We start from the raw sequence: 43,348 nt of genomic DNA on the forward strand, positions 1-43,348 counted from the left end.
GAACCGATTTAAACCTAAACCCGGCTCCAACTGTAAAGAACTGTCTTGCTCCCTTAAATTCGCTTTCGTGGAAGAAACCCGTTCTAAACATAAAAGCATTTTGATAGGCATATTCCGCACTGATGGCCCAGGTTATTTCCTTAAATTCTTCCGAGAGTCCATCAGGAGCATCTCCAAAAGATTTAAATACCCCTTCAAACCAGCCTATTTGCTGATATATGTCGTTATCCGCCGAATCAATTACACCATCATCATTAAAATCCTGTGGTGTTGGTACCAGTAGCTTATTGAATTCCAGATTTAAACCCAATACATTATCCTGATCAAAAATAAAATCAAAACCTCCTCCTAAACGCAGATTAGTGGGTAAAAAATTGGTTTGACCTTGATCATATTCCATTTTCCCACCGAGATTCGAGATATTGAATCCGAATTTCCATCTACCATCAAAACTATTATAGGCTACTTCTCTGGAGCGAAAATATCCTGCGATATCTACGGCAAATGAACTTGCCGCTCTAGAATCTACATCTCCATTTTCTGGTAATCTGAGATTAGAATTAATAAACCTTCCTGCGATGGCCATAGAAAATACGTCGCTAAGCTTTAAGGAGTAAGAACCATCTATTGCCAACTCGTTAGGTTTGGCTATAGTTCCGGGATCTCCGGCAAACTGTCTTAGTTCAATTTCGCCCAGGGTAAAATAACGCAAACTAAACGCAAATGCGCTCCTATCGTTGATTTTGTTAAAATAGCTACCACTTAACAAGGATACATCTGTTATAATGCTTTCCAGATAAGGGGTATACCCCAGACCTATTCCCATTTTTCGTTCGGCAAAGGCAAATTTGGCTGGGTTCCATTGTTGGGAGAATGCATCTATAGATGTGGATGCACCCATATCTCCTAAACCACCGGCCCTGGCGTCAGCTGCAATAGTTAAAAACGGAACAGCTGTGGTTATCACCCTGTTCTGCTCCTGAGCAGATACCTTAAAAACAATGGCAAATAAAGCAAGAATAACTAATTTTCTCATTTTTGTCATATATGGTAGAATTAGTCCAAAACTGCAGATAATTTTTGATATGATTACCTACTATATTTTGTCTTATTACTTGTTAAGTAACGAGCAATTCAAAAATATCTTGCATTTACAGGTATATTATTTTAAAAATATGCTACAAATAGTTGAATATAAGCTCTTTATATTAATTGCTTATTATTTATGCATCCTTAAAAACAATGATATCTGATAAAGGTTGTCCTTAATAATTGAAAAGAAATGTTTCTATCCATACTATAATCTAAAATGTCTCGTTATGAAAATGGACATTGTCCTAGTAAATCATGCCCGTGCAAACTGGCGAAATTTTTTTCGTGACTATAAAATATTATGTGATAATCATCGTTTTATAAGCCGAAAGTGACACAATTTTTATTTAAATATCTTATCAAAACCAATGAAATGGGGTTTGATATTGAACTTAAGTCCTAAATACAGATGAAAAAACAGTTGATCAAAGTTGTACTATCTTGTGCAGTGATAACAGGAAGTTTTACTCTTAATAGTTGTAATAAGTCTTCCTCGGCATCATCCAAAAATGTTTCAAGAGCAACAGGCTGGAAAATAAACGCTAAAGAAGGTGGTTTTCAGTACAATTCTGACTTTAAAGAACAAGCAACGGGTCCCGGACTTGTTTTTATTGAAGGAGGTACTTTTACCAAAGGAAAGGTGCAGGATGATGTTATGCACGATTGGAATAACACTCCTACCTCTCAACATGTTCAATCCTTTTACATGGATGAAACAGAAGTCACCAATGTAATGTATTTGGAATATTTAGACTATTTGAAAGCGGTATATCCACCGGAGAACCCAAAATATACTAATATCTATAAAGGTGCCCTTCCGGATACCTTAGTTTGGAGAAACCGACTGGGATATAATGAAACCATGACGAATAATTACCTGCGTCACCCGGCATATGCTGAATATCCTGTGGTTGGTGTCAATTGGATACAAGCTGTCCAGTTTTCCGAATGGAGAACGGATCGAGTAAATGAAGCTATGCTCGAAAGAGAAGGTTATTTGGCTCAGGATGCGAAATATCAATCAATGACCGGAGAAGTAGAAGGAACTTTCAGTACAGAAGCCTATCTCAATCGTCCGGAATCTGTATATAACGGACAAATAGATTCCTTACAGGGAAAAATGAAAAAAGATTCTATTTCCACATTCGCAAAAAGAAGTAGTGGTATTATTATGCCTGCTTACAGACTTCCGACAGAAACTGAGTGGGAGTATTCTGCAGCGGCTTTGCAGGGAACCAGAGAATACAACAACTACAGGGGTAGAAAAAAGTATCCTTGGGAAGGTGATTATACGAGAAATGGCCAACGTGTTGGAAGAGGCGATCAGCTGGCAAACTTTAAACAGGGAAAAGGTGATTACGGCGGAATTGCCGGGTGGTCTGATGACGGTGCAGATATTACTGCACAGGTTAAATCATACAAACCAAATGACCTGGGTCTATATGATATGGCCGGTAATGTGGCAGAATGGGTGGCAGATGTTTACCGTCCAATAGTAGATGATGAAATAAGTGATTTCAACTATTACAGAGGAAATATCTATATGAAAACGGCAATTGGTGAGGATGGTAAAGTTAACATTCTAAGAGATAGTGTTATTTTTGATACCCTGCCCAATGGAAAAGTTGTTGCCGTGAATCTACCTGGAGAGATTAAAATGGTACCAGTTGATGAAGAGGAAACATACTTAAGGACCAATTTCTCTGATAGTGACAACAGAGGATATAGAGATGGCGATCCGGGATCATCAAGATTCTTTGACCGTTTTGCTTCGGATGACGAAGGCGATCCTGAAAGAAAGATGTATGATTCTCCAAATCACAAAGTGGAACGTGATTCAGCCGGTAAAATACTGCGTGAATATGACAAAAGTAATTATAGAACTACCCTGATCAACGATGAAGTAAGGATATACAAAGGAGGTTCCTGGAAAGACCGAGCCTACTGGTTAGACCCTGCCCAACGTAGATTTTTACCACAATATATGGCAACAGATTATATAGGTTTCCGTTGTGCCATGTCTAGGGTAGGATCTAAGTCAAAAACAAAAAATAAAACCGTACGAGGTAAAAAAGCCAAAGCGAAATAAAAGTATCTCTTATATATAAATTAAGCCCCAATGTTTTCGTTGGGGCTTTTTTATATCTTTGTTTATATGACAATTGAGCAATTACACCAGCTTTTTTTAAAGCATCCTCAGGTCTCAACGGATACACGCAACATACAGTCTAATAGCATTTTCTTCGCTCTTAAAGGACCAAATTTCAATGGTAATAAATTTGCTTCGGAAGCATTGCGAAATGGTGCTGCATACGCTATTGCAGACGAAATAGAATATGCAACAGGAGATCAAATCATCCTGGTTGAAGATGCATTGAAAGCCTTACAGGAGTTAGCTGCTTTTCATAGAAATTATTGTGACGCCAAAATTATTGGGCTAACAGGTAGCAATGGTAAAACCACTACGAAAGAATTAATATTTACCGTTCTGTCAAGAAAATTTAAAACTATTGCCACAAAAGGAAACTTGAATAATCATCTAGGAGTTCCACTTACCCTGCTCACCATACAAGAAAACACAGAATTTGCCATTGTTGAAATGGGAGCAAATCACAAGAAAGAGATTGAATTTCTATGTACCATTGCACAGCCTGATTATGGCTATATAACGAATTTTGGCAAAGCGCATTTGGAGGGTTTTGGAGGTATAGAAGGTGTTATAAAAGGTAAAAGTGAATTGTATGAGTATCTGATCTCGGGTAATAAAAACATTTTCTTCAATGGGGATGATCCTGTGCAAGTCAATAAACTAAAAAAGTATCGCAACAAAATTGGATACGCCATAAATAACCCTCAATGCCTTAACATAAAATTTTTGGGTGCCCAACCTTTTGTAGTTCTCAAAGTAGACGATACAGAAATCAGAACACAGTTAGTTGGAAGTTATAATTTTACAAATTGCTGTATCTCCGTTTTAATTGGCAAATATTTCAATGTCCCGCTGGAAGATATTAAAAAGGCCATTGAGAACTACCTTCCTCGAAACAATCGTTCACAAATTATTGATAAAAACAACTACCATATTGTCCTTGATGCCTATAATGCAAATCCCAACAGTATGGAAGCTGCCCTTGAACATTTTAATAGCATCCCGGGTAATAACAAAACTGCCATTTTAGGTGATATGTTCGAACTCGGGGAACAAGCCCATGAAGAGCATCAAAAAATCGTAGATCTGGCTACAGGCATGAAATTTACTTCGGTCATCCTGGTAGGAGGGAATTTTTACAAAACCAATTCCAAGTTTTTAAAATTTCAATCCTTTGAAGACTTCTCCAGATACCTGAAAGAACATAAAATAAATAAAGGAAACATCCTGATTAAGGGGTCAAGGGGTATGGCCCTGGAACGAATTCTGGATTATCTTTAGTCTAAGGGAAGTTTTGATTAACTTCCCTAAAAACATAACCACACCTATGGTGTGGCTTTTTGCGTGTGGAGTGTATTGAATTATCTCGATAAGTTCGTTGATCCAAATACAGTACGCTGCTGCAAATAGAAAATCAAAACCGGTTTTTACCGGTATTGATATTTTATACATGCCAAACTCAGGAACAAGTTCCCTGTTTAGCATATAAAAAATCCACGCAAACTTGCGCGGATTTTCTGCTTGATGTGGAGTGTATTGGATTCGAACCAACGACCCCCGCCCTGTCAAGGCGGTGCTCTAAACCAACTGAGCTAACACTCCAAATTCTGTTTATCACCTATTGTAACCTCACAATAGAACAAAACAGATTGCAAAGATCGTAAAATTATTGGAGCTATCAAGTAAGCGATTTAAGCCTTTATTTAACTATTCTGTCTTATTTTTATATCAATTAAACGATTCATTATGAAGATCATTTCTTGGAATGTTAACGGCATCAGGGCAATTGTTAAGAAAGATTTTATTAAATCGATTTCTGTTTTAGATCCTGATATACTATGTATTCAGGAAACAAAAGCGCAGGATATTGAAGTAGAAAAAGCCTTATTACCCCTAAAAGAGCAACAACTTTATATTAATTCTGCTGAAAAAAAGGGCTATTCCGGCACTGCTATCTTAAGCAAACCCCGACCTATCACTATTAGTTATGATATGGGAATAGCTGAGCACGATTCAGAAGGAAGGGTAATCTGCGCCGAATATGCCAAATTCTTTTTAATAAACGTTTATGTTCCCAATTCAGGACAACAGCTTGTGCGATTGCCCTATCGTCGTCAATGGGATGCCGACTTCCTTACTTATCTTAATGAGAAAGAGAAAAAAAAACCGGTAATTGTTTGCGGGGATTTTAATGTCGCTCATCGTCCTATCGACCTTAAAAACGACAAATCAAACTACAACAAAACGGCGGGATATACGCAAATAGAAATCGATGGGATGGACAATTTTATTAATTCAGGTTTTGTAGATTCATTCAGACATCTAAACCCGGATGAGGTAGCTTACACTTATTGGAGCTATCGTTTTAAGGCACGTGAAAGAAACACTGGCTGGCGCATTGATTATTTTCTGATAAGTAATGCCATTGTCTCCAAAGTAAAATCTTCAAAGATACTTCCAGAATACTTTGGTTCTGACCACTGCCCTATATTGCTGGAAATAGATATATAAATCCTTAAATTCCTCCATTTTTTTTCCTTAGTTTTTTTACTAATTTCCCCACAGTAAGCCCCTGGACTATTATAGAAAAAATTACCACGACATAGGTCATAACCAAAAACAATTCCCTGTGCATTTCCTGGGTTAAACCCAGTGCCAGGGCAATTGATATAGCTCCGCGTAACCCTCCCCAAGTCATTATAAGACTGGTATTCGGAACAAAATCCAAGCGCTTTGAAAAAACATTTACAGGGATAATCAAAGAGAGATACCTGCAAACGAGGGCAATAGGAATTGCAAAGAGTCCTGCCAGTATAAATTCAATTTCGAGGTCCAGAACCAAAATTTCCATTCCAATTAGGACAAAGAGTATTGTGTTTAATAGAATATCTATTAGTTCCCAAAACTTGTCTACGTAATTTTCTGTAACCTCAGACATGGCATTTTTCCTGGTTATATTACCCCCTACAATCAAGCCGGAAACCACCATGGCCAAGGGCGCAGAAACATGCAGGTATTGTGCAATAATAGTACCTGTCATTACTGTTGCCAGAGTAATTATGACTTCTATATCATAATCATCTATAGATTTCATAAGCTTGTATGTAATCCAGCCTAATAAAGCTCCCAGTAGTAATCCCCCACCAACCTCGTGAACAAAAAGAACAAGAACATCGGTAAAAGAAAATTCTCCCGCACTCCCATTGGCCAATCCGAAAATCGTCAGAAAAATTACCACACCAACACCGTCGTTAAAAAGTGATTCCCCCACAATCTTAATCTCCAACTTTTTGGGCACATTGGCCTTTTTTAGAATCCCCAATACCGCAATAGGATCTGTAGGAGATATGAGCGCCCCAAAAAGAAGGCAATAAATAAATTTCACTTCCAGACCAATTCCTGGCAGCATAAAAAATACGGCTGTTCCTATGAGAAAAGTAGATACGATAACGCCAAAGGTTGCAAAAAACAGAATAGGCCATTTTTGTTCCTTTAGTTTTTGTAAATCGGTGTGAAGGGCCCCCGCAAAAAGCAAAAAGCTCAACATAACATCAAGCAGCACAGACCTAAAGTCAATATGGGTTATGATGTATCGCTCAGCGTTTAATAAAGTGTCATCGTAGTAGCTTAGGGCAAAGATTCCCATGGTAAATAAGATCGTAATAACCGTTAAACCAATTGTATTAGGAAGCTTAATAAATCTTACATTGAGGTAACCAAAGAAGGCAGATATAAACACCAATACGCTCGCAATGACAAAATAATCCATAGCTACGAATATATTCAATTTCGCAACAAATATTCTATCATGATGTAAATTTGAATTATGCTTTTTTTATAAGATCTACTCCATTGTATTTAAATAAAATCTCTGGCAAGTATCTTTTAGGAACCATAAGAGAACTTAAAATCTGATTGCCACCTATTAAATCGGGGCCAACTGATCAAGATCATTCCGAATACAAGATTGCGTAGTTAAATTCGTACCTCAAATGATGTTTAACCTAAAAATATTATATTATGTCACTAGTTAAATTTAAAAAAAGGGCAAGACCCTTTGGAAACCTGATTACTTCCGATTTTTTTGATATGGAGAATTTCTTTGATGACAAGTTTTGGAACCGTGGATTGGTAAACGATCGTTTCTGGAACGCAAGGGCCGGCGAACCTGCTTTGAATATAATGGAAAAAGAAGACCATTTTGAAATTGAATTAGCAGCACCTGGATTCACCAAAAAAGACTTTGAAATTACAATTGATGAGGGATACCTTAATATTTCCGCAAAAAAAGAGGTCAGTAAGGAAGAAAAGGATGAAGAATTCACAAGAAAAGAATTCTCTTATAATGCATTTGAAAGATCTTTGCTTTTACCAGAAAATGTAAAAGAAGAGGAAATTAAAGCCAAATACATTGATGGAATTCTTAGTTTTAGACTAGCAAAAAAAGAAGTTACTCTAAAGACAAAACCAAAAAAAATTGAGATTAGCTGAAAACTCATTTTTTGCTAACGTGCCCTCCAACTTAGACCTTAAATTTGTCCATGTAGTAAAAGGTCTTTTTGGAGGGCACTACTTTTTTAAAAGTCTCAGGAATGACTTGGTTGTAATGAGGATTAAAGTATGCCGGGGATTTGAAGATTATCAGGCTTCTCCAAAGCTTTGATACCGGCCTTATACCCTAAATTAAAAACGGTATCCATATCACTTAACGAAAAAGTACCGTGTTTAATTAAATCCTTGGGCGAAATTAACAGATTACAATCCTTAAATTTAGAAAGTGAGTCTTTAGCAGATCGTATCTTATATGCTCGCTCCAATACGTTAAAAGAATGTCTTAGTTCCTTAATCCCTATTTTTAGAAAAGGATTGACATAGACTCCAATAATTTGATCCGTATGGGGTTTAATCAGGTCTACAGGAAAATTATTCAACGCGCCACCATCTACATAATACGAATCCGCTATTTTAATTGGTGTAAAAACTCCTGGAAACGCAGCAGAGGCCAATATTGGTCGGATTAGTTCTCCCGTGGAAAAAACCTTTAGACTTCCATCAAGAATGTTCGTAGCTGTTATGAACAAGGGAATTTTTAGACTCTCGAAACTATCCGTCGGAAAAAACTCAGAAAACTTTGAGTAAAATTTTTCAGTATCAACAAAGCCGGGTTTACCAACTGCATAATTATTCAGACTAAAAATATTGACTCTTTTTACAAAATCGAAGATTTGTTTCCAATCTAAACCCCTGGAATATAGTGCCCCAATTATAGCACCGGCACTTGTTCCCGCTACATGGGTAATCCGGATACCATATTCATCTAAAGCCTTGATTACCCCAATATGCGCAATACACCTAAAACCTCCTCCAGACAAAGCCAAACCTGTATTCATAAATTAAACCTTACACAGGTAAAGATACCTTTTAACCATAAGAAACTTATAAAACAAATAATGGAAACGATATTAATAGTACATAAATACCCAAAAAAAAATACCATACGTATTTATTTAAACACCTATGGTATTTTTAGAAATATTCAGAAATGCCTATTGTGATAGTCTCTTCTTCTTAAAAACCTTAGTTAAGATTAAGGGAATAACTACCTTGACAACGAATCCATCAAAACTTCTTATTAAGTTGAAAGGATAGAAATAAGTTTTGAGCTCTTGTATACTGTACTTTGTATACTCCTTGTTGATCTCTCTTTCCAGTGCAAGGATTTTCAAATCCTGATCAATTTCCTTAAACGAGTTGTATTTTCCTATCATGGTTCTTCAAAAAAGTATTTAGAAAATAATTGGAGCAATGGTTTATTCAGCCTATCGCGAAATAAATAACCGATAATTGCAAACAAGAGATATAGTATCCCGATTGTTGCGAATCCATAAACGGTATTATCCATTGCATAACCCAGGGCAAAAGAAGCCGCCAAGCTTAAAAATATCAAGGCCAAAACAGCTATGCTACCAACCATCAGAACCTTTGCTAAATAAGTAACCAAAACCATGGATATCTTAAAACTTTTAAGCTTGGCGTATTCTATACTATGCTCAAAATAGGCGTTGACATTCTTGTCTAATTCAGAAATATTTTGTCTTAATCCTTCAAAAGCCATAATAGCCTATTTCTGCAATTGTGCATTTTTCTTTCTGATCTCTTCAAGCTTACGTTCTAGTTGAACAATAATTTCGTCTGCTTTGTAACTCATTGTAGAGATGGTATCCTCTAATTTTTGTTCAAAAACTTCTTTCTTCTCATCTGCCACTTTTGTGAGTTCATCATGGGCATGAGAAAGTCGCTCTGTTAAATCTTGCTTGGTTTCAAGAGCCTTATCTTTAATTTTTTTTCGGGTTTTGATCCCTTCGTCAGGAGCGTATAAGATTCCAATACCTGCCCCTATTGCTGCTCCTGTTAAGAGAGCTAATAATACATTACTACCGTTGTCTGACATGATAAATTTTTTTTAGGTTAATACTAATAATTTACCAAGGTAGGATAAAGACTTTCTTTACGAAATGATCTTAGTCATTTCAATCTGAAATTTCTGAGAATTTTTTCTTTTCAGGAGGACTGCAGAAGATGAAAGGTTTGTTTTGCAATTTCTAACTCCTCATTTGTAGGGATAACAAAGATTTTTACCCTTGAAGAGCTTTTGTGTATTTCCCTAAATTCAGTAGATCTTTGGCTGTTCTTATCAGCGTCCAGTTCAATCCCCAGAAAGTCCATCTCAGAACAAACCAGTTCCCTCAAATATGCCGAATTTTCACCTATCCCGGCTGTAAATATTACAGCATCCAGTCCGTTCATAACTGAGCTGTAGGCTCCAATATATTTTCTGATCCTATAGGCATTCATTTCCAGGGCGAGCTTGCATTTGGTATCACCAGCGATTGCTTTTGACTGAATTTCACGTAAATCACTGTAACCGGTAAGCCCCAGCATGCCACTTTCCTTATTGAGTAAATCATTTACTTCCTGCAAACTATAGCCAAGGGATTCTACCAGGTAAAAAATCATGGAATGATCAATATCCCCACTTCTTGTACCCATTATAAGGCCATTAGAAGGCGCAAAGCCTAAACTATGGTCCATACTTTTACCATTTTCAACCGCTGTAATACTGCACCCATTGCCTAAATGAATACTGATAATCTTTGTGGTTTTTTTTGCCAGAAAGCTTTTCGCCTTTTCTGTCACATATTTATGACTTGTACCGTGAAAACCATAAAGCTGGATTCCATGATCTGTATAAAACTTATCAGATATTGCATATTTGCGGGCCTTTAGCGGAATAGTCTGATGAAAGGCGGTATCAAATACTGCAACCTGGCTGGCATTTGGGAATAATTCTTCTGCTATCATTATCCCTTCCAGGTTATGTGGATTATGCAAGGGAGCCAACTTACTTAAAGCTCTAATTTTATCTTTTACTTCATTAGAAATCAAAGTAGTTTCAGAAAAAGATGTTCCTCCATGAACAACCCTGTGTCCCACCGCATGTATTTCCCGGACATTCTTAATAGCTCCTTTTAATGGATCTAAAATAATTTCAATTATCTTTTCCAATGCACTTCTATGTGAAGAAAACTTTAGTTTTTCATTGATTTCAATTTCTGCCTTTGAAAACTTTAAATTACCGTTTTCCAATCCAATTCTATCAACCAATCCCGAGCAAAGAATATTCTCAGAAGGCATATCCATTAACTTAAACTTGATGGACGAACTTCCGGTATTTATTATTAATATGTTCATTCAATTAATATCAGTTATCCTACTTGGGCTTGTATTGCGGTGATTATAACGGTATTGAATATATCATTAACCGTACTTCCCCTGCTCAAATCATTGACAGGTTTATTTAAGCCTTGAATTATAGGTCCAATTGCAAGTGCTTTGGTCTCCCGCTGAACGGCCTTATAGGTATTATTCCCTGTGTTTAAATCCGGAAAAATAAAAACACTGGCCTGTCCGGCTACTTCGGAATCGGGCATTTTAGTTTTACCCACACTTTTATCCACCGCGGCATCGTATTGGATTGGGCCTTCAACCTTTAAATAGGGAGCTCTTTCTTTGACATATTTAGTAGCCTGGCGAACCCTTTCAACATCTTCCCCGGATCCGGAAGTGCCGGAAGAATAGGAAAGCATTGCAATTTTAGGTTCTATTCCAAACGCTAAACTAGTAGCAGCAGACGTAATAGCTATTTCCGCCAATTGCTCAGCATCCGGGTTAGGGTTTATTGCACAGTCTCCATATACGGAAACTCTGTCTTCCAAACACATAAAGAATACAGAGGAAACTATAGAAACATTGGCCTTGGTTTTAATCAACTGAAGTGCCGGTCGGATGGTATGCTGAGTTGTATGAACCGCCCCTGAGACCATTCCGTCTGCATCTCCCTTATAAACCATCATGGTACCAAAATAGGAGATATCGGCCATAAGGTCACTAGCCATGGCTTTGTCTACATTTTTATGTTTCCGCAGTTCATACAGGGTATTCACATAATCTTCAAAATATTTTGAATGCACCGGATCTATGATATCAATTTTTTCAAAATTAATCGACAAATCCAGCTGTCTTGCCTTTGCTTTTATTTCTTCAGAATCACCTAAAAGGGTTATTTTCACAGCATCGGCATCTATTAATTCCTTGGTAGCCCTTAAAATGCGTTCATCTGTGCCTTCGGGCAAAACAATATGTTTCTTCGCACCTTTCGCCCTTTTTAAAAGGTTATACTGAAACATCCGTGGAGTTATCCCGTTCGCTTCAAATGTAATGAGACGCTCTGCCAAAGCATTTACGGGCACAAATCTTGTAAAGTCCAGAATAGATGCCTCTATTTTCTGTTTATTCTCCGCGTATATTTTGGGTCGAATTGCACCTACTTTATTGGCAATTTTAAAGGTCCCACCCTGAACCGAAATGATAGGAACGATTTCCGAGAGACCTTCTATTAATTGAATCACAGGATCTTCCGGTATAAGTCCACCGGTAAGAACCATTCCTGAGGCAGTTGGATAATTGGAAGACAAATTTGCCTGCAAGGCTCCTAAGATAATATCCGATCTATCCCCGGGAGTTATAACCAAACCATGATCTTTAAAGTGAGTGAGATAATTTCGCAACTGCATGGCTCCAACACTAAAATTACTCACCTGGTTATTTAAATACTCATGACCAAAAAGTACTTCGCCTTTTAATTCATTAACAATCTCTTTCATAGTCGGATTACCAAGGGTTGGATTCAAGGGAATGGTGCCAACTAATATATCATCCGGAAGTGCTTTTAATAGACCATTGGTAACCAGGTTTACATTTTTGGGCTCTACTTTATTGCCAATGACCATTAAAACTTCAACTCCTTTGTTGTTAAAGGAATCATAGGCAAGATACAGGTTATCAACCAGTTCTTCCAGTGTTTTACCTACACCGCTTGCCAAAAGGATTACGGGGATACCCAGGTTTTTTGCTATCTCAACATTGTTGTCCCATTCTATAATAGAACCTTCTCCGGAAAAGTCGGTACCCTCAACCAAAATGAAATCAAAGCGGGATTCAATGGCTTTATATTTTTCAATTATTTTGTCTGTGGTCTCATAACTCTTATTTTGATTGTGATTATGAATTACTTCACTCCTGGTACATGCATATGCCTCGTTATATTCCATTTGTATTCCAAAATAGGAAATCACAGTATTAATATGATTATCCTTTTCCCCGGGTCCATAATCATTGATTATCGGTCTGAAGTATCCTACTTTCGCAGTTTTTCCCAATGCCAGGTGCATGAGACCTAATGATACAATAGATTTACCGCTATTGGGCTCTGTAGTTGCAACATAAATAGCTTTACTCATTGCTGAAAGAATTTTCCAAGTGCAAATTTATGGTATTCCCATTATTAAAACGATTTTCTATTCCCTTAAATAAATTAAGGAAAATCCAATTCCAATATTTTCTGAAATTTATATGAAGTTATTAAGTTTTAGAAGTATCTGATAGAGATCATATCACCTCAGGCAGGACCAAAAATGGAATCTTGGTTCTAAAAGCTACTTTCTTTACAACAGGTTCGTGTGTAAGTCTTTGAAAAAAACCATATTGAGAATTTATCATAGCTATTAAACCTGCTTTTTTCTTTTCAGTTAAATCGTTAATCTTCAGGGCAATGTTAGGATGATAGTCAAATTCTTCAAAAACGCAGTTTTTCTCTCCCAGCAAATTCTGAAGCAATTTCTTTAATTGGAGTTGATCCTCGCCCAATTCCTCTTCCTCGCTGATATGAACAACATTAATTGTGGCTTTACGAAGTTGGGCAAGATCCAGCAATGGTTGTAGCTCAACTCTTTGATATAAATGTTTAAAATTTGAAGCAAACAAAATTTCATTGAAAGTATTAAAATCATAAGAGTTGGGAACAGCTATAATCGGACAAAAGTTAATGTGCTTTATAACACTAACCGTATTGCTACCCATAAAAATTTCACTCAGCCCGGATGCGCCCTGTGTTCCCATAATAATAAAATCTGCATCCTTATCAATTACTATGCGGCCTATTGCATTTAACAATGAATCATCAACAACCTCTCCTTCAAACTGATGATCCCGTACTTTATTTATTCTATTTAAGTGGTTAACTATCTTATTCACTTTACGTTTAGCTTCCTGGATTGTAATCTCATGGAGCCTGGTATCGCGTTCTTTATTTATTGTGCTAATTAAACCAGATGGACTAACCTGGTGCGAATGAATTATAATAAAAGTACATGGCGATTGTTCAAAAAGGAATGTTGCATATTTGATGGCATGCCATGCATTTTTAGAAAAATCGGTAGGTAAAACTATTCGCATCATAATAAAATCATATTTGATATTCATCTGTTAGTCAAATCCCCATTTGAAGGCTTATTCGGGTAACACCAGCAATGGAATTTTGGAATGAAAGCCCACTTTTTTTATAACGGCTTCGTGGGTCAGGTTCTCTATAAAAGTATGCTTATAATTAATTAAAACAATGACATCTGAATCTGATTCTTTTGCGAACATGCCTATAGAATCAGCAATATTAGCTTGCATTTCTACATTGTGAAATGAGTGTGCTATTTTACCCATTCTCTTAATCAAAATCTCCTTGTTGGAAATTTGTTCATCATTCAATACAAATTCTTGTGCTATATGGCATATGAGTATTTTGGATTTCCACACACTTGCCAATTCTGTTAACGGATTCAGTTCATATTTTGAATAGGGTTTTGTAAACGCTGTCGGAAATAAAATTGTGCTTAAATCTTTAAAGTCGTGTTGGCTTGGAACTGCCAGGATGGGGCAAGTATTTATGGTTTTAATAAGTTTTACCGTATTGCTGCCCATAAAAATTTCTTTGGCTCCGGTAGCGCCTTTGGTACCCATTACAATTAAATCTATATCCTCTTCAATACGGATTTCCTTTACGGCATTTATGAAATCACTGGAGAAGGAGCGTTTTTCGAAAGTATGGTTTTTGTTTGCATGATTCTTTGCCAAATACTGCATTATTTTATCAAGTTCAATGCCAGAATTTTTTTCAAGGGACTCATAGATTACCCCTAATCTTTTTTTGGTCTTATCTCCGAGGATATTTGCAAAACTTGGTTCATAAGTATTCAATAGGAAAAAGTGACAATGTATATGTTCATGCATTTTTAGTGCTGTAAAAATGGCATTCCAGGCATTATTGGAAAAATCTGTAAGCAGCAATATTTTTTTCATATGTATCCTATTTAGTAATCTTAGCCGTGTCTCTTATAACTAGAAATGGTAGTTTTATATGAAACCCTATTTGATCCACATTTTGTTTCCATAGAAGTCGTTCCACAAAGGAATGTTTTCTATTCATCATCATCAGGAGATCGATAGCATTTTCATTGGCATAATCCAACACCGCACTTGGCATTAAACCTCCCTTTAATTCCGTAAATGTAACAGGCAAACCCTCTAATTGACGATTTAGAGACATCTTATTTTCCTGCTGACTATCGGTCAGTTCATACTCCTCCTTCACGTGTAAAACAACAAGTTTAGCTTTATTCATCTTAACCATTTGAATAGCAGAATTCAACTCTTCCTTTTTATAGTCTGTCAAATAATCGGATGGAAGTAAAATCTTCTGAATTTTTTTAAAGCTATAATTTTCCGGAATTACCAAAACGGGGGCTATCGCTTTTCGAAGCACATAAACGGTATTGGTTCCAAGAAAAATCTCTTTAGCCCCGGTTGCTCCCTGGGTTCCCATAACTATCAGATCGATATCCTTCTCCCGGGTTACCTCATTAACCTCATCTGTAAGTGTATTAAAGGCTGAAATGGGACTATAGCTATGATTCGGGTTCTGATACTTTTTCTTAACATCCCCAAGTGTTTTTTCTAAACCCGCCAGTGATATATCCACATCTACATCCGGAATAGCACTAAACATAGGGCCCCCTAGCATATAATCCATTCGATAAAATGAAGGTGTGTAAGTGTGCAGAAAATAAAATTTACACTTTTCATTTTTAAACAATTCCATGGCATAGGTAATGGCATTCCAGGAATTTTTAGAAAAATCAGTTGGTAGAAGTATGTTCATAATATGATCTTTATATCTCAAATTTATTAACAAAAAGAGATGTTAACTATGATATTAATCAGTAGAAAATGTATTCTCTAAATATCCTTGAATTCCATATTAAATTTGACTTAAAATAAATCTGAGATGACTAAGATCATTTGTAAAGACAAGACTACTTCTCATCTTTAGTGTTCACTAATAAATTCATAATCATGGCACTAAATTTTAATCAATATGCAACAGAAGGGAATACGTTCCTTAAAGAATATGCCAAGGAAATGAACCTTGGAGACAATAGAGAAAAAGCTGGCAGAATATTAGCTTCAATACTTCATGCCCTCAGGGATATTATTTCAACCGAAGAATCCCTGCAGTTTCTTGCACAACTTCCTATGTTCCTAAAAGGGGTATATGTAAACGGATGGACACTTAGAAAAAAGAAGAAGTTGAAAATAAAACATATGGCTGATTTCATAGATCTCGTCAGAAAACATGACGGTCCTGCAGCCATAAATGATTTTGAGTACAGCGATGAGGTGGCAGAGCAATATATTGATACAACTTTTATCTATCTGAGAAAATATATTTCCCTGGGTGAGCTGGAAGATATCAGAGACGGCCTTCCAAAGGACCTGAAAAATATGATTTACTCGAACATCATGTTCTGAGATAATTGCACTTAGGCACTATAAAACCATTAACTTCTTTGGTAATGCGTACCAATATTTTATGTGCATGGGATAATGCAGACCATTTTGTCCATCACATTGTAGATATAATGTAACCTTATGAACATAATTAATATACAGTCTTATGAAAAAAATATTCACGTTTTTAGTCTTAACCCTACTCCCCTTTTTAATCTACCCGCAAGAACTTGTAGGACTCGACGAAGTAGCTCCTTATAGTGAAGGGTTAGCTTCAGTAAGAAAAGGAGATCAATGGGGGTTTATTGATAAAAATGGTCAGTTGGTCATTGATTTTAGAGATGATCTTGTATGGAATAAAATGGCAAATATCTCAGAAAATGACGTAAGCAGTATACGATATCCTCAATTCAAAAATGGCAGATGTATGATAAAGAATCTTATGGAAGAAGAGGAGATTGTTACCTATGGTTTTATAGATAAGGAAGGTAAAGTCATTATAGAACCGGAATATTTGAATTTAACCGAATTCAGTGAAGGATATGCACTTGGTATCCTGGTGACAAAAACCTTTCGCGGTAAGAACAATTTTCAGTTGAATATCTATGATTATAAATTTAGTGAAGTTCTTTTAGACACTCATGGTGATATAATGCTCCTAGTTAATAAAAGAGATGGAATATCAATGTCTAAAAGGCGCTACGAATTACCTGAACTACGTGCTAAATTTTTATCGATTAACGCATTGGCTGTAAAAACCGAAGCGAATAAATGGGAAATCCGGAAACTTAATTTATAAATACTTATCATGACAAAATTAAAAGAAAAGGTCGCAATCATTACTGGTGGAGCAGCAGGAATAGGCAAAAGTACTGCTGAATTGTTTCTTAAGGAAGGAGCAAACGTAATGCTTGTAGACGTTAACAAAGAAGAATTGCAAGCCACCGTCAATGAATTAGATTCTTCAAATTTAGCCTATTGCGTTGCCGATGTTTCAAATCCGGATGATGTAAAACGCTATACTGGGGAAACTATAGCCCATTTTGGCAAAATAGATATCTTCTTCAACAATGCGGGGATAGAAGGAACTTCCAGTTCCATAGAGGACTATCCCGACGAGATATTTGATAGGGTAATAGCCGTAAATCTTAAAGGAGTTTGGTACGGATGTAAATATGTCATTCCAAAGATGACCGAAGGTGGTTCTGTAATGATTACATCCTCGGTTGCCGGACTTAAAGGTTTTCCCAACCTGGGAGCCTATGTGGCCAGTAAACATGGTGTTATTGGAATAATGAGAGTGGCCGCCTTAGAATTTGCCAGTCGAAAAATACGTGTAAACACCATACATCCCGGTCCTGTAAATACAGAAATGATGCGAAGAATAGAAACTGAAATTTCACCGGATGATTCGACAGAAGCTCAAAAAGGTTTTGAAGCCATCGTTCCCTATGGCAGGTATGCCGAAGCCTCAGAAATTTCTAATCTGGCTCTCTTTCTTGCTTCAGATGAAAGTAAATACATAAACGGAAATACCTATGTGATTGATGGTGGAATAATGGCAGGTTAAAAAAACCAGATGCCCACTTCACTCACAATAGGAATTTTGAAAACTATAAGAAAATGAAAAAAATTAAAAAACAAGAAGCCAGAGAGATTGGGGAATTTCTTGGTATCAATTGGGAGGAAGTAAGTTTGGATGAATTTACTGATGGAATTAATGTTGAATTTGAACATGGAACACGATTTCCGGAAACCAATGTCACAAATGATGACAAGTACCTTACCGGAAAAATTGCATGGGCTCATTTAAAGGAATTTCCTGATTATTACACAAGACTGGAAAAAATGGAAAAGGAGGCCGAAGATTTTTGGGCGATAACCAACGCCAATTGAAACATGGGAGATATGAATTCTACCATAATTATAGATGTTACCCCTGAAAATGTACAAGAAGAGACACTTTTTTGCATTAAGGACATAAAAAAACCAGGATTTCATGCTAAGCGGGAATGGTTCAAAAAACAATACCAGCTTGGGTTACGGATGAAAATTTTAAAAGACGATACTCATAAAATGATTGGATTTATTGAGTATATCCCGGTATCCGATGCTTGGCGTCCGGTTGAGGGAAAAGACTTCATGTTTATTCATTGTATGTATATATCCCTCAATAAAAATAAAAACAAAGGTTATGGTTCATTGCTTATCAGGCAAGTTGAAAACGAAGCCAAAAAGAAAAAAATGGACGGTATGTGTGTAATGGCCAGCAAAGGCGCCTGGATATCGGACAAAAGGATATTTGAAAATAACGGTTTTAAACAAGTAGATCAAAGGGGAAGGTTTGAATTAATGTCCAAAAAATGGGAGCCAAAAGCTAAAGACCCAAAGCTAATAGACTGGACAGCAAATCAAGGAAAATACCAGGGCTGGCACCTGATCTATGCAGACCAGTGCCCATGGCATGAAAAATCGGTATTCGACTTATTAAATACGGCCTTGGACTATGGAATTGACCTTCAAGTAACCAAATTAATCAATTCAAAAGAGGCTAAACAGGCACCTTCCGGATATGGGGTTTTCAGTTTATTACACGATGGGAGGCTAATTGAAGATCATTATTTAAGCGCAACCAGATTCAGGAATATATTAAAGAAAGAATTATTGCAAGAAAACTAAATAGTTGGATTGTTTATCTGCAAAGTCCAACCCATGTTTAGAATTATTGGAAATGGAAGCAGCAAAAGCAGAATGTTGTCCAAAATTTCATCCTGAAAAAGTGGGATGAACAGACATGGAATTGGAAAAATAAGCAAGTTCATTGGTCCTGCACTTTTTCCTTTTACATAGGGATCTTGCTAATACTATGGATTAAGATGCAGCTTTACTTTAGCACTGCCTTTAATAATCTCCATTTCTCTTATACTATCCCGGGTGTACTAATAATAGCCCTTGGCCAGTTTCCCAAAACAAAAAGTGATTATGTAAATTCATAATCCGTATATTTCTCTTTATCAGATAGTTATACCCGGTTTATTTTCCTTTAGACTTTTTCGGCAATACCTCTTCAGGAAATGGGAAGATGATTGTAGAATTTTTCTCAGCTGCAATATTAGACAATGTTTGATATAGCCTCAACTTAATTGCAGAGGGCGATTTATCTATTTGCAACCCTGCTTCCAGCAGTTTTCCGGCAGCCTGTTCCTCTGCCTGTGCCAATATAATTCTCGCTCTTCTTGATCTTTCAGCCTCTGCCTGGTTGGCCATCATTCGCCTCATATTTTCAGGTAACTGAATATCCTTAATTTTTACATCTATAATCTCAATGCCCCATTCGTGAGTTTCCTGTTCAACAATGCTCTTAATATTCTTACCCATTTCCTCACGTTTAGATAGTATAGTGTCTAATTCCACTTTTCCACAAACATCTCTTAAAGCAGCCTGGGAAAGCTGTGTAATAGCGAATGAAAATTCCTCAACTTCCAAAACTGCTTTTTCAGGATCGTAGATCTTAAAAAACACCACTCCGTCAATACTGCAGGGTACATTATCTTCTGTCATTACCTCCTGAGAAACGATATTAATGGTGATTACCCTGATATCAACAATTTGGATGGTGTCTACTATAGGTATTATCCATCTGAATCCCGGATTAAGAGTTTTTATATACTTTCCGAAACGGAATTTTAACGCTCTTTTATACTCAAATACAATTCTTATTCCGGCAAACAAAAAAAGTATAATTACAATGGCAAAGACAGATAGTGGGTTCATATCGGAAATTTTAAGTTAGTATTATTCTTTCAACATAAATCTGAAGATTTACGTTCTGCTATATTTTCTTAATCTAATATTGACTGTTGTTTTAAAATGAAAAGTAGCTTAAACCAATGTTCAGGTTAAATCACCATCCTCTTAAAGTTACGAAATATCTATGCTGAATCAAAACATTTAGGTTTCAAAAAAGTAAAGTAAAATTGAAGTTTCAAAATCATTAGAAAACCATATATAGATAGCCCATTCAAGGATCAACATCAATACTACTTCCTTCGTTTTTTAATTTTTTATAAAGGGTAAGGTCCATAAAAACAAACCAGGTAATAAAGCAGACAAAGGTGATTTTCTGGATAACAGGGAGGCTCCTCAAAAAAGTTCCGGTTTCATAAATATAGTAATTCGTTAAAAAGATCAACAAACATAAAACTCCAAAAAACAACAGCTTGTAATACTTTGCTTTAAACAGTTCAATAAAACAACTTATAAAGCCAATGGCTCCCAAAAATCCGGCGACACGAACGGTAATATCATGAGTGCCTGATGTCAGAGACATAGTAATGATTAAAGCCATTAAACCCGCCAACCACATAATAAAGAGATTAACGCTTTTATTGGCAAACAATGCAGGTAAATAATACCATAATAAAACAAGGCTTATACAAAGCACTCCCAATGAAGTTCTGGCAAAAAAACGAGCCGGATTTAATTCACCATTTATTGCATTTCGATCCAATAAATCACAGAGGTAATTATTCCAAAAGTTGAATCCCTCCTGATCCAATACTATCCATGAACCCCCGGGGTAATTCAAAGCCGCCAGAATATACAATACAACAAACAAAACCATTCCAACAAGTGGTATGAACAAGACATAGGGTTTGGGAACTACGGGAAGTATATCTATTTTCATTTACCTATCATATTCCGAAGTCATAAACAGCTAACTGGAAGGAATACTTATTGTAGCGCTGTCCTAAATAAATTTTCCGCTCTTCTTTTTATCCCATAGCACATTTTCCTGTCCATTGCGAATACAACAGGTTCTCCCAGGAGTCCAAATATCATACGATTTTTAATAGAAGGTCTGAAATCTAATCGATTTCTTGAGACAAATCGCGATCGATGCTCGCCTAAAGGTTCAACCATCCACAACCAACTAAGGTGCAAATAATTGATTGGGGATTCCAAGGCCTGATTGTAAACTGAATTCTTATTTAAATCGTACCAATTTTCAATAGCCATTGCCTTGCCATTCTCAAGAAGTACGATAGGACAGGCATCTTTGGGACCAAAAGGAATTAAATCCCCTAATTCGGGTTGTTGAAATTCCGGCAAAACTTTATCGGAATTATAGATTTGCAAACCCGTTATATTTTCTAATGCTTCGTAACTATAGAAGCCACCTCTGCCCTGCCCTATTTGGGCAATCCATGGCCAGACATATCGTGCAGGTGCATTAATCTCTATCGCATGGACGAATTCTGAGCGAGGATGTGGTACAAAATGATCTCCGGGAAAAGATAAACCGGCTTCCTTCCGGCTCAAACCCCATCGGTCTCGTAATGGTTTTAAAAATAAGGTTAAATACGATATAACGATAATGAGTATACCCTCTATCCCTTCCATAATTTGGAGAAATGTGAAGCGATTTCTTTGCTGCTCTTTTAATGAAACTGTTCCCATTGATTACTACTCAGCGTTATTTTTTACCTTTTTGCTTTTGGTTGATTTCCTCATACGTCTAAGCTTTGGAAGTGTGTTCTTCACTAAATTAGACGCTTTAACTTTAGACATCCCAAACTTTACGGCCATGTCAATATTCCTTGCAATTTTTTCTTCAAAGCTTATTCCCTTATCTGTGAACTCCCCTTCATCAAGACAAAAATGACAAAAATCCGTATTTATACTTCCATCGCTATCTGTTCCAAAATCAGTCATACTCTTCATGAGCATTCCACAACTTTCACAAATATTCTTTTTTAAAGTTTTCATTGCGCAGCATATTTATAATAACTTTTCCCAAGATAGAACCCATGAGATTAATACAGAATGATATTTGTCAGTAAATAACTTAATTTCTAAGTGCCGGAGTATTTTGGGATAAATCAAAACCGGTTTTTACAGATAATAATTCTTTTAACTCCTCAGTAGTGGAAGAATCAATTAAATTCAGCGCTTTGGCATTGCATAGTCTTTTAACCATCTGAACACCGGCAAGGGTATTGGATGCAATCCCTGTTACGATGTCCGGAGCAATTTCGAATGCTGCCATTAAACCGTAAACGGCATACGGATCTGAAGCACTAAGAATTGTACATTTAATATTATCCCTCAGCGCGTTAATTGCCAGATCTCCATTATAGGGTTCCAATGGAGATGCCCCAATCTCAACAATGGCTACATCAGCTTTTTGATGCTCTATCCTGCTTAAAAGCTGATCTAACTTGGTTTTATAAATTTCCGGAGGACAAATTGAAGAAGGCAATCCAACATCCACAAAATCCATAACCTCATTAGCTCCTACATCTTTTATGGCCAGAATGTCTTTATAACGTCCGGCACCGGTCAGCTTAGCACCAACTACTTTATATCCGGCAACTTTAAAATGATTGGCAACTATTCTGGCAGATGTTGTTTTTCCTGCAGACATAGAAGTCCCTACAAAGAGTATAACGGGCGTATTAAAGGGGACAGGTTCAACCGTTTCCACAAAATCATCCATCGTAAGTTTTCTACCATTTCTGGAGGCATGTCCGGTATAGGCTACTTCCATCATATTAGGTAAAAAAATAGATTTTGAGGTTAATTTTCCCATCAGCCCTCCTCCGGTTAAAACATGCATCCTCAGGTCTGCTTTTACTTCACGCCATGTTCCTGTTGCCTCGAGAGTTGCAAATCGTTCCCCGAGAGCACCGACAATGGATTCTCCTCCTATTACACCCCTCATTCTACCGGTGGGAAGTTCTAAATTTAAGGTGTTACTTCCCGGGTCCAGAATCCTGGTTACAATATAATCCCCTGTTTCCCATTGATCCCTATCTAGTTTAACCACATCGAATTCGATTTCAGCCAAATTTGAAATTCTAGTCAGGGATGTATAAATGAATTGATGGTTCATGTTTTTTTATTTAAAGGTTCTACTAATAATAAGAGCGTTAGTAGGGCTGTTCTTTCAATCAACTTATTTTGTAATATATACTCATGAGTTGCATGTGCGCCATCTCCCGGAGTTCCAAGACCGTCTAGTGTTGCAGTATATAGACTGGTCGTATTTGCATCTGAACCTCCACCAGCAGATGCTTCTTCCAGTTCCAGCCCTAATTCATGTCCTTGTTCTTTTGCCATTTTCCATAAAAGCCTATTGCGTGGTGTTTTTTCCATAGGTGGTCTGCCAATACCTCCTTCAATTTCTAATTCAACATCCTGGTGGAAGGGCTTTAAGGCTTTTATTTTTTTTGTTATTAATTCTCCGTCCGCTTCTTTAGTTACTCTAACATCGATTACGGCTTTACTCAATGGTGCGATCACATTGGGCGAGATGCCCCCTTCAATAGTGCCTATATTTACCGTAATACCTTTTTCAAGATCATTCATAGCGTATAGCTGCTGGACTTGTTGGGAGAGTTCAACAATAGCATTTACCCCTTTTCCCGGATCCAATCCGGCATGCGCTGCTCTCCCTCGGACCGTTATTGTAAATCTTCCTAAGCCTTTTCTTGCCGTTTTTAATTTTCCATTCAATCCCAGGGGGGGTTCCAAAACATAAGCACGATCTGCCAATTTAGCTAATCTCTTTAGTGCATGGGTAGATTCTCTGCTACCAATCTCTTCATCAGAATTAATAAACACTATCGGTTCCACTTTTTGAGTTATATTCAGATCTTTGATTGCCATTAATGCAAAAACTATCTGAGTAAGGCCGGCTTTCATATCATATATACCAGGACCTTTTATGGTTCCGTTGCTATAGATAAGCGGCATATTATCTATTGTCCCGAGGGGCCAAACCGTATCGCAATGACCTATAAGAAGTTGTAAGGGTAATTTCTTATTTCTGTTTTTAGGCCTTGCATACAGGTACCCCCCTGTTTTTTTACCGGAAACATGGATGGCCAGGTACCCCATAGCTTCAAATCTGTTCTTTAAATATTTAAGGATATGATGTTGAGAAGTAATCATATCTGAAGGGGTTTCCATGCCCACCAATTCTTTTAAAAAGAGTATCATTTGCTCTTCATGGGTCATTAAATACTCTTGGGTATGGGCAGCTATTTTTTCCGGGTTTTTCATCGCTTAAAATTTTTTGGAAAAGGGAAGTCGAAAGTTTCCGTAATCTTAGCAAACCTGCCGGGGGAAATATACGCCAGCAGGGGATTTTTTAGAATTTGTCCCTGTTCGTCCATTTCAGAAACTTTGACATAATCTCTATGTGCATAGGCAGCACTAATTTTGCCCGTAATAATACTATATTCATCAAAGCCATCAATAATTTTATGTAACCCACATTCCAAATAAAAATAAGCATCGCTTAATATTGGCGCATCCATTGTGGGGGCTTTTGATATGGGTAAGGCTTTAACAATCCCATTTGATTTGGAAATACATTCCATTCGGGGACTGGCGCTTAAGGAAGTGGTGATTATTTGATCCGGTATTGGAAAGCTTACTGTAAATCCCCCCGAGGCCAAAACATTACTAAATGTATTATGCCTTGGTGTACAAACAAATCCAAAATAATTTCCAAAGCCCAGGGGCATTGCCATATGTTTAGGTGCCAGATCATAACCATCCTTTTCCTTTGTCCCTATTAAAACCAAAGGAGCTATTGTAAAAACCTGATCCCAGATGGAAATTGTGTTATTCAAAAGTAAATATTTATCTTGCTGTAAAATCTTCATAAGAGATGATTTGAAGGGTATTACCTCTAAATTACAATGCAATTTTTAAGAATGTAATGACCTTGGTCATTGTTAAGATTGCAACATCTGGATACTTTCATAAAAAACAATAGGATGAAGGGCGTATTGAAACTCGGAAAAATCTCCGGAATAAGAATTGAGGTCCATTGGACCTTCACACTTATTTTAATATGGGTAGTATTTCTTGATATACAACGGGGCGGAACTGCGAATACAGCCTTTATGAACATTGTATTAATCTTGTTGCTATTCTTTTGCGTAATTCTTCATGAATTAGGACATGCCCTGGCCGCAAGGAGATTTAACATAAATACCAGAAAAATTACACTTTTGCCTATTGGTGGCGTGGCATCTTTAGAAAAAATGCCTGAAAAACCAGCCCAGGAATTAATCGTTGCCTTGGCCGGGCCTGCGGTAAATGTGGTCATTGCAATGCTGCTATATCTGATAGTACCTATGCAAAGTTATTTTGGACTGGATGCGGATAGCCTGGTACAGTTATTATCCGCCCCAACTTTAGAGACACTTTTATTTTATCTTTTTATTGCCAATATAATGTTGGTCGTATTTAATTTAATTCCAGCCTTTCCAATGGACGGAGGAAGGGTATTTCGCGCTTTGTTATCATTCACAATGGATAGAGCCAAGGCCACGGAAATAGCTGCGAGATTGGGGCAGGCATTGGCTGTAGTTTTTTTTATACTGGGATTGTTTTTTAATCCATTTTTAATTCTAATAGCACTCTTCATTTTTCTTGGTGCTTACAGCGAAAACCAAATGGTAAAACAAAAGTCCCTGGTTGAAGGTCATCTGGTAAAGGAAGCCTTACTCACCAATATTACCCTCCTAAATCCTAAAAATAGCCTGGCAGATGTTTTTAAAATCATTTTAGCCGGTACCGAAAAGGATTTTGTGGTTGCAGAAAATGGCACAATAGTGGGAATACTGCAACACAAGGAGATTATAAATAATGCCAAAAATGGGTCCCTTGAAGTTGGAGCGGTTATGAATACCAACTTTAGTACTATCAGTGAAATGGAAGAATTAAATGAATTCTTTGTTAAGGTGAATGCAACCCGACAGCGCTTCTTTCCGGTCACGGATTATAACAATAATATACTTGGAGCTATCGATGTAACAAATGTCAGCGAATTTCTTATGCTAAAGACTCAATTAATCTCATAAATGCAGATGTAAGCATATCATTCAATAGATGAACTCACTTTTTTTGATAATTGCAAACTGTTCTTTTGGAAACTTAACAAGGGAACGAGGTGCTCTAATTTCATTCGTTTAACCAAATCAAAATGCCACAGATTAGGAATTAAGCTATTACCTTCTCTTTCCAGCATAACTAATATATCAACATCTACTTCCAATAGAAACTCTTTCAGGGTATTAAAAACATCTTCGGATGATCGAAATTCAAAACTGATGTTTTTATTGGAAACCTTTTCCTTGAGCATTTCTTTAAACCAAAGCATTTGATCTTCCGCAGCATATTCATTTTTTGTTGATACATGAATTAATTTTATTTCAGCATCAAATGTAGCTGCAAACTCTGAAATTTTATCAATGGCAAGAACATCAACTTCTTCAAACGCAGTTGCGTAGATAATATTTTTTATGCCGGAAGGAATTGGTTTTTGCGGAACAGTCAAAACCGGTACAGGCGATTTTTCTATCAAGGCGGTTGCAGTACTACCAATAAATAGGTCCCTTACAATATTCCTGCCTCTCATCCCAACAACGATAAGGTCAGCATTTATTTCTTCCGCTTTTTCTATAATCCCAACAGACTCAATACTATTCTCAACCACATGAAGCATTGGTTTCGTATCATCATCATCGAATTTTTCCAAATGCTCCCTGCAAAACAACTCCAGTTTCTCCCGATTATCCTTGAATGCTGCTTCTTCAAGTTTGGCATAAGCCAAACTTACCGTGCTGATGAAAGTAGCTGAAATATCAAATACATGAATAATATGAAGTTGGGCATCAAGTTTATTTCTAAATACATCGGCTAATTTTATTGCTGAAATTGAATTCGTTGAATAATCCGTGGCATATAGTATGGTTTTCATAGGATATATTTTAAGTAAGTTGAAACCTAAGGATGAAACTATCAAAAAGAAAAACAACTAAAAATGACCTAAGTCATATCACTTAAGAAAACCGGTATATGACAATTGTCATTTTAACAAAGGGTGAAATGGGCTAATTTTATCTTATACGCAATAAAAAAAAACCAATATTATGGGTGAAATAGCAACATCAGATAGACAAATCACCCTGTTTTTCAGTTCTAAATCAAAAAGGGCCAAGCAAACTTTGGCCTATGCGAAATCTGAAGGTTGGCCCGTTCAAGAAATAGATATATTAAAAACTCCTCTTACCGGGACACAAATAGCGGAATTGGCAGCAAGATTAGATCTGGAAGTAAAAGATTTGGTTAACCAAAATCATCCGGCTTATACTTCTAAATTTGAACCGCATGAATTCTCTTCGGATGATTGGATCAAAATGATACGACACAATCCCGAAATTATGAAACAACCGATTGCGCTCCGGGGAAATATTACCATCTTAGTTGAAACTCCAACGGATATCATTCGGATATGATTAATATGTGCTTAATTTAAATTTTTAGATATGCACAATAAGTTCTCATTAGAAAATTTAAATACCAGGTAATGCCGAAATTTAAAGAATTTAATATAGCAGATTGGTTTTCATTCTATCGCATTGCTGCTGTACCCCTTTTACTTACTTTAATATGGCTTAATGAACGAGAATTATTTAGCTGGTTCCTGGTTGTTAGCTATTCTACAGACGCAATAGACGGGTTTTTGGCAAGAAAGCTTAAGATTACCAGTGCGCGTGGTTCTCAATTGGACTCTTACGGCGACCAGGTTACCCTGGTAGTTGGTTTATTGGGTTTGATAAGATTTGAACCTGCTTTTATGAAGGAGAATTACATTCTGATTTTAATTGCCTTTATACCCTACATTGTGCAAATGATAATTGCATATAGAAAATACGGCAAAGCCACAGCTTTTCACACGTATCTGGCCAAAATATCCGCGGTTATTCAAGCGGTATTTATACTCTGGTTATTATTTTTTGGTCCTGTTTACTGGTTATTCTACACCATGATCATTATCGGTGTTTTAGAAACCATAGAAGAAATAACACTCATTCATTTATATGACCAATGGGTTGCCGGCGTAAAAGGTATTTACTGGGCCTTAAAAGACAAAAGGCGCCTAAATATAGAAGAAAATGGTCCTCAAGCCTGAGTTGACCAAATTTTGAAATTTACTCGCCTGATTCGTCGTATTAAAACCATTAGAAAAAGTAACGAAAGTGCCTTAAAATGGATAAGATTGATTACAAAAAAGAATTAAAACACCTTTACAAACCATCACGTCTGAAAATTGAATTAAGAGATGTTCCTGAAATGAATTTTTTGATGATAGATGGCATTGGTGATCCAAATACCTCTGTGGCCTATAAAGAAGCTATAGAAGCACTTTATGCGCTGTCCTATACCCTGAAATTTATGATCAAAAAAGGAGATCAACAGATTGATTATGGGGTTATGCCACTGGAAGGGCTTTGGTGGGTTGACGATATGTCTAAATTTGATATAAATAAAAAGGAATATTGGAAATGGACCGCTATGATCATGCAACCAGAAGTGGTTACCAATAAATTGGTTACTATGGCTACAGAAGCGGTTAGAAAAAAGAAGAATCCCATAGCATTATCTAAAATTCGTTTTGACTCTTTTTCTGAGGGAAATGTTGCACAAACTTTACACATAGGGCCATTTTCGGAAGAAGGCCCTACCATCAAAAGAGTTCATGACTTCATCATTGATAATGGGTACAAGCTTTCTGGAAAGCATCACGAAATTTACCTTTCAGATATTAGAAGGGCTGCACCTGAAAAATGGAAAACTATAATACGACAACCTTATGTATGAGAATGAGCATTAATTAAGTTCAATCCTTTTTCTGCTCCTTTTTTGCTTTTTTTTGTTCCTCTTTGGCCATTTTTTTGTAATAACCCCGGGTTAAAAAGTTATGCTTAAAGGCTTCCATATTCTCATTAAACCTCGCCGTACCTTCTTCTATACTTTTCATGGTCGCTTCCAGTCGTTGTACTAAAATGGTGTCTTTGGCTAAATAATTTAAGGCTCCTTCCCCCTCAGAAATACCGCTTACTACACTATCCAAATTAACAGTCAAATTCTCCATCCTATAACTGGCGGATTCAAGATTATGAATAATTTGTTTTATTTCAAGCCCGGCCAGGGAATCGCGCAATAACACCCCGACTACTGAATTCTCACTATTAGCCGCATTTACAAATCTGTTCACCTCTTCTATCGTATTATTTGCTTTGGCGCTTGTGAGTTTCAGATTCAAGATGGTTTGTTCAAGATTTTTTGCCATTGCGGTATCGTTAAGCAGGCGACCCAAAGTACCCTCTCCTTTAGTAAGTGCTGCCGTAACCTTCAGTAAATCGGCAGTTAGAAGTGCTGCATTTTCAGAAGTTACATTCAAGGTACTCATCATATCTTCAGCCCCAATACGGCTATAAGAAACAATTTGATCTCCGGACTTTATCCCTGATCCCGATCCGCCACCCGGAACAATATTTACAATCATACTGCCAACTAAACCATCGGAGCCTATTGTAGCTATAGCGTTATTTTTAATATGTTTTATCATATTTTCCTGAATGCTCATTACCACATTTATCGTAGAATCATTTTCCATTACTATATCTTTTACCGTGCCAACACCAATCCCTGAATAACGAACATTATTCCCTTTCTCCAGTCCATTTACATTTTTAAAAACGGCGTGGATCGTAAAAGTATTACCAAACATATTTTGCCTGTTTCCTATTAAATAGGCCGCAACTACCAGTAATGTTGTGCCAACGATCACAAAAATGCCCAATCTCAGTTTTTCCAAGCTTGTTTTGTCCATATCTTTATTTTTTAAAAAAGGCTTCTACCTTTGGATCTTTAGATTTAACAAGGTCATCATAAGAACCTTCTGCATAGTTAATACCATCTACAAGTAGAATCATACGTTCTGAAATTACACGAGCACAATCCACATCATGGGTAATAATTAAGGAAGATGTACCATACTTTTCCTGAATACTACGCATTAATTCAATAATTTCCTTCGCTGTAATTGGGTCCAATCCACTGGTTGGCTCATCATACAAAATAATTTTAGGTCTAAGTATCAGTGTGCGGGCTAAAGCCACACGTCTTTTCATACCCCCTGATAGTTCTTCCGGCATCAGATCTATGGCGTCTGCAAGACCAACGCTTTCCAAAGCTTCAAGTACCAGCGGAGTTGTATCTGAGATATCACCAAGTTTCTCTTTGTGTCTTCGCATCGGGAATTCCAAATTTTCCCTTACGGTCATTGAGTCATAAAGAGCGCTTCCCTGAAACAAAAATCCAATTTCCGAACGCAGAATATCGAGGGTAGGCCTGTCCAATAATTTAATCTCATTTCCCATTACGGATATGTAACCACTGTCCGGCTTCATCAATCCCACAAGGCATTTGATCATTACAGATTTTCCTGAACCGGATTTACCCATAACCACTAAATTTTCCCCTTTGTACAACTTCATATTAAAGCCATTGAGAACATTATTATTACCAAAACGCTTATAAAGATCTTTGATATGAATGATCACCTCACTTTCGTCAGTAACCATAGTATTCGATATTTCTTTTTTTTCTAACATCACAAGTCGTAAAATATATCAGATATCAAAACCGCTATAAAGTCAATAACGAACAATAGCATGGACGTAAATACCACCGCGGTATTGGCTGCTAATCCTACCCCAGCGGTTCCCTTTTTGCTGTAATAGCCCTTAAAACAACCCACCAGGCCAATTGCGAATCCAAAAAAGAAAGACTTTATAGTTGCCGGAACCAAATCCCGATAATCCAAAGCATCAAAAACACGATTAAAATAAAGCTGGAAAGAAACGTTGCCTTTAAAATTTTCAACCAGCGCAGAACCGTATAATGCTATGGCATCACCCATGATCACCAACAATGGCAGCATGAGGGTAGTTGCCAAAATTCTTGTCACGACCAAATATTTAAACGGATTTGTCCCAGACACCTCCATAGCATCTATTTGTTCTGTAACCCGCATAGATCCCAATTCAGCCCCGATCCCCGAGGCAATTCTACCTGCACAAACCAATGCCGTAATAACCGGCCCTAGTTCACGCACAATGGAAATACCAACCATATTGGGCATCCAGGATTCTGCACCAAACTCAATAAGTGTAGGCCTGGATTGTAATGTAAGCACCAACCCAATTATGAACCCGGTTACCAAAACCAGGACAAGGGAACGGTTACCCATATGATAGCATTGTCTAAGCAACTCCTTAAATTCAAAAGGAGGCCTGAGCGATTCTTTAAAAAAACGACCGGCAAAATAGGCCAGCTCCCCTATCTCTATAAAGAAACTTTTTATACCAACTGATATTGGTTTTACGGAACCCATAGGTTTTTTATCTTGTGGACCTGCTATCTCAAAGTTAGCCCCATTACACATTAATTTAAATGATATAAGTCATGTGCTTCACCTGATCGTGCTCATTGCCAAATTGCCTTTTGACCACTAATTTTATCTTGTTTCAGCTAATTTCCTGGCCCATTTAATTAAAAAAGTAAAATAAGCTATGACCCTGAAGCCCATATCCTTTCTTATGATGTTTATTGGCAGTGTATTTGCCGGCATACTTACGCTCATGGTCGTAATGAAGCCTACAAGTGAAATTAAAATGAACCCGATTGGACTTGAGGAAGATTCCGGGAATAAGATTAGGCCCTGGAATTGGATCCAAATTAGGAAGGATATAACGATAGGCCGTTATTTTGATTATATGGATTCTTTAGTAATCGCCCATGACTCTTTGGTCCCATATCCCTTATCTGAACACCTATTCGTCCATGCTAATCCATGGATACTGGACACTCTTGCCCACACAGATTACTATCTGATGATGGCACGTGATTCGTTCGTTTATGATCAGCGGAAAATGATAGTTCTTAAATCTACCGATTCTATTATGATCCCCGATTCCGTATCCGCAGGTCATCTATTGGATTCCTTCAAAAAAACACATCTTGATGTCAATATCCCCGAATTTAAACTCCGTATTTACCGCGATACGGCTTTACTATTTACTTTTCCGATAAGGGTAGGAAAAAACACAAAAAAATATCTGGCTATGGCCGACAAAATCACCGATTTAAGGACATTATCAGGAAGTGGAAAAATTATCCGACTGGAAAGAAATCCAAGATTCTATGACCCTGTAGACTTAAAGCGCTTCTATCGCACCAAAAGAGACGATAAGAAAACCACTTTAATGCCCCAAATACCCTGGATTGAGACCGAAATTAACGGGTTAAGAAACGGCCAGATGATACACCCCACTACCAATCCCAAAACACTGGGGAAGGCCAGCTCCAACGGATGTATTGGCACCAGGGAATCTGATGCCTGGGTCATTTACTATTATGCACCGCTTGGAACAGCTATAACAATTCGTTACGATTTGGAAATTAAAAATATTGAGGGGGATATAATTAAGCTCAAAGATATCTATGGCTATAAAAAATGATTATGGCCATCAAAGAGTTTACCTTGAATGTCCTGTTTGCTATAAGCTACATCACAATATAACCGGTATATCAGAAGATAACGCTTATAGCAAAAAGAACTATTAAATGTTTGGGCTTAATTAGTATTCACAAGAGGTATCTCTAGTGCCAATGAAGCATTTACCAAATCATCTATCTTGCTTTCGAGTTGAAAATAAAGTGCAGCTTTTGAGGCAGGTAGAATTTTTTTGAACTTCTTATAATACGACTTGTTAAGTTTCAATAGCTTTGTCTGATAGGCCAATGAGCGATTCACCAAGGCATCGGCTTTTTCGTCTGTCATTGACTCATAGCTAGCCGCGAAATCTTTAATGATATTCACCCGATCTGTATGAACCTGGTACAATTTTGAATTGTATTCATTGTAAAGTGACCAAAATGCGCCACTCTCTGAATCACTTAATGCCATGGTTTCTGCTACGGCAGCTTTTTTTTCAGTATTCAATACCTCTCTTACGACCTCCAGGTAATCATCAAAAGATTGTGAAAATGCAGGACTCATCATCATCACCATAACTAAAACCAGTAAAATTGTTTTTCTTTTCATTTTATTGTGTTTTGTACAAATTAAGCCGTGAATTTACAAAAAAAAGAAGCTTTTTTATTCTTTTTATCATCTAAAATGCAAGGTTCAATATTACCTTTTCAATTAAAAAATAAGGTGTAAAGCATTAACAGGAGAAAGCTACGAACCTTACGTCAGTAGGCACAAAAGAAACTTATAATAATAAGGCATCAGCAAATTAATAAGGGAGCTTATATCTGCTTCAGATTAAAAATTACCTACAACGCGTATAGTTGGACCATTAAAGGTTAGGTCAAAACTGCCTTTAAAATCATCGTTGTCAATTTGGGCATTAAAGTTATAAAACTGATAGTTGGCATTCACGGCAAGATTTCTGATAATCTGGAAAGTGACCCCAGGGCTAACATTCCATAAACCACCGGATAGATTGTCAATTTTTATCCCAAACCAGTCCAGGTTGGCGGAAAATGCCCATCGGTGGGTAGGGGCCCAAATATACCATAAGCCAATGTTGGGCAAGGGAAGAAAGGCAGATACTTCACTTTTACTAAATCCATCTGATACATCCCCAATAAATCCTTCACCTGCAACGGAAGCTTTAACATTAAGGCCATGAATACCAAGCCCACCGCCCAACTCATGTTTTTGACCGGTACTTATTACCCTTCCGAAGAATACCCGGTATAAGCCAACCCCAAAAGACACTTCGGCTGAACCACCCACTGGATATGTTATACCTTCCCATTCTATATCTTCATCCAATGTTACATTTCTTGTAGTCCCAACTTTGAAATACTCCCCGCGTACAGACCAGAATTTATTCCTGGAAAATCTCCATAAAAAATTTAAATTAAAAGTATTCTCACCCTCCTTAAGACCGAGGGTTTCATCAAAATCTATGTCTTCTAGATCTTCAATTTCATCAATACTTATATTACCTTCAACACCTAGCTTCACATCTCTGGCAGGAAAATAAACCCCGGCTCCTATTAAAAATCTATCTGTGAGCAATGGATGTTTATCATCTTCACTCTGTGAAAAAACAGAACCAAAGGTGATTAAAATTGTGAGAATGCTGAGTACACTTTTCATATGTTTTGAAGTTGATTATCTATTGTTAATAAGAAAGTTCCAAAGTTCACTAAATTCAATGATATAATATATGATATAGATCAGTTGTTAACTAAACTTAACTACTAATTAAATATAACTAAAACATTTGTATAGCCCGGTCAATTAGGAAAGTAAATTAGTTATATTTATAGCTTTTGAAGCTAAAACGAAGATGCGAATATTAAGTCGCTTAAAGTTGTTTTACTTGTAGTAAAATTTATATCATCCATTCTATGCAGCACAAATACTATTTTAATTTATACGTTTTAATACTGGGAGGGCTTACGATTTTTACATCCTGTAAGGACAAAAAAACGGAATTACCGCCTCCGGAGATACAGGTTATTAAAGTCATTAAAAAGGATGTCCCCTTATCAAGAGAATTTGTAGGTCAGGTATATGGGTTTCAGGATATACCTATCAGGGCCAGGGTAGAGGGATACCTTCTTGGTGTTCATTTTGAAGAAGGTTATCCCGTTAAAAAAGGTCAATTGCTATATACCATAGATGCACAACCTTTTGAAACACAGGTAGCTTCAATGGATAGCAAGGTGGCCGAAGCCAGAACTTATCTTGTAAATGCCGAAAATGAATTGGCGAGGTATAAACCCCTGGCCGAAATTAATGCCGTTAGTAAAAGTGACCTGGATGCTGCCCAGGCGAGCAGAGATGCTGCCCTTTCTTCCCTGGATGCGGCCGAAGCCAATTTAAGAATGTCTCAAATACAACTGGGTTATACCCGAATAAGCTCTCCGATAGATGGCCTGATAGGTAAAACTGAGGCGCGAACCGGGGAATTTGTTGGGAGAGAACCTAACCCGGTGATTCTAAATGTGGTATCGGATATAAGTAAAATGCGGGTTGAGTTTTTCCTTACAGAGGCAGAGTATTTAATAATTGCCCGGGATTTTAAACAAAATGTATCTGAAGATGGGACTGTAGATCGTAAGAATCCCAAAAACCGGGAAAATCTAACGTTAATCCTGGCAGATGGAACAACTTATGAAGAGAAAGGCAGTGTGCAGTTCCTGGGAAGGGCCATTGATTCGGAAACCGGTTCAATATTGGTCCAGGCGACTTTTAACAACACCCGCGGACTCCTTAGGCCAGGTATGTATGCCAAAGTTCGTGTCGAATTTGAAATTGCGGAAAATGCGCTTCTGGTGCCGCAGAAATGTGTTACGGAATTGCAGGGTCGGTATTCCGTCTTTGTCATAGATGAAGGTAATATTGTAAAATCTAAGCAAGTAGAAGTTTCAGACAGAATAGGTGATCTATGGCTTATTAGATCGGGCTTAACGGAAAATGAACAGGTACTAATTGATGGTTTGCAAAAGGTAGCAACAGGTATGGAAGTAAAACCCGTGGTTACTAAGTACGAAAGCAAAATTTCTGAAAATTAATCCTATTATGGCCGAAGACTCAGGTAATTTTTTTGTTAGAAGACCCATAGTGGCAATTGTAATTGCCATTGTTATTGTAATTGTAGGTTTCGTATCCCTTCTAGGTTTACCTATAGAACAATATCCAAACCTTACGCCACCTATTGTTCAGGTAAATGCGAGATATACCGGGGCCAATGCCATCAGTGTTGAAGAATCTGTTGCCACTCCATTAGAACAGGAAATCAATGGAGTGGACAATATGATTTATATGAAATCAACCAATTCCAATGATGGTACCATGACCATTGATATCTCATTTGATGTGGGCACAGATCCGGATATGAATACCGTACTGGCTCAAAACAGGGTATCTGCGGCCTCCGCCAAACTACCGCAGGAAGTGACAAAATTTGGGGTATCTACTAAAAAATCGTTGCCAAACATTATGCTGGCAATGACATTATCTTCTGATGGAAGATATGATCAGGATTTTCTTGGAAATTATGCCTTGATCAACATAAAAGATCAATTATCGCGAATTAAAGGTATTGGCCGTGTTGATGTTCTTGGAACGTCTGACTATTCCATGAGGATTTGGGTAAAACCAGACCTGCTCTCTAAAATGGGGATTACGGTACCTGAAATCCTTAATGCAATTAACGAGCAAAACGTTATTGTGCCGGGTGGTAAATTTGGAGCAGAACCGGCACCCCCGGGTACCGAGTTCACCTATACAGTACGTTTACCGGAAAGATTTAATTCTGTTGAGGCTTTTGAAGATATTGTTGTGAGAACCAATGAAGATGGATCCCAGGTTAAAATTAAGGATATAGCTACTGTAAATCTTGGCGTTGAAACCTATGCCATGATTCCCCGGGTGAACAAAGAAACCTGTGCAATTGTAACGGTCTATCAGGCACCGGGATCCAACGCGGTAGAATTGGCTGAGAATTTAATTGCAGAGATGGATAATCTTTCCAAAGACTTTCCTGAAGGCATTCAGTATGATGTAGCTCTAGACTCTACCTTACCCATAACAGCCGGCATTAAGGATATTGTAGTAACCCTTATTATAGCATTGTTCCTTGTAGTTTTAGTCGTGTTCATATTTATTCAGGATTGGCGGGCCACTTTAATCCCTACCCTTGCAATTCCTGTTTCATTGATTGGAACATTTATGTTTTTTCCGCTGTTGGGTTTTACTATAAATGTTTTATCCCTCTTAGGGCTTGTGCTGGCTATTGGAATAGTGGTTGATGACGCTATTGTTGTGGTGGAAGCTGTGCAGGTGAACATAGCAAAAGGTATGAATACGAGGGCAGCTACATTTGATGCAATGAAAAAGGTAACAGCACCTGTAATAGCAACGACCCTTGTATTGGTAGCGGTTTTTATTCCGGTTGCAGGGATGGCAGGAATAACAGGGTTACTTTATCAGCAGTTTGCTATTACTATTGTGGTATCTGTGCTTGTATCTTCTGTAAATGCGTTGACTCTTAGTCCGGCACTTTGTTCATTACTTTTAAAAGAACCAAAACCTTACAAAGGGGTTTTGGGCAAATTCTTTGAGAAGTTCAATAAGGGGATGGATCAGTCCACAAATTCCTATATGAGTTATACCAGCATTGTCTCCAGAAAACTAAAAAGAGGGGTCGTTTATATTGTCATATTTACCATTGGTGCCATAATATTTGGAAGCCTTGTGCCCGGTGGATTTATTCCTGAGGAAGATATGGGCTATTTTTACATTAATACACAACTGCCCAATGCTGCATCTATTCAGCGTACAGATGAAATACACAAACAAATTGAAGAAATCGTCTTAAATAACCCTGATATTGAATATTTAACTTCTGTTTCCGGATTTAGTCTACTTTCCGCTTCTGCAGTGCCAAATAGCGGGCTATTTTTTGTTACCCTTACAGAATGGGGCAATAGGGATAAGACTGCCAAGGAAGTAATTAAGGATCTGAACATAGAATTTGCCCAAAAATTGAAAGGGGCACAGGTTTTTGCTTTTGGCCCTCCTGCTCTTCCGGGCTTGGGGAGTGGTTCGGGCTTTAGTATTATGCTTCAGGATCGCGCAGGCAACACTCCTGAATACCTTGGCAAAAATACCATGAGATTTATCAAAGCTGCCAACGAACGGCCCGAAATTGGAGCGGCCTTTACTTCGTTCCAACCAAATGTTCCGCAAAGATACCTGGATATTGACAAGGAAAAAGCCCTCAAACTAGGGGTTTCACTAAATGATTTATATACAACCATCGGGGCTTTTATGGGAGGAGCGTACGTGAACAACTTCACCAGGTTTGGAAGGCTATATAAAACCTATATCCAGGCTGAACCGGAATACAGGGTCGATGAGAAACAGATAAATAATTTCTTCGTTAAAAATAGCAAAGGGAATATGGTACCGCTTGCAACTATAGCAAGTGTAAAACCTATTACAGGGCCCGATTATACGAACAGGTTTAATTTATTCCGGGCTGTTGAGGTTACGGGCTCTCCGGCACCCGGATATACCTCAGCAGATGCAATTGCTGCCTTAGAGGAAGTTGGAGACGAAGTACTTCCGGCGGACATGACCTACAGCTGGAATGCCATGTCGTTCCAGGAGAAAAAAGCATCAGGATCGCTTATGATCATCCTTACCTTTTCACTGCTGTTTGTATTTCTGATACTCTCAGCACAATATGAGAGTTGGTCTTTACCTTTTTCAATTCTTTTGGGTACACCATTTGCCATTTTTGGAGCGCTCGTATTTTTATGGATAGCCCGGTTATTTAGTCCAACATTTGAAAACAACATCTTTGCACAGGTCTCTTTTGTTATGCTTATTGGTATGGCCGCAAAAAATGCGATTTTAATTGTAGAATTTGCAAATGAAGAATTTAAGGATGGTGCAAGCCTTTATGATGCAGCAATGAAAGCTGCCAAATCGAGATTCAGGCCCATTCTAATGACTGCTTTCTCATTTATCCTGGGTGTTTTTCCATTGGTTATTGCCTCGGGTTCCGGAGCAGAATCCAGGAAAGTAATGGGTATGGCTTTATTGGGGGGAATGTCTTTGGCAACAATTCTGGGGGTGTTTTTCTATCCCATGTTATTTATCCTGATTGGCAAGATTGCCGGGTATGAGAAAAAACGGGATAAGGAATTGGCGACTGCAAATGAAACTTCAAGTTAAGATGAAAAAGATAAAAGAAATGAAAACCAAAATTTCCTTTATACTTATAGCTTTAAGTACCATCTTTTTGTTTGAAGCATGTAAAGTAGGTCCCGGTTTTAAAACACAGCGTACTGAAATTGATTCCACTGCAGTTTACCGTTATGACAGTATTCAATTAGCCATGACAGATTCTGTACTCAATATTAGTTGGTGGGAATTGTTTGATGATCCTGTTTTAGCAGACTTAATTGCCATTGGTTTAAAGGAGAATAAAGATGTACTTATTGCTTCTTCCAGGATAGAGCAAGCCATGGCACAATTGGGTTTCACTAAGGCAGACATGTGGCCAAAGATCGGTTATAACCTTAGTGCTCAAAGAGGGAATGTCATTGCCGGGGCACCCAGCCCTGATTTTTCAGCCCAAAATATTTTCACCGGCTTTGGAACGCTGAGTTGGGAACTGGACTTCTGGGGTAAATTCAGACGTGCCAATGAAGCCGCAAGGGCAGAACTCCTGGCTTCTGAATATGGACAACGAACCGTACAAATAGGCTTAATTGCTTCCATTGCAGGCACCTATTACCAATTATTGGATTTTAAGTGGCGAGAATACATCTCCCGGCAAACCCTGGAGTTACGACAAAAGTCCTTAAATATCATACAGGCAAGGTATGACGAAGGCATTGTTCCTGAAATTGACCTCAACCAGGCTCAGATTCAACGGGCTATAGCAGCTTCTGCCGTGCCTCTTTTCCAAAGGTCTGTTGCCCAAACAGAAAATGCACTCGGTATTTTACTGGGTAGAAGTCCGGGACCTATTACCACCGGTACTGAGCTGGAGGAACAGCAGTTACCTCCTGATATTCCTGTGGGATTGCCCTCAATGCTAATGGAAAGAAGACCGGATATCCTTAGGGCTGAAGCTTTGTTACACGGGCAAAATGCAAGAATTGGCGTAGCAGTTGCACAAAGATTTCCATCCATAAGTCTTACGGGCTTACTTGGTGTTGCCAGTGGTGATATTTCTACTATCACCTCCAATCCGGCAGCCTGGGCTATTAGCGGTAGTCTTCTGGGGCCTTTGTTTGAATTTGGTAAAAATAAACGTCGGGTGGAAATTGAGCGAAAGATAACTGAACAAATTCTGTATGAATACCAGCGAACCATAATCATAGCTTTTCAGGAAGTAGAAGATGCCCTTGTGGAAATAAGTACGCTTAAGGAAGAAAGACAGGCCAGAAAAGACCATGTAGCCGCGGCGAACAATGCGCAATATCTATCGGGTGAACGATACGATAAGGGAGTTACCAGTTTCCTTGAATTAATTGAAAGTCAAAGGCAGGCATTTGAAGCACAATTAAGTCTATCTGAAACTACCCAGGAACTTTTCAATGCTTATGTAAAACTTTATAAAGCACTTGGTGGTGGATGGCTGTCGGAGGAAGAATTGAATACAACCATAAATGCGGCTTCACAGGAATAAGTAAATTATAACTATTATGAATAAAACTATTTTTAAATTAGTTTTCATATTTTGTTTTTAACTATTATTCTCTTGCTCGATTTTTGCGCTGTGAGTTAAAAGGGAAATTCAATGGTCAGATTATCCTTTTCCTATTCTGGAAGAATTTAAAAAACGACTAAAATTTGACCTTACAATCGTTCCTGAAACACGAAAGTCTGATCATCCCGGAAAACTGAAAATTGCTTTTTGTATATAAAAAGGTAACCATGAAAATGGATCAATAGAACCAATTCGTTTGAATCCTATTTATCTCATTTGCCAACATAACATAGGTAAAGGATAGAAGTAATAGCTTAATTGCTTCTTAAATTTATACATTCAAATTTACAATCCATACAATATAATAGGATAAAGTTGGTGGATTATACTGTCAATGCATTTAGATCTCTTTATAGCATATTAACAAAATTTTAGTCTTCAATATTTGATATTCTCCCACTCATCCTTTAACATATAAAGGAATATTAAAATAAATATTATGGGAAATATTAGAGATAAAAGAAAATTTAAAAGAAAAGTAGAACAAACCAATCCTACCAATCCTACAGGGAATATCAACATTGATACCAATAAGTTTGATATTGATAAGGAAACCATTAAAGAACAACAAAACAAAAGGTAACAATTTATCTTTCCTCATCAAATTAAAATGCTATGCCAGGAAAAGTATTGCTTTTTTAATACCATTAACCGAAACTGCTTAGGTCCCGAAAATTTAAAAAAATAACCTTATAGACTGTATCCTTCTGTGTGAAACGGGTTTTTAATTATCCCGGAAAAGCCTAAGATAATTTGGATACTGTAAAAATTCTGTTAAATTATAAGAATGATAAGAAAGCAAAAATTAAAAAACAGAGCAATTTTAGAAAAATCAGTTAATCATCTTCAAGCTCAGGGTTTTGAAAATATCAAAGCCGATATGCCTGGTTACGAAACTCCCAAGAGCTTTTTAAAGAAAGGTACCGGATCTAACATGGTGCCAGACATATCAGCCTTTAAGAACGGGAAAAAACACTACTTCGATATCAGTCTTAAATTAGACAAACCCAGCATTTTAAAGTCAAAATGGTTATTATTGGACACCTATAGTCGTCTGAACGAAGCCGTTTTTAAAATTATTACTACCAAAGGACATTTTAAGTTTACCGACCAATTATTGGAGGATATTAACCTTACAAATAAAGAACCCTTAAAGATTTAAGCCCTTATTTCAATCCTTACGGTTAAGAGCTCATGATGTTGTGCAGACTGTTATGGTTTGGATCTGAGTTTTGTCTCGAGAAGTTTTAACTGCCATGATTTAGCTTTCCCCGGGCTCCTTCAGGATGCTACCTGTGCAACCAATATAAAACCTGAATTCATATCATAGATGACTACGATGAAAATACGTCTTTTAACAGGGTCTGTTTGTTCTGAAAATGCAGCATATTTCAAATTCAATCAATGCCTAAAACAATTACTCTATCAAAAGTTTTACTCTGAAATTTGAAATTGCCGGGTGGCATTGCCGCTATCATCTATAGAATTATTAGCAAAGGTTAAATGATGTTAAAAACTTGACTTTCTGCACTATATATATTAGATTAATTACATGAATAATATGAAACTCTTTCTAAAACAGGTAATTTTCTAAGTCAAGTAATTGGCTTAACTTCTTCTCTTCCGGAGATTTTTCTCTCCTTATTTTAAACACTATAAATGCTTTAAACATCTAAGAAACGATTACAATATCGTCTTCGAGGGTTAAAGCTCATAGTAGAAAATTTATCACGAATTAATTCAAAAACAATAAAAAAAATGGAAAACATTAAAACACCAAAAAGTAAAGAATATAAAAAATTAGGTTTTACATATTTAGAGACAGCAGAAATAGTCATTAATCTTAATACATTGTTGGCTAATTATCATGTCTTCTACAATAAGTTGAGAAACTTTCACTGGAATATAGAAGGCCCCGAATTTTTTGAGCTGCATGAAGAATTTGAAAAAGAATACAATACTGTACAACAGAATATTGATATTGTTGCCGAACGAATAAGGGTATTCGGAATTAAACCAAACTTTACAATGAAGAAGACTTTGGAACTTTCTGAAATAAAGGAAACAAAGCAAAATCTCTCCGCCATTGAAATGGTAAGGGAAGTTCTAAGGGATTTCGAAATTCTGCATGACAATATGATGTCCGCCATTGGTTCATCTCTCGATACCGGTGACATTGCCACAGAACAAATATTGACAGACTTTTTGAGAGCATTGGAAAAAAGAAATTGGATGTTCACTTCATTCCTCAAATAGAAATTTGACTTTCTACGTGAATATAAAAACCCAAGCCGGTCGGCGTGGGTTTTTTGCTTGATGTGGGCCTTACTGGATTACCTCATCCTATTCAGTGAGCCATTGGGAGACCGCTTCTGCAAATAGAAAACACGCAGCCGCAAATAGGGCTGCGTAGCTCTTTCTTTCCCTGCTACTGGATTAGATATCCATCGGGAAACCGCTCCTGCAAATAGAAAACTTGCAGGCTAAAAGCCTGCTTTTTTTTATTCCTTAACAAAAGCTCAAACGAGTTTGGCTTTCTAAATGGAATAAAAAAACCTGCGCCGTTTGGCGCAGGTTATCTGCTTGATGTGGGCCCTACTGGATTCGAACCAGTGACCCCCTGCTTGTAAGGCAGGTGCTCTGAACCAACTGAGCTAAGAGCCCCTAAGGGGATGCA

44 protein-coding genes and 2 tRNA genes (1 of these 46 only partly in view) are annotated in these 43,348 nt (G+C 37.4%); 20 read left to right on the top strand and 26 right to left on the bottom strand.

Annotation, left to right across the window (positions count from 1 at the left end; genetic code table 11):
* Positions 1–1,036, bottom strand: the 5' portion of a protein-coding gene (porV, locus tag Q0X77_RS02910; RefSeq protein WP_297792753.1) for a type IX secretion system outer membrane channel protein PorV. Its footprint begins 110 nt before the window's first position; the window shows 1,036 of its 1,146 coding nt (coding positions 1–1,036); it begins with the start codon at positions 1,034–1,036; the stop codon falls past the left edge of the window.
* Between the two features lie 465 nt (positions 1,037–1,501).
* On the opposite strand from porV, the gene gldJ reads away from it, so the two are divergent.
* Together gldJ and murF are read left to right on the top strand one after the other, a co-directional pair.
* Positions 1,502–3,181, top strand: a complete 1,680-nt coding sequence (gene gldJ / locus Q0X77_RS02915; protein ID WP_297792756.1) for a gliding motility lipoprotein GldJ — start codon at positions 1,502–1,504, stop codon at positions 3,179–3,181.
* A gap of 66 nt (positions 3,182–3,247) precedes the next feature.
* A complete protein-coding gene (gene murF / locus Q0X77_RS02920; RefSeq protein ID WP_297792758.1) occupies positions 3,248–4,522 on the top strand; it encodes a UDP-N-acetylmuramoyl-tripeptide--D-alanyl-D-alanine ligase in 1,275 nt (424 codons plus the stop codon).
* A gap of 246 nt (positions 4,523–4,768) precedes the next feature.
* On the opposite strand, the gene Q0X77_RS02925 is transcribed toward murF, so the two are convergent.
* A tRNA-Val gene (locus tag Q0X77_RS02925) sits at positions 4,769–4,843 on the bottom strand.
* A gap of 144 nt (positions 4,844–4,987) precedes the next feature.
* Here Q0X77_RS02925 and Q0X77_RS02930 point away from each other — a divergent pair.
* Positions 4,988–5,752, top strand: coding sequence for an exodeoxyribonuclease III (locus Q0X77_RS02930; protein WP_297792761.1), 765 nt, complete (start codon positions 4,988–4,990; stop codon positions 5,750–5,752).
* A gap of 4 nt (positions 5,753–5,756) precedes the next feature.
* Here Q0X77_RS02930 and Q0X77_RS02935 read toward each other — a convergent pair whose 3' ends face one another.
* Entirely contained in the window at positions 5,757–7,010 is a 1,254-nt protein-coding gene (locus Q0X77_RS02935) for a sodium:proton antiporter (protein WP_297792764.1), read from the bottom strand.
* A 251-nt stretch (positions 7,011–7,261) separates the two neighbouring features.
* Here Q0X77_RS02935 and Q0X77_RS02940 point away from each other — a divergent pair, with 251 nt between their 5' ends.
* Positions 7,262–7,732, top strand: coding sequence for an Hsp20/alpha crystallin family protein (locus Q0X77_RS02940; protein ID WP_297792767.1), 471 nt, complete (start codon positions 7,262–7,264; stop codon positions 7,730–7,732).
* 122 nt (positions 7,733–7,854) lie between these two features.
* On the opposite strand, the gene Q0X77_RS02945 is transcribed toward Q0X77_RS02940, so the two are convergent.
* The 9 genes from Q0X77_RS02945 to Q0X77_RS02980 form a co-directional block, all read right to left on the bottom strand.
* Positions 7,855–8,631, bottom strand: coding sequence for a patatin-like phospholipase family protein (locus Q0X77_RS02945; protein ID WP_297792769.1), 777 nt, complete (start codon positions 8,629–8,631; stop codon positions 7,855–7,857).
* 156 nt (positions 8,632–8,787) lie between these two features.
* A complete protein-coding gene (locus tag Q0X77_RS15370; protein WP_366939196.1) occupies positions 8,788–9,009 on the bottom strand; it encodes a DUF6327 family protein in 222 nt (73 codons plus the stop codon).
* The gene (locus Q0X77_RS02950) at positions 9,006–9,356 is read right to left on the bottom strand and encodes a hypothetical protein (RefSeq protein ID WP_297792772.1); all 351 of its coding nucleotides are present in this window, start codon (positions 9,354–9,356) and stop codon (positions 9,006–9,008) included. Before Q0X77_RS02950 ends, Q0X77_RS15370 begins: the two co-directional genes overlap by 4 nt.
* Positions 9,357–9,362: 6 nt before the next feature.
* On the bottom strand, positions 9,363–9,692 hold the full coding sequence (locus Q0X77_RS02955; protein WP_297792774.1) for a YtxH domain-containing protein: 330 nt from the start codon (positions 9,690–9,692) through the stop codon (positions 9,363–9,365).
* Between the two features lie 110 nt (positions 9,693–9,802).
* Positions 9,803–10,993, bottom strand: coding sequence for an acetate kinase (locus Q0X77_RS02960; RefSeq protein WP_297792776.1), 1,191 nt, complete (start codon positions 10,991–10,993; stop codon positions 9,803–9,805).
* 14 nt (positions 10,994–11,007) lie between these two features.
* Entirely contained in the window at positions 11,008–13,101 is a 2,094-nt protein-coding gene (gene pta / locus Q0X77_RS02965; RefSeq protein WP_297792779.1) for a phosphate acetyltransferase, read from the bottom strand.
* Positions 13,102–13,249: 148 nt separating this feature from the next.
* The gene (locus Q0X77_RS02970) at positions 13,250–14,122 is read right to left on the bottom strand and encodes a universal stress protein (RefSeq protein ID WP_297792782.1); all 873 of its coding nucleotides are present in this window, start codon (positions 14,120–14,122) and stop codon (positions 13,250–13,252) included.
* Positions 14,123–14,149: 27 nt separating this feature from the next.
* Entirely contained in the window at positions 14,150–14,992 is an 843-nt protein-coding gene (locus Q0X77_RS02975) for a universal stress protein (RefSeq protein ID WP_297792785.1), read from the bottom strand.
* 7 nt (positions 14,993–14,999) lie between these two features.
* Positions 15,000–15,851, bottom strand: coding sequence for a universal stress protein (locus Q0X77_RS02980; RefSeq protein WP_297792788.1), 852 nt, complete (start codon positions 15,849–15,851; stop codon positions 15,000–15,002).
* 194 nt (positions 15,852–16,045) lie between these two features.
* Here Q0X77_RS02980 and Q0X77_RS02985 point away from each other — a divergent pair, with 194 nt between their 5' ends.
* The 5 genes from Q0X77_RS02985 (at position 16,046) to Q0X77_RS03005 (ending at position 19,159) form a co-directional block, all read left to right on the top strand.
* A complete protein-coding gene (locus Q0X77_RS02985) occupies positions 16,046–16,501 on the top strand; it encodes a DUF2267 domain-containing protein (RefSeq protein ID WP_297792791.1) in 456 nt (151 codons plus the stop codon).
* A gap of 145 nt (positions 16,502–16,646) precedes the next feature.
* Positions 16,647–17,279 (top strand): WG repeat-containing protein, encoded by a 633-nt coding sequence (locus tag Q0X77_RS02990; RefSeq protein WP_297792794.1) that lies wholly within the window; start codon positions 16,647–16,649, stop codon positions 17,277–17,279.
* Positions 17,280–17,288: 9 nt separating this feature from the next.
* Entirely contained in the window at positions 17,289–18,050 is a 762-nt protein-coding gene (locus tag Q0X77_RS02995; protein ID WP_297792797.1) for an SDR family NAD(P)-dependent oxidoreductase, read from the top strand.
* Between the two features lie 53 nt (positions 18,051–18,103).
* Positions 18,104–18,376 (top strand): DUF5661 family protein, encoded by a 273-nt coding sequence (locus Q0X77_RS03000; RefSeq protein WP_297792800.1) that lies wholly within the window; start codon positions 18,104–18,106, stop codon positions 18,374–18,376.
* A 12-nt stretch (positions 18,377–18,388) separates the two neighbouring features.
* Positions 18,389–19,159: a GNAT family N-acetyltransferase gene (locus Q0X77_RS03005; protein ID WP_297792803.1), complete on the top strand. Its 771-nt coding sequence runs from the start codon at positions 18,389–18,391 to the stop codon at positions 19,157–19,159.
* A 354-nt stretch (positions 19,160–19,513) separates the two neighbouring features.
* Here the strand turns inward: Q0X77_RS03005 and Q0X77_RS03010 are convergent, their stop codons facing one another.
* The 7 genes from Q0X77_RS03010 to Q0X77_RS03040 form a co-directional block, all read right to left on the bottom strand.
* Positions 19,514–20,254 carry a slipin family protein gene (locus Q0X77_RS03010; RefSeq protein WP_297792805.1) on the bottom strand — a complete coding sequence of 247 codons (741 nt, stop codon included), beginning with the start codon at positions 20,252–20,254 and terminating at the stop codon, positions 19,514–19,516.
* Positions 20,255–20,501: 247 nt separating this feature from the next.
* The gene (locus Q0X77_RS03015) at positions 20,502–21,167 is read right to left on the bottom strand and encodes a hypothetical protein (RefSeq protein ID WP_297792807.1); all 666 of its coding nucleotides are present in this window, start codon (positions 21,165–21,167) and stop codon (positions 20,502–20,504) included.
* Between the two features lie 47 nt (positions 21,168–21,214).
* Positions 21,215–21,940: a hypothetical protein gene (locus Q0X77_RS03020; protein WP_297792809.1), complete on the bottom strand. Its 726-nt coding sequence runs from the start codon at positions 21,938–21,940 to the stop codon at positions 21,215–21,217.
* 6 nt (positions 21,941–21,946) lie between these two features.
* Positions 21,947–22,249 (bottom strand): zinc ribbon domain-containing protein, encoded by a 303-nt coding sequence (locus tag Q0X77_RS03025; protein WP_297792811.1) that lies wholly within the window; start codon positions 22,247–22,249, stop codon positions 21,947–21,949.
* Between the two features lie 79 nt (positions 22,250–22,328).
* Positions 22,329–23,375: a hypothetical protein gene (locus tag Q0X77_RS03030; RefSeq protein WP_297792814.1), complete on the bottom strand. Its 1,047-nt coding sequence runs from the start codon at positions 23,373–23,375 to the stop codon at positions 22,329–22,331.
* Positions 23,372–24,547 (bottom strand): M20 family metallopeptidase, encoded by a 1,176-nt coding sequence (locus Q0X77_RS03035; protein ID WP_297792816.1) that lies wholly within the window; start codon positions 24,545–24,547, stop codon positions 23,372–23,374. Before Q0X77_RS03035 ends, Q0X77_RS03030 begins: the two co-directional genes overlap by 4 nt.
* Entirely contained in the window at positions 24,544–25,155 is a 612-nt protein-coding gene (locus Q0X77_RS03040; RefSeq protein WP_297792819.1) for a flavin reductase, read from the bottom strand. Before Q0X77_RS03040 ends, Q0X77_RS03035 begins: the two co-directional genes overlap by 4 nt.
* A gap of 114 nt (positions 25,156–25,269) precedes the next feature.
* On the opposite strand from Q0X77_RS03040, the gene Q0X77_RS03045 reads away from it, so the two are divergent.
* Positions 25,270–26,361: a site-2 protease family protein gene (locus tag Q0X77_RS03045; protein ID WP_297792821.1), complete on the top strand. Its 1,092-nt coding sequence runs from the start codon at positions 25,270–25,272 to the stop codon at positions 26,359–26,361.
* 17 nt (positions 26,362–26,378) lie between these two features.
* On the opposite strand, the gene Q0X77_RS03050 is transcribed toward Q0X77_RS03045, so the two are convergent.
* Positions 26,379–27,260, bottom strand: a complete 882-nt coding sequence (locus Q0X77_RS03050; RefSeq protein ID WP_297792823.1) for a universal stress protein — start codon at positions 27,258–27,260, stop codon at positions 26,379–26,381.
* A 172-nt stretch (positions 27,261–27,432) separates the two neighbouring features.
* Between Q0X77_RS03050 and Q0X77_RS03055 the strand changes: the two genes are divergently transcribed.
* From Q0X77_RS03055 to Q0X77_RS03065, 3 genes are all read left to right on the top strand, one after another.
* Positions 27,433–27,798 (top strand): hypothetical protein, encoded by a 366-nt coding sequence (locus Q0X77_RS03055; RefSeq protein ID WP_297792825.1) that lies wholly within the window; start codon positions 27,433–27,435, stop codon positions 27,796–27,798.
* A 71-nt stretch (positions 27,799–27,869) separates the two neighbouring features.
* Positions 27,870–28,475, top strand: a complete 606-nt coding sequence (locus Q0X77_RS03060; RefSeq protein WP_297792828.1) for a CDP-alcohol phosphatidyltransferase family protein — start codon at positions 27,870–27,872, stop codon at positions 28,473–28,475.
* A gap of 77 nt (positions 28,476–28,552) precedes the next feature.
* Positions 28,553–29,164, top strand: a complete 612-nt coding sequence (locus tag Q0X77_RS03065) for a GyrI-like domain-containing protein (RefSeq protein WP_297792831.1) — start codon at positions 28,553–28,555, stop codon at positions 29,162–29,164.
* Between the two features lie 19 nt (positions 29,165–29,183).
* On the opposite strand, the gene Q0X77_RS03070 is transcribed toward Q0X77_RS03065, so the two are convergent.
* Genes Q0X77_RS03070 through Q0X77_RS03080 form a run of 3 tightly spaced genes read right to left on the bottom strand, consistent with a single transcriptional unit; the run spans position 29,184 to position 31,745 of the window.
* Positions 29,184–30,179, bottom strand: coding sequence for an MlaD family protein (locus tag Q0X77_RS03070; protein WP_297792835.1), 996 nt, complete (start codon positions 30,177–30,179; stop codon positions 29,184–29,186).
* Positions 30,180–30,183: 4 nt separating this feature from the next.
* Complete coding sequence (locus tag Q0X77_RS03075) at positions 30,184–30,933, bottom strand: ATP-binding cassette domain-containing protein (RefSeq protein ID WP_297792838.1); 750 nt, start codon at positions 30,931–30,933, stop codon at positions 30,184–30,186.
* Between the two features lie 29 nt (positions 30,934–30,962).
* On the bottom strand, positions 30,963–31,745 hold the full coding sequence (locus Q0X77_RS03080) for an ABC transporter permease (protein WP_297792840.1): 783 nt from the start codon (positions 31,743–31,745) through the stop codon (positions 30,963–30,965).
* Between the two features lie 178 nt (positions 31,746–31,923).
* Here Q0X77_RS03080 and Q0X77_RS03085 point away from each other — a divergent pair, with 178 nt between their 5' ends.
* Positions 31,924–32,871 carry a L,D-transpeptidase gene (locus Q0X77_RS03085; protein ID WP_297792843.1) on the top strand — a complete coding sequence of 316 codons (948 nt, stop codon included), beginning with the start codon at positions 31,924–31,926 and terminating at the stop codon, positions 32,869–32,871.
* A 116-nt stretch (positions 32,872–32,987) separates the two neighbouring features.
* On the opposite strand, the gene Q0X77_RS03090 is transcribed toward Q0X77_RS03085, so the two are convergent.
* A complete protein-coding gene (locus Q0X77_RS03090) occupies positions 32,988–33,458 on the bottom strand; it encodes a hypothetical protein (RefSeq protein WP_297792846.1) in 471 nt (156 codons plus the stop codon).
* Between the two features lie 225 nt (positions 33,459–33,683).
* Entirely contained in the window at positions 33,684–34,529 is an 846-nt protein-coding gene (locus Q0X77_RS03095; RefSeq protein WP_297792847.1) for a hypothetical protein, read from the bottom strand.
* Between the two features lie 254 nt (positions 34,530–34,783).
* On the opposite strand from Q0X77_RS03095, the gene Q0X77_RS03100 reads away from it, so the two are divergent.
* The 6 genes from Q0X77_RS03100 to Q0X77_RS03125 all read left to right on the top strand — a co-directional run bounded on the left by Q0X77_RS03100 (position 34,784) and on the right by Q0X77_RS03125 (position 42,927).
* The gene (locus Q0X77_RS03100) at positions 34,784–35,953 is read left to right on the top strand and encodes an efflux RND transporter periplasmic adaptor subunit (protein WP_297792850.1); all 1,170 of its coding nucleotides are present in this window, start codon (positions 34,784–34,786) and stop codon (positions 35,951–35,953) included.
* A 7-nt stretch (positions 35,954–35,960) separates the two neighbouring features.
* Positions 35,961–39,125, top strand: a complete 3,165-nt coding sequence (locus tag Q0X77_RS03105; protein WP_297792852.1) for an efflux RND transporter permease subunit — start codon at positions 35,961–35,963, stop codon at positions 39,123–39,125.
* Between the two features lies 1 nt (position 39,126).
* A complete protein-coding gene (locus tag Q0X77_RS03110; protein ID WP_297792854.1) occupies positions 39,127–40,590 on the top strand; it encodes an efflux transporter outer membrane subunit in 1,464 nt (487 codons plus the stop codon).
* A 520-nt stretch (positions 40,591–41,110) separates the two neighbouring features.
* Complete coding sequence (locus Q0X77_RS03115) at positions 41,111–41,254, top strand: hypothetical protein (protein ID WP_297792857.1); 144 nt, start codon at positions 41,111–41,113, stop codon at positions 41,252–41,254.
* A 204-nt stretch (positions 41,255–41,458) separates the two neighbouring features.
* A complete protein-coding gene (locus Q0X77_RS03120; RefSeq protein ID WP_297792859.1) occupies positions 41,459–41,833 on the top strand; it encodes a hypothetical protein in 375 nt (124 codons plus the stop codon).
* A 596-nt stretch (positions 41,834–42,429) separates the two neighbouring features.
* On the top strand, positions 42,430–42,927 hold the full coding sequence (locus tag Q0X77_RS03125; protein WP_297792862.1) for a DNA starvation/stationary phase protection protein: 498 nt from the start codon (positions 42,430–42,432) through the stop codon (positions 42,925–42,927).
* Between the two features lie 333 nt (positions 42,928–43,260).
* Here Q0X77_RS03125 and Q0X77_RS03130 read toward each other — a convergent pair.
* A tRNA-Val gene (locus tag Q0X77_RS03130) sits at positions 43,261–43,335 on the bottom strand.
* Between the last annotated feature and the right edge of the window lie 13 nt (positions 43,336–43,348).

The sequence above is a fragment of the uncultured Eudoraea sp. genome, from assembly GCF_947258925.1.
Lineage (GTDB): Bacteria > Bacteroidota > Bacteroidia > Flavobacteriales > Flavobacteriaceae > Eudoraea.

Bases quoted from the DNA above. Each gene is read 5' to 3' on its own strand.
- Q0X77_RS03015 (WP_297792807.1), bottom strand. From the start codon at position 21,167: ATGAAAATAGATATACTTCCCGTAGTTCCCAAACCCTATGTCTTGTTC.
- Q0X77_RS02975 (WP_297792785.1), bottom strand. From the start codon at position 14,992: ATGAAAAAAATATTGCTGCTTACAGATTTTTCCAATAATGCCTGGAAT.
- Q0X77_RS03060 (WP_297792828.1), top strand. From the start codon at position 27,870: ATGCCGAAATTTAAAGAATTTAATATAGCAGATTGGTTTTCATTCTAT.
- Q0X77_RS03045 (WP_297792821.1), top strand. From the start codon at position 25,270: ATGAAGGGCGTATTGAAACTCGGAAAAATCTCCGGAATAAGAATTGAG.
- Q0X77_RS02935 (WP_297792764.1), bottom strand. From the start codon at position 7,010: ATGGATTATTTTGTCATTGCGAGCGTATTGGTGTTTATATCTGCCTTC.
- Q0X77_RS02940 (WP_297792767.1), top strand. From the start codon at position 7,262: ATGTCACTAGTTAAATTTAAAAAAAGGGCAAGACCCTTTGGAAACCTG.
- Q0X77_RS03085 (WP_297792843.1), top strand. From the start codon at position 31,924: ATGACCCTGAAGCCCATATCCTTTCTTATGATGTTTATTGGCAGTGTA.
- Q0X77_RS02990 (WP_297792794.1), top strand. From the start codon at position 16,647: ATGAAAAAAATATTCACGTTTTTAGTCTTAACCCTACTCCCCTTTTTA.
- Q0X77_RS03010 (WP_297792805.1), bottom strand. From the start codon at position 20,254: ATGAACCCACTATCTGTCTTTGCCATTGTAATTATACTTTTTTTGTTT.
- Q0X77_RS02960 (WP_297792776.1), bottom strand. From the start codon at position 10,993: ATGAACATATTAATAATAAATACCGGAAGTTCGTCCATCAAGTTTAAG.
- Q0X77_RS03125 (WP_297792862.1), top strand. From the start codon at position 42,430: ATGGAAAACATTAAAACACCAAAAAGTAAAGAATATAAAAAATTAGGT.
- Q0X77_RS03110 (WP_297792854.1), top strand. From the start codon at position 39,127: ATGAAAAAGATAAAAGAAATGAAAACCAAAATTTCCTTTATACTTATA.
- Q0X77_RS03035 (WP_297792816.1), bottom strand. From the start codon at position 24,547: ATGAAAAACCCGGAAAAAATAGCTGCCCATACCCAAGAGTATTTAATG.
- Q0X77_RS03070 (WP_297792835.1), bottom strand. From the start codon at position 30,179: ATGGACAAAACAAGCTTGGAAAAACTGAGATTGGGCATTTTTGTGATC.
- Q0X77_RS03065 (WP_297792831.1), top strand. From the start codon at position 28,553: ATGGATAAGATTGATTACAAAAAAGAATTAAAACACCTTTACAAACCA.
- murF (WP_297792758.1), top strand. From the start codon at position 3,248: ATGACAATTGAGCAATTACACCAGCTTTTTTTAAAGCATCCTCAGGTC.
- Q0X77_RS03005 (WP_297792803.1), top strand. From the start codon at position 18,389: ATGAATTCTACCATAATTATAGATGTTACCCCTGAAAATGTACAAGAA.
- Q0X77_RS02930 (WP_297792761.1), top strand. From the start codon at position 4,988: ATGAAGATCATTTCTTGGAATGTTAACGGCATCAGGGCAATTGTTAAG.
- Q0X77_RS02985 (WP_297792791.1), top strand. From the start codon at position 16,046: ATGGCACTAAATTTTAATCAATATGCAACAGAAGGGAATACGTTCCTT.
- Q0X77_RS03120 (WP_297792859.1), top strand. From the start codon at position 41,459: ATGATAAGAAAGCAAAAATTAAAAAACAGAGCAATTTTAGAAAAATCA.
- Q0X77_RS03000 (WP_297792800.1), top strand. From the start codon at position 18,104: ATGAAAAAAATTAAAAAACAAGAAGCCAGAGAGATTGGGGAATTTCTT.
- Q0X77_RS02980 (WP_297792788.1), bottom strand. From the start codon at position 15,851: ATGAACATACTTCTACCAACTGATTTTTCTAAAAATTCCTGGAATGCC.
- Q0X77_RS15370 (WP_366939196.1), bottom strand. From the start codon at position 9,009: ATGATAGGAAAATACAACTCGTTTAAGGAAATTGATCAGGATTTGAAA.
- Q0X77_RS03050 (WP_297792823.1), bottom strand. From the start codon at position 27,260: ATGAAAACCATACTATATGCCACGGATTATTCAACGAATTCAATTTCA.
- Q0X77_RS03095 (WP_297792847.1), bottom strand. From the start codon at position 34,529: ATGAAAAGTGTACTCAGCATTCTCACAATTTTAATCACCTTTGGTTCT.
- Q0X77_RS03055 (WP_297792825.1), top strand. From the start codon at position 27,433: ATGGGTGAAATAGCAACATCAGATAGACAAATCACCCTGTTTTTCAGT.
- Q0X77_RS03115 (WP_297792857.1), top strand. From the start codon at position 41,111: ATGGGAAATATTAGAGATAAAAGAAAATTTAAAAGAAAAGTAGAACAA.
- gldJ (WP_297792756.1), top strand. From the start codon at position 1,502: ATGAAAAAACAGTTGATCAAAGTTGTACTATCTTGTGCAGTGATAACA.
- Q0X77_RS03100 (WP_297792850.1), top strand. From the start codon at position 34,784: ATGCAGCACAAATACTATTTTAATTTATACGTTTTAATACTGGGAGGG.
- Q0X77_RS03040 (WP_297792819.1), bottom strand. From the start codon at position 25,155: ATGAAGATTTTACAGCAAGATAAATATTTACTTTTGAATAACACAATT.
- Q0X77_RS03080 (WP_297792840.1), bottom strand. From the start codon at position 31,745: ATGGGTTCCGTAAAACCAATATCAGTTGGTATAAAAAGTTTCTTTATA.
- Q0X77_RS02955 (WP_297792774.1), bottom strand. From the start codon at position 9,692: ATGTCAGACAACGGTAGTAATGTATTATTAGCTCTCTTAACAGGAGCA.
- Q0X77_RS03020 (WP_297792809.1), bottom strand. From the start codon at position 21,940: ATGGGAACAGTTTCATTAAAAGAGCAGCAAAGAAATCGCTTCACATTT.
- Q0X77_RS02970 (WP_297792782.1), bottom strand. From the start codon at position 14,122: ATGAATATCAAATATGATTTTATTATGATGCGAATAGTTTTACCTACC.
- Q0X77_RS03025 (WP_297792811.1), bottom strand. From the start codon at position 22,249: ATGAAAACTTTAAAAAAGAATATTTGTGAAAGTTGTGGAATGCTCATG.
- Q0X77_RS02995 (WP_297792797.1), top strand. From the start codon at position 17,289: ATGACAAAATTAAAAGAAAAGGTCGCAATCATTACTGGTGGAGCAGCA.
- Q0X77_RS03075 (WP_297792838.1), bottom strand. From the start codon at position 30,933: ATGGTTACTGACGAAAGTGAGGTGATCATTCATATCAAAGATCTTTAT.
- Q0X77_RS03090 (WP_297792846.1), bottom strand. From the start codon at position 33,458: ATGAAAAGAAAAACAATTTTACTGGTTTTAGTTATGGTGATGATGATG.
- Q0X77_RS02945 (WP_297792769.1), bottom strand. From the start codon at position 8,631: ATGAATACAGGTTTGGCTTTGTCTGGAGGAGGTTTTAGGTGTATTGCG.
- pta (WP_297792779.1), bottom strand. From the start codon at position 13,101: ATGAGTAAAGCTATTTATGTTGCAACTACAGAGCCCAATAGCGGTAAA.
- Q0X77_RS03030 (WP_297792814.1), bottom strand. From the start codon at position 23,375: ATGAACCATCAATTCATTTATACATCCCTGACTAGAATTTCAAATTTG.
- Q0X77_RS02950 (WP_297792772.1), bottom strand. From the start codon at position 9,356: ATGGCTTTTGAAGGATTAAGACAAAATATTTCTGAATTAGACAAGAAT.
- Q0X77_RS03105 (WP_297792852.1), top strand. From the start codon at position 35,961: ATGGCCGAAGACTCAGGTAATTTTTTTGTTAGAAGACCCATAGTGGCA.